At 68.8% G+C, this 53,620-nt stretch carries 57 protein-coding genes and 1 pseudogene (2 of these 58 only partly in view); 31 read left to right on the forward strand and 27 right to left on the reverse strand.

The features are described 5' to 3' along the window. Both IAE60_RS07875 and IAE60_RS18650 read left to right on the forward strand, forming a co-directional pair. A protein-coding gene (locus IAE60_RS07875; protein WP_187574457.1) for an Mpo1-like protein crosses the window boundary here: on the forward strand, window positions 1-117 show its 3' portion. 186 nt of this gene lie to the left of the window's left edge; the window shows 117 of its 303 coding nt (coding positions 187-303); its start codon lies off the left edge, out of view; its stop codon occupies window positions 115-117. A 233-nt stretch (window positions 118-350) separates the two neighbouring features. Further along, a complete protein-coding gene (locus IAE60_RS18650) occupies window positions 351-662 on the forward strand; it encodes a hypothetical protein (RefSeq protein ID WP_222937219.1) in 312 nt (103 codons plus the stop codon). A gap of 28 nt (window positions 663-690) precedes the next feature. Here the strand turns inward: IAE60_RS18650 and IAE60_RS07885 are convergent, their stop codons facing one another. After that, on the reverse strand, window positions 691-1,038 hold the full coding sequence (locus IAE60_RS07885) for a DMT family protein (protein WP_222937221.1): 348 nt from the start codon (window positions 1,036-1,038) through the stop codon (window positions 691-693). 120 nt (window positions 1,039-1,158) lie between these two features. Between IAE60_RS07885 and IAE60_RS07890 the strand changes: the two genes are divergently transcribed. The 9 genes from IAE60_RS07890 (at window position 1,159) to IAE60_RS07930 (ending at window position 10,551) form a co-directional block, all read left to right on the forward strand. After that, on the forward strand, window positions 1,159-1,860 hold the full coding sequence (locus tag IAE60_RS07890) for a response regulator transcription factor (RefSeq protein WP_056879702.1): 702 nt from the start codon (window positions 1,159-1,161) through the stop codon (window positions 1,858-1,860). 49 nt (window positions 1,861-1,909) lie between these two features. Further along, entirely contained in the window at window positions 1,910-3,181 is a 1,272-nt protein-coding gene (locus IAE60_RS07895) for a sensor histidine kinase (RefSeq protein WP_185895349.1), read from the forward strand. Between the two features lie 97 nt (window positions 3,182-3,278). Beyond that, entirely contained in the window at window positions 3,279-4,802 is a 1,524-nt protein-coding gene (locus tag IAE60_RS07900) for an efflux RND transporter periplasmic adaptor subunit (protein WP_187574459.1), read from the forward strand. Between the two features lie 2 nt (window positions 4,803-4,804). Continuing rightward, window positions 4,805-5,554, forward strand: coding sequence for an ABC transporter ATP-binding protein (locus IAE60_RS07905; protein ID WP_244966681.1), 750 nt, complete (start codon window positions 4,805-4,807; stop codon window positions 5,552-5,554). Window positions 5,555-5,627: 73 nt separating this feature from the next. Beyond that, a complete protein-coding gene (locus tag IAE60_RS07910; protein WP_187574461.1) occupies window positions 5,628-6,869 on the forward strand; it encodes an ABC transporter permease in 1,242 nt (413 codons plus the stop codon). A gap of 77 nt (window positions 6,870-6,946) precedes the next feature. Continuing rightward, complete coding sequence (locus tag IAE60_RS07915; RefSeq protein ID WP_185895353.1) at window positions 6,947-7,903, forward strand: isoaspartyl peptidase/L-asparaginase family protein; 957 nt, start codon at window positions 6,947-6,949, stop codon at window positions 7,901-7,903. Between the two features lie 33 nt (window positions 7,904-7,936). Further along, complete coding sequence (locus IAE60_RS07920) at window positions 7,937-8,602, forward strand: RNA polymerase sigma factor (protein ID WP_187574462.1); 666 nt, start codon at window positions 7,937-7,939, stop codon at window positions 8,600-8,602. Continuing rightward, window positions 8,599-8,976: a VOC family protein gene (locus tag IAE60_RS07925; RefSeq protein WP_162110610.1), complete on the forward strand. Its 378-nt coding sequence runs from the start codon at window positions 8,599-8,601 to the stop codon at window positions 8,974-8,976. The genes IAE60_RS07920 and IAE60_RS07925 overlap by 4 nt, the downstream gene beginning before the upstream one ends. Window positions 8,977-9,180: 204 nt before the next feature. Then, complete coding sequence (locus IAE60_RS07930) at window positions 9,181-10,551, forward strand: S8 family serine peptidase (protein ID WP_222937224.1); 1,371 nt, start codon at window positions 9,181-9,183, stop codon at window positions 10,549-10,551. Window positions 10,552-10,620: 69 nt separating this feature from the next. Here IAE60_RS07930 and IAE60_RS07935 read toward each other — a convergent pair whose 3' ends face one another. Continuing rightward, window positions 10,621-11,301, reverse strand: a complete 681-nt coding sequence (locus IAE60_RS07935) for an SGNH/GDSL hydrolase family protein (protein ID WP_407073693.1) — start codon at window positions 11,299-11,301, stop codon at window positions 10,621-10,623. 267 nt (window positions 11,302-11,568) lie between these two features. Between IAE60_RS07935 and IAE60_RS07940 the strand changes: the two genes are divergently transcribed. The 8 genes from IAE60_RS07940 (at window position 11,569) to IAE60_RS07975 (ending at window position 17,279) form a co-directional block, all read left to right on the forward strand. Next, the gene (locus tag IAE60_RS07940) at window positions 11,569-11,949 is read left to right on the forward strand and encodes a diacylglycerol kinase (protein ID WP_185895356.1); all 381 of its coding nucleotides are present in this window, start codon (window positions 11,569-11,571) and stop codon (window positions 11,947-11,949) included. 29 nt (window positions 11,950-11,978) lie between these two features. Further along, window positions 11,979-12,713, forward strand: coding sequence for a TerC family protein (locus tag IAE60_RS07945; RefSeq protein WP_162110612.1), 735 nt, complete (start codon window positions 11,979-11,981; stop codon window positions 12,711-12,713). Window positions 12,714-12,871: 158 nt separating this feature from the next. Further along, window positions 12,872-13,516 carry a LemA family protein gene (locus tag IAE60_RS07950; RefSeq protein WP_187574463.1) on the forward strand — a complete coding sequence of 215 codons (645 nt, stop codon included), beginning with the start codon at window positions 12,872-12,874 and terminating at the stop codon, window positions 13,514-13,516. An 18-nt stretch (window positions 13,517-13,534) separates the two neighbouring features. After that, a complete protein-coding gene (locus IAE60_RS07955; protein ID WP_187574464.1) occupies window positions 13,535-14,425 on the forward strand; it encodes a TPM domain-containing protein in 891 nt (296 codons plus the stop codon). Continuing rightward, complete coding sequence (locus IAE60_RS07960) at window positions 14,425-14,916, forward strand: TPM domain-containing protein (protein WP_187574465.1); 492 nt, start codon at window positions 14,425-14,427, stop codon at window positions 14,914-14,916. Before IAE60_RS07955 ends, IAE60_RS07960 begins: the two co-directional genes overlap by 1 nt. 162 nt (window positions 14,917-15,078) lie before the next feature. Continuing rightward, window positions 15,079-15,957, forward strand: a complete 879-nt coding sequence (gene lgt, locus IAE60_RS07965; protein WP_187574466.1) for a prolipoprotein diacylglyceryl transferase — start codon at window positions 15,079-15,081, stop codon at window positions 15,955-15,957. A gap of 29 nt (window positions 15,958-15,986) precedes the next feature. Then, the gene (locus tag IAE60_RS07970) at window positions 15,987-16,781 is read left to right on the forward strand and encodes a thymidylate synthase (RefSeq protein WP_162110507.1); all 795 of its coding nucleotides are present in this window, start codon (window positions 15,987-15,989) and stop codon (window positions 16,779-16,781) included. A gap of 3 nt (window positions 16,782-16,784) precedes the next feature. After that, a complete protein-coding gene (locus IAE60_RS07975) occupies window positions 16,785-17,279 on the forward strand; it encodes a dihydrofolate reductase (protein ID WP_187574467.1) in 495 nt (164 codons plus the stop codon). A gap of 87 nt (window positions 17,280-17,366) precedes the next feature. On the opposite strand, the pseudogene IAE60_RS07980 reads toward IAE60_RS07975, so the two are convergent. From IAE60_RS07980 to IAE60_RS08020, 9 genes and pseudogenes are all read right to left on the reverse strand, one after another. Next, window positions 17,367-18,212: pseudogene (locus IAE60_RS07980) on the reverse strand (symmetrical bis(5'-nucleosyl)-tetraphosphatase); the annotation flags it as partial. An 11-nt stretch (window positions 18,213-18,223) separates the two neighbouring features. Continuing rightward, a complete protein-coding gene (gene apaG / locus IAE60_RS07985; protein ID WP_162110504.1) occupies window positions 18,224-18,604 on the reverse strand; it encodes a Co2+/Mg2+ efflux protein ApaG in 381 nt (126 codons plus the stop codon). Window positions 18,605-18,660: 56 nt separating this feature from the next. Then, on the reverse strand, window positions 18,661-19,449 hold the full coding sequence (gene rsmA / locus IAE60_RS07990) for a 16S rRNA (adenine(1518)-N(6)/adenine(1519)-N(6))-dimethyltransferase RsmA (RefSeq protein ID WP_187574469.1): 789 nt from the start codon (window positions 19,447-19,449) through the stop codon (window positions 18,661-18,663). 38 nt (window positions 19,450-19,487) lie between these two features. Beyond that, the gene (gene pdxA / locus IAE60_RS07995; RefSeq protein WP_187574470.1) at window positions 19,488-20,474 is read right to left on the reverse strand and encodes a 4-hydroxythreonine-4-phosphate dehydrogenase PdxA; all 987 of its coding nucleotides are present in this window, start codon (window positions 20,472-20,474) and stop codon (window positions 19,488-19,490) included. A gap of 1 nt (window position 20,475) precedes the next feature. Then, the gene (locus tag IAE60_RS08000) at window positions 20,476-21,804 is read right to left on the reverse strand and encodes a peptidylprolyl isomerase (RefSeq protein WP_187574471.1); all 1,329 of its coding nucleotides are present in this window, start codon (window positions 21,802-21,804) and stop codon (window positions 20,476-20,478) included. Beyond that, entirely contained in the window at window positions 21,801-24,269 is a 2,469-nt protein-coding gene (gene lptD, locus IAE60_RS08005; RefSeq protein WP_187574472.1) for an LPS assembly protein LptD, read from the reverse strand. The genes IAE60_RS08000 and lptD overlap by 4 nt, the downstream gene beginning before the upstream one ends. A gap of 125 nt (window positions 24,270-24,394) precedes the next feature. Next, window positions 24,395-25,303 (reverse strand): histone deacetylase family protein, encoded by a 909-nt coding sequence (locus IAE60_RS08010; RefSeq protein ID WP_187574473.1) that lies wholly within the window; start codon window positions 25,301-25,303, stop codon window positions 24,395-24,397. Window positions 25,304-25,418: 115 nt separating this feature from the next. Further along, complete coding sequence (locus tag IAE60_RS08015; protein ID WP_162110498.1) at window positions 25,419-25,976, reverse strand: cob(I)yrinic acid a,c-diamide adenosyltransferase; 558 nt, start codon at window positions 25,974-25,976, stop codon at window positions 25,419-25,421. A 16-nt stretch (window positions 25,977-25,992) separates the two neighbouring features. Then, window positions 25,993-26,595 (reverse strand): hypothetical protein, encoded by a 603-nt coding sequence (locus tag IAE60_RS08020; RefSeq protein WP_187574474.1) that lies wholly within the window; start codon window positions 26,593-26,595, stop codon window positions 25,993-25,995. An 83-nt stretch (window positions 26,596-26,678) separates the two neighbouring features. Here IAE60_RS08020 and ubiH point away from each other — a divergent pair, with 83 nt between their 5' ends. The 3 genes from ubiH to IAE60_RS08035 are packed head-to-tail and all read left to right on the forward strand — an operon-like array spanning window position 26,679 to window position 30,254. Beyond that, the gene (gene ubiH, locus IAE60_RS08025) at window positions 26,679-27,887 is read left to right on the forward strand and encodes a 2-octaprenyl-6-methoxyphenyl hydroxylase (protein ID WP_187574475.1); all 1,209 of its coding nucleotides are present in this window, start codon (window positions 26,679-26,681) and stop codon (window positions 27,885-27,887) included. Continuing rightward, window positions 27,884-29,071, forward strand: coding sequence for a UbiH/UbiF family hydroxylase (locus tag IAE60_RS08030; protein WP_187574476.1), 1,188 nt, complete (start codon window positions 27,884-27,886; stop codon window positions 29,069-29,071). The genes ubiH and IAE60_RS08030 overlap by 4 nt, the downstream gene beginning before the upstream one ends. Before the next feature lie 55 nt (window positions 29,072-29,126). After that, a complete protein-coding gene (locus IAE60_RS08035; RefSeq protein ID WP_338052645.1) occupies window positions 29,127-30,254 on the forward strand; it encodes a Gfo/Idh/MocA family protein in 1,128 nt (375 codons plus the stop codon). A 6-nt stretch (window positions 30,255-30,260) separates the two neighbouring features. Here the strand turns inward: IAE60_RS08035 and IAE60_RS08040 are convergent, their stop codons facing one another. Then, window positions 30,261-30,983: a hypothetical protein gene (locus tag IAE60_RS08040; protein ID WP_187574477.1), complete on the reverse strand. Its 723-nt coding sequence runs from the start codon at window positions 30,981-30,983 to the stop codon at window positions 30,261-30,263. Window positions 30,984-31,131: 148 nt separating this feature from the next. On the opposite strand from IAE60_RS08040, the gene IAE60_RS08045 reads away from it, so the two are divergent. After that, complete coding sequence (locus IAE60_RS08045) at window positions 31,132-31,905, forward strand: SGNH/GDSL hydrolase family protein (protein ID WP_187574478.1); 774 nt, start codon at window positions 31,132-31,134, stop codon at window positions 31,903-31,905. Between the two features lie 12 nt (window positions 31,906-31,917). On the opposite strand, the gene IAE60_RS08050 is transcribed toward IAE60_RS08045, so the two are convergent. From IAE60_RS08050 to IAE60_RS08070, 5 genes are all read right to left on the reverse strand, one after another. Further along, entirely contained in the window at window positions 31,918-32,850 is a 933-nt protein-coding gene (locus tag IAE60_RS08050) for an SMP-30/gluconolactonase/LRE family protein (protein WP_187574479.1), read from the reverse strand. Between the two features lie 38 nt (window positions 32,851-32,888). Then, on the reverse strand, window positions 32,889-33,941 hold the full coding sequence (gene rlmM / locus IAE60_RS08055; RefSeq protein ID WP_162110491.1) for a 23S rRNA (cytidine(2498)-2'-O)-methyltransferase RlmM: 1,053 nt from the start codon (window positions 33,939-33,941) through the stop codon (window positions 32,889-32,891). Between the two features lie 88 nt (window positions 33,942-34,029). Next, window positions 34,030-34,590, reverse strand: coding sequence for a nucleoside deaminase (locus IAE60_RS08060; RefSeq protein WP_187574480.1), 561 nt, complete (start codon window positions 34,588-34,590; stop codon window positions 34,030-34,032). Continuing rightward, complete coding sequence (locus tag IAE60_RS08065) at window positions 34,590-35,009, reverse strand: hypothetical protein (RefSeq protein ID WP_187574481.1); 420 nt, start codon at window positions 35,007-35,009, stop codon at window positions 34,590-34,592. The genes IAE60_RS08060 and IAE60_RS08065 overlap by 1 nt, the downstream gene beginning before the upstream one ends. A 76-nt stretch (window positions 35,010-35,085) precedes the next feature. Further along, the gene (locus IAE60_RS08070; RefSeq protein WP_187574482.1) at window positions 35,086-36,843 is read right to left on the reverse strand and encodes a glutamine--tRNA ligase/YqeY domain fusion protein; all 1,758 of its coding nucleotides are present in this window, start codon (window positions 36,841-36,843) and stop codon (window positions 35,086-35,088) included. Window positions 36,844-36,937: 94 nt separating this feature from the next. Here IAE60_RS08070 and IAE60_RS08075 point away from each other — a divergent pair, with 94 nt between their 5' ends. From IAE60_RS08075 to msrA, 3 genes are read left to right on the forward strand one after another with little or no spacing between them, the layout of a single operon-like run. Next, complete coding sequence (locus IAE60_RS08075; RefSeq protein ID WP_187574483.1) at window positions 36,938-37,612, forward strand: glutathione S-transferase; 675 nt, start codon at window positions 36,938-36,940, stop codon at window positions 37,610-37,612. Between the two features lie 32 nt (window positions 37,613-37,644). Continuing rightward, window positions 37,645-37,914: a putative signal transducing protein gene (locus IAE60_RS08080; protein ID WP_162110486.1), complete on the forward strand. Its 270-nt coding sequence runs from the start codon at window positions 37,645-37,647 to the stop codon at window positions 37,912-37,914. A 30-nt stretch (window positions 37,915-37,944) separates the two neighbouring features. Beyond that, window positions 37,945-38,595: a peptide-methionine (S)-S-oxide reductase MsrA gene (msrA, locus tag IAE60_RS08085; protein WP_187574484.1), complete on the forward strand. Its 651-nt coding sequence runs from the start codon at window positions 37,945-37,947 to the stop codon at window positions 38,593-38,595. 21 nt (window positions 38,596-38,616) lie between these two features. Here msrA and IAE60_RS08090 read toward each other — a convergent pair whose 3' ends face one another. From IAE60_RS08090 to ahpC, 7 genes are all read right to left on the reverse strand, one after another. After that, entirely contained in the window at window positions 38,617-39,006 is a 390-nt protein-coding gene (locus IAE60_RS08090) for a hypothetical protein (RefSeq protein WP_185895380.1), read from the reverse strand. A 1-nt stretch (window position 39,007) separates the two neighbouring features. Next, window positions 39,008-39,979, reverse strand: coding sequence for a CapA family protein (locus IAE60_RS08095; RefSeq protein WP_187574485.1), 972 nt, complete (start codon window positions 39,977-39,979; stop codon window positions 39,008-39,010). Window positions 39,980-40,043: 64 nt separating this feature from the next. Continuing rightward, the gene (locus IAE60_RS08100; RefSeq protein ID WP_187574486.1) at window positions 40,044-41,009 is read right to left on the reverse strand and encodes a transaldolase; all 966 of its coding nucleotides are present in this window, start codon (window positions 41,007-41,009) and stop codon (window positions 40,044-40,046) included. Between the two features lie 112 nt (window positions 41,010-41,121). Then, the gene (gene rnk, locus IAE60_RS08105; RefSeq protein WP_185895383.1) at window positions 41,122-41,562 is read right to left on the reverse strand and encodes a nucleoside diphosphate kinase regulator; all 441 of its coding nucleotides are present in this window, start codon (window positions 41,560-41,562) and stop codon (window positions 41,122-41,124) included. 122 nt (window positions 41,563-41,684) lie between these two features. Further along, complete coding sequence (locus IAE60_RS08110) at window positions 41,685-42,656, reverse strand: LysR substrate-binding domain-containing protein (RefSeq protein WP_187574487.1); 972 nt, start codon at window positions 42,654-42,656, stop codon at window positions 41,685-41,687. A 56-nt stretch (window positions 42,657-42,712) separates the two neighbouring features. Next, window positions 42,713-44,299: an alkyl hydroperoxide reductase subunit F gene (gene ahpF, locus IAE60_RS08115; protein ID WP_187574703.1), complete on the reverse strand. Its 1,587-nt coding sequence runs from the start codon at window positions 44,297-44,299 to the stop codon at window positions 42,713-42,715. 236 nt (window positions 44,300-44,535) lie between these two features. Further along, window positions 44,536-45,099, reverse strand: coding sequence for an alkyl hydroperoxide reductase subunit C (gene ahpC / locus IAE60_RS08120; RefSeq protein ID WP_187574488.1), 564 nt, complete (start codon window positions 45,097-45,099; stop codon window positions 44,536-44,538). Window positions 45,100-45,485: 386 nt separating this feature from the next. Between ahpC and prmC the strand changes: the two genes are divergently transcribed. From prmC to IAE60_RS08135, 3 genes are all read left to right on the forward strand, one after another. After that, on the forward strand, window positions 45,486-46,358 hold the full coding sequence (gene prmC, locus IAE60_RS08125; RefSeq protein ID WP_187574489.1) for a peptide chain release factor N(5)-glutamine methyltransferase: 873 nt from the start codon (window positions 45,486-45,488) through the stop codon (window positions 46,356-46,358). Between the two features lie 30 nt (window positions 46,359-46,388). Beyond that, window positions 46,389-47,330 (forward strand): prolyl aminopeptidase, encoded by a 942-nt coding sequence (pip, locus tag IAE60_RS08130; RefSeq protein ID WP_187574490.1) that lies wholly within the window; start codon window positions 46,389-46,391, stop codon window positions 47,328-47,330. A 232-nt stretch (window positions 47,331-47,562) separates the two neighbouring features. Beyond that, window positions 47,563-47,982: a DUF4019 domain-containing protein gene (locus tag IAE60_RS08135; protein ID WP_162110477.1), complete on the forward strand. Its 420-nt coding sequence runs from the start codon at window positions 47,563-47,565 to the stop codon at window positions 47,980-47,982. A gap of 21 nt (window positions 47,983-48,003) precedes the next feature. Here the strand turns inward: IAE60_RS08135 and IAE60_RS08140 are convergent, their stop codons facing one another. The 3 genes from IAE60_RS08140 to IAE60_RS08150 form a co-directional block, all read right to left on the reverse strand. Beyond that, a complete protein-coding gene (locus tag IAE60_RS08140; protein ID WP_187574491.1) occupies window positions 48,004-48,570 on the reverse strand; it encodes an NUDIX hydrolase in 567 nt (188 codons plus the stop codon). Between the two features lie 40 nt (window positions 48,571-48,610). Then, on the reverse strand, window positions 48,611-49,456 hold the full coding sequence (locus IAE60_RS08145) for a 5'-3' exonuclease (protein ID WP_244966716.1): 846 nt from the start codon (window positions 49,454-49,456) through the stop codon (window positions 48,611-48,613). 67 nt (window positions 49,457-49,523) lie between these two features. Continuing rightward, window positions 49,524-50,105, reverse strand: a complete 582-nt coding sequence (locus tag IAE60_RS08150) for a nitroreductase family protein (RefSeq protein WP_187574492.1) — start codon at window positions 50,103-50,105, stop codon at window positions 49,524-49,526. A 153-nt stretch (window positions 50,106-50,258) separates the two neighbouring features. On the opposite strand from IAE60_RS08150, the gene IAE60_RS08155 reads away from it, so the two are divergent. Next, entirely contained in the window at window positions 50,259-52,553 is a 2,295-nt protein-coding gene (locus tag IAE60_RS08155; protein WP_187574493.1) for a DUF1631 domain-containing protein, read from the forward strand. A 76-nt stretch (window positions 52,554-52,629) separates the two neighbouring features. Further along, window positions 52,630-53,620, forward strand: partial view of an NAD(P) transhydrogenase subunit alpha gene (locus IAE60_RS08160; RefSeq protein WP_187574494.1) — the 5' portion only. It continues 116 nt past the right edge of the window; the window shows 991 of its 1,107 coding nt (coding positions 1-991); its start codon is at window positions 52,630-52,632; its stop codon lies off the right edge, out of view.

A 53,620-nucleotide genomic window follows, 5' to 3' on the forward strand; every position in this document is an offset into this window, starting at 1 on the left:
GTCGGCCACTTCTTCTTCGAAAAGAACCGCCCCGCGACCTTCAAGCACCCGTTCTATTCCTTTGCCGGCGACTGGGTGATGTTCAAGGACATCCTGACGGGGAAGATCCGGTTCTGATGGAGGATCGTCGGTATCGTCTGGGTCACCGTCAGGGGGACCGCTGGGTGGCCTATCGCCATGCCGCAACGTTCGAGGCTGGCGACAGAGTGATCGCAGGCATGCCGTCAAGCGATCCAGGCGTTCTCCAGTCGTTAGTGAGCTTGCTGCGGGGGCCTTTGCGCCTGCTTTACGTACTACACACCCCGCGCGGCGAGGCGGCAGCTGGTCGCTATGAAAGTCCTGAAGTATCCGTGGAGCAGACCAGCCTCTTCATCCGACGGTTCTCGGACTTTCTGGCAGCCGATGGACGCTTCGATCTCTGGGTCCATTCGGCAACGGATCACGCCACCCTCGTCTGGGACCGGCACGATCAACTGTTCGGTTACGGCCCTGTCGACCTGTTCGTGTCCAGACTCCGCGAGATGGGGTTTGTCGCCGGACGTGTCGAAGTTCCGGGGCAACACGAGCACCATTACCGTGCGGAGATGGATGTGCACGCTGCCGATCTCCTGGCAGCGTTCGACTGGCGTCACAGCCCGCTGCGGCCGGAAGACGAGCAGTAGCCGTTGTCGGAAGGGCGCGTGCCCCGTCCTATTCGTAGAACATCAGGAACGCCGCGCCCACGATCAGGGCGAACGCCGCGTAGTGGTTCCACTTCAGCGGCTGGCCCAGGTACCACGTGCTGAAGCCGGCGAAGACCAGCAGGGTCAGGATCTCCTGGATCGTCTTCAGCTGGACCACCGAATAGACCGCGCTGCCGATCCGGTTGGCCGGCACCATCAGCGAGTACTCGAAGAAGGCGATGCCCCAACTGGCGAGGATCGCCACCACCAGGGGCGCGGACTTGTATTTCAGGTGCCCGTACCAGGCGAAGGTCATGAAGACGTTGGAGGCCAGCAGCAGGCACAGGGGCAGGACGCGTTCGAGCATGGGGGCCATTCGAAGGAAGGGATTGCAGAGCCTAATCCCAACTGCCGGCTGAATGGAGCCGGCGTCTTCACACAGTGTCTACCGGCAGACAGGTAGTTTCACAAACCTGAAGCCTTTCAAGGAGCTGTCATGCGACACAGTCAGGAAACCGCAGGTCTGGTGCTGGTGGTGGAAGACAACCGCAACATTTCCGAGATGATCGGGGAATACCTGGAAGGACGCGGATTCGAGGTCGACTACGCCACCGACGGCCTGGACGGCTACCGCCTGGCCGTGGAGAACAGCTACGACGTGCTGGTGCTGGACCTGATGCTGCCGCGTCTGGACGGCATGGAAGTCTGCAAGCGGCTGCGCAACGAGGCGCGCAAGTCCACGCCGGTGCTGATGCTGACCGCACGCGATACCCTGGACGACAAGCTGACCGGGCTGAGTTCCGGTGCCGACGACTACCTGACCAAGCCCTTCGCGATCCAGGAACTGGAAGCCCGCCTGCGGGCGCTGATCCGCCGCGAGCGCCGCCAGGTGGGTGCCGAAGTGCTGAAGGTCGCCGATCTGGTGCTGGACCCGGTCAGCATGCGGGCCACCCGCGGCGGCACCGAGCTGATGCTGTCGCCCATCGGCCTGCGCCTGCTGACCATCCTGATGCGCGAATCGCCGCGCGTGGTGACCCGCCAGGAGATCGAACGCGAGATCTGGGGCAACGGCCTGCCGGACTCGGACACCCTGCGCAGCCACCTGTACAACCTGCGCAAGGTGATCGACAAGCCGTTCGACAAGCCGCTGCTGCACACCGTGCAGAGCGCGGGCTACCGCATCGCCGACATCGGCTGACCCGGCCGTCCGCGCGCGGCATACTCCGGCTTTCGCCCGACGGATCCCCATGCGCCACGGCCTGCCACGCAAGCTCAGGATCGCCTTCATCCTGCAGGCCGTCATGGTCAGCCTGGCCATCGTGCTGGGCGTGTACCTGATCTCCGCGGTCATCAAGCACAGCCTGATGAACACCGCGCTGCAGGAAGAAGCCGCGCACTTCTGGGAGCTGTATAGCGCCAGCACCGCACAACCCCCGCCGAACACGCACAACCTGCGCGGCTACCTGGTGGTGAAGGGCCATTCCAACCTGGTGCTGCCCGAGAACCTGCGCGACCTCCGGCCCGGCTTCCACGAACTGAAGGACGACGACCTGTTGGTGCTGGTGGACGAACAGCCCGCCGGGCGCCTGTACCTGGTGTTCCTGCGCTCGCAGGCCGAGCGGCTGGCGTTCTACTTCGGTACCGTGCCGATCATCATGACGCTGGTGGCGATCTACCTGGTGTCCTGGCTGACCTACCGCGCGTCCAAGCGGCTGGTCTCGCCGGTCAGCTGGCTGGCACGGCAGGTGGCCGAGTGGGACCCGCGTCGTCCCGACGTCAGCACCCTGGCCGCCGACCGCCTGCCCAATGACGTGCAGGGCGAGGCGCGCCAGCTGGCCGCCGCCCTGCACGGGCTGGCGCAGCGCGTGACCGCGCACGTGGCGCGCGAGCGCGATTTCACCCGTGACGCCAGCCACGAACTGCGCACGCCGCTGACGGTGATCCGCGTGGCCAGCGACATGGCGATGGCCGAGGATTCGCCGCCGCGGGTGGCGCGCGCCCTGCAGCGCATCCAGCGGGCGGGCCGCGACATGGAGGCGGTGATCGACGCCTTCCTGATCCTGGCCCGCGAGGCCGAGGTCGAGCCGCAGAGCGAGGACTTCGACGTGGCCGACATTGTCATGGACGAGGCCGAGAATGCGCGCGCGCTGCTGCTCAACAAGCCGGTGGACCTGGAAGTCACCCTGCATGCGCGCCCGCGGCTGCATGCGCCACCGAGGGTGTTCCAGGTGGTGGTGAGCAACCTGCTGCGCAACGCCTGTTCCTACACGGACCGTGGACGGATCGACGTGATCCTGGAGCCGGACCGGGTGATCGTGCGCGATACGGGCATCGGCATGTCCGCCGAATCGATGGTGCGGGTCTTCGAGCCCTTCTACCGGGCCGACCCCAGCCGGCCGCAGGGCAGCGGACTGGGCCTGTCCATCGTCAGCCGGCTGTGCGACCGGTTCGGCTGGAAGATCGAGCTTGACAGCGAGCTGGGACGCGGCACCACCGCGACGATCCGCTTCGTTCCGTAATCTATACGGGAACCGACCGGCGCGCGGGGCTGTCAACGCCGCGGCCCCCGGTGCGTTACCGTCCCCCGACTCCCCACCTTCCGAGCCGACTCACTGCATGAGCCAGCCTGCCCGTTCCGCCCCGCGCAAGAAGTCCATCGTTCCGTCCCTCCTGCTCGGCATCGCCGTGGTGGCCATCCTCGGTGGAGGCGCCTGGTGGTGGACTGCCCGCAAGGGGGAAGCGGCGGACAGTGCCTACCGCACCGCGACCATCGAACGCGGCGACATCCGCGTGGCGATCTCGGCTACCGGCACGCTGAGCGCCATCTCCACGGTGACCGTCGGCAGTCAGATCTCCGGCCAGGTCACCGACGTGCTGGTCGACTACAACAGCGAGGTCAAGAAGGGCGAGGTGCTGGCCCGCATCGATCCGAGTACGTACGAGGCGCAGATCGAACAGGGCAATGCGCAGATCGCCAATGCGCAGGCCAGCCTGAAACAGGCGCAGGCCACGCTGGCCAATGCCGAACTCGATTACACGCGCAAGGCCGACCTGGGCCGGCAGAAGCTGGTCGCGCAGAGCGACGTGGACCTGGCCCGCGCCGCCCGCGACCAGGCGCGCGCGCAGGTCAACGCGGCGCAGGCATCGATCCGCCAGCAGACCGCGTCGACCCAGACCACCCGCGTCAACCTGGACCGCACGGTGATCCGTTCCCCGGTGGATGGCGTGGTGCTGACCCGCACCATCGAGCCGGGACAGACCGTGGCGGCCAGCCTGCAGGCCCCGGAGCTGTTCACCATCGCCGAGGATCTGTCGAAGATGAAGATCGAGCTGGCCGTCGACGAGGCCGACATCGGCCAGGTCAAGGTCGGGCAGGCGGTGTCGTTCACCGTCGACGCCTTCGCCGACCGCCAGTTCCGCGGGCAGGTGCAGCAGGTGCGCCTGTCGGCCACCACCACCAGCAACGTGGTGACGTACCCGGTGGTGGTCAGCGTCGACAACAGCGACGGCACCCTGCTGCCGGGCCTGACCGTCAACGCCGAGATCGAAGTCAGCAAGCGCGACGACATCCTGAAGGTCTCCAATGCCGCGCTGCGCTACAAGCCGACCGGTGAGGCCGCCACGGCCACCGCGGCCGCACAGGCGCCGCAGGGCGGTCAGAATCGTGGCGGTGGCATCGGTGACGACCTGGCGCGCGTGGCCGGCAGCCTGCAGCTCAAGTCCGACCAGCAGCCCGCGTTCGATGCCGCGCTCACGGCATTGCGGGAACGTCAGGCCGCGCGGATGGCGCAGGCGCAGCAGCGTGGCGCCAGCATGTTCGGCGGCGCTCCCCGGCCGGGTGGCAATGCCGGCGGCGGCAGTGGCGCGATGCAGGCGCAGATGCGCCAGCGCATGGCCGAACGCATGCAGCAGGACTTCGCACCGTTCCGCGCCACGCTGGACGATACGCAGAAGCAGCGCTGGGATGCCGAACTGCGCGCCCTGCTGGGCGCCAAGCGCGCGCCGATCTACACCTTGGTCAACGGCAAACCGGAAATGGTGCAGGTCCGCATCGGCGCCAGCGACGGCACCAGCACCGAGGTGTCCGGCGCGGTGAAGGAAGGCGACGTGGTGGTCGTGGGCGAGCGCGCGAAGGAATGAACATGCCGTCAGCGAATGCGGGCGACCGCGTGCCGGTCATCCAGACGCACGCGCTGGGCAAGGTCTATTCCGCGGGCACCGAGGCGGAAGTCGTTGCGCTGAAAGGCGTGGACATGCGCGTGGATCGCGGCGACTTCGTCGCCATCATGGGGCCGTCCGGCTCGGGCAAGTCCACGTTGATGAACCTGATCGGCTGCCTGGACACGCCCACCGACGGCCGCTACCTGTGCGACGGCATCGACGTGGCCACGCTGGACGCCGAACAGTTGGCGATCCTGCGCCGCGAGAAGATCGGCTTCGTGTTCCAGGGCTTCCACCTGCTGCCGCGCATGACCGCGCTAGAGAACGTGGCCATGCCGCTGGGTTACGCGCAGGTGCCGCCGGGCGAGCGCGCCGAGCGCGCAAGGCAGGCATTGGCCGCGGTCGGCCTGGCCGAGCGTGCGGGACATCGTCCGAACGAACTGTCCGGCGGCCAGCAGCAGCGCGTGGCCATCGCACGCGCGCTGATCAACCAGCCGCCGATCCTGTTGGCCGACGAACCCACCGGTGCGCTGGACAGCAAGACGGGCGAGGAGATCCTGGCCCTGTTCAAGCGCCTGCGCGACGACGGCCACACCGTCATCCTGATCACCCACGATCCCGAAGTCGCCGCGCACGCCGACCGCATCCTGGTGATGCGCGACGGCGAGCTGCATGAAGAGCCGAGGAAGGGAAACGGGGGGCGGGAAGCGACGGGGAGCGCGCCGCCATGATGCCTCTCGCGCCCGTGCTGTTTCGGTTGCCGGATTCCGGCATTCCCCGTTCCCCGCTCCCGGTTCCCGTCCCATGAACTTCTCCGACATCCTGCGCACCGCACTGCACGCGCTGCGCGGCAACTGGATGCGCAGCGCACTGACCTCGCTGGGCGTGATCATCGGCATCGCCGCCGTCATCGTCATGGTGTCGGTGGGGCAGGGCACGCAGGCCGAGATCGACAAGCTGGTTTCCGGCCTGGGCTCGCAGCGGCTGGACATCAGCCCCGGCGCGGGCCGCGGCCCGGGTGGCGGTGGCGTGCGCATGAGTTCCAGCAGCTTCTACACCCTCAAGGAGGGGGACGTGGAGGCGATCCGCAACGAGATCCCGGAAGTGCAGTACGTGGCGGGCGCACTGCGCGGCAATACCCAGATCGTGTTCGCCGAGAACAATGCATCCACCAGTTGGCAGGGCGTGCAGTCCGACTTCTTCGACATCAACAGCTGGGTGATCGCCAACGGCGAGGGCTTCGACGCGCAGGACTACTCCAGTGCGGCCAAGGTCGTGATCCTCGGCGAGACGGTGCGGCGCACGCTGTTCGGCGAGGACAGCGGCATCGGCCAGACCGTACGCCTGGGCCGGGTGCCGTTCACCGTGGTGGGTACGCTGGCGCCGAAGGGGCAGGGCGGCTTCGGCCAGGACCAGGACGACGTGATGATGGTGCCGCTGGAAACCGCACGTCGCAGGCTGATGGGCTCGATGGGCCTGCCGCCGGGTGCGGTGATGCAGGTGGCGCTGACCGTGGCCGACGCCAAGGACCTGAGCTACGTGCAGGGCGAAGTGGAAGCGCTGCTGCGCCAGCGGCACAAGATCAATCCGGGCGAGGAAGACGACTTCAACGTCCGCAACATCTCCGAGATCGTCGCCACCCGCACGGCCACCACCAAGCTGATGTCGTTGCTGCTGGGCGCGGTGGCCACCATCTCGCTGATCGTGGGCGGCATCGGCATCATGAACATCATGCTGGTGTCGGTGACCGAGCGCATCCGCGAGATCGGCCTGCGCATGGCGGTGGGCGCGGGACCGGGCGACGTGCGCAGGCAGTTCCTCGCCGAAGCCATGCTGCTGTCGCTGGGCGGCGGCGTGCTGGGTATCGTGATCGGCGTGGCCGGCGCGCTGCTGGTCGGCCAGTTCAGCGAACTGCCGGTGGTGTTGAACGGGCAGGTGATCGGCCTGGCCGCCGGCTTCTCCATCGCGACCGGGCTGTTCTTCGGTTACTACCCCGCGCGCAAGGCCTCGCAGCTGGATCCGATCGAGGCGCTGCGCGCGCAGTAGGCGGTCGACGGAGGGGCTGGTGCAGCGCGGCGGCGGGAGTATGCTGGACGCCCGTTGTGCCTGACCGGACCAGCGCCATGAGCTCGACCACGTCCCGCCGGCCACTTGCCCTGGCCATCCATGGAGGCGCCGGGGTGATCGAACAGGGCAGTCTGGTGCCGGAGGTCGAGGCCGCGATCCATGCCGATCTCGCACGCGCGCTTGACGTGGGCCACGCCATCCTGGCGACCGGTGGCAGCGCCCTGGACGCGGTGGAAGCGGCGGTGACCGTGCTCGAAGATTCGCCTTACTTCAACGCAGGGCGTGGTGCCGTATTCACCGCGGAAGGCCGGCATGAGCTCGATGCCGCCATCATGGACGGGCGGCACCGCCGTGCTGGGGCGGTCGCGGGCCTGATGACGGTGCGCCATCCGGTGCGGCTTGCCCGGCGCGTGCTGGAGGACTCGCCCCATGTGTTCCTGATCGGCGATGGCGCGGAGCAGTTCGCCGATACGCAGCCGGGCATCGAGCGGGTGCCGAATGGCTGGTTCTCCACCGAGCCCCGGCGCGCCCAACTGCGCGAGGCGCAGCAGCGCGAGCAGCAGGCCTGGCACGGCAACGACGATCTGCGTGGCCGTTACTTCGGCACGGTCGGCGCGGTGGCACTGGACAGCCGCGGACATGTCGCGGCCGCCACCTCCACCGGCGGCATGACCAACAAGCGCTGGGGGCGCGTCGGCGATTCTCCGGTGATCGGCGCCGGTACCTGGGCTGACGCGCGTTGCGCGGTGTCGTGCAGCGGCTGGGGCGAGTTCTACATCCGCAACGCGGCCGCCCACGACATCGCCGCCCGTGTCGCTTACCGGGGCGATCGCCTGCGCGATGCGGTGGAGGACGTCATCCTGGGCGAAGTGCCGCAGCATGGCGGCGACGGCGGTGCCATCGCGGTCGATACCGAGGGCAATGTGTCGCTGGTGCTCAACACGCGCGGCATGTACCGAGGCTGGGTGCGTCCCGATGGCGCGCGCGGCACCGCCATCTACCAGGACGCCTGAGTGCCTGCGTCGCCGGAAGCACAAGTTGCCGCATTGACCCTGGCCGATCATCGCGCCCTGCGCGCGCAGGCGCTTCGCCTGTGCCGCCGTGCCGACGAAGCGGACGACCTGGTGCAGGAAACATTGCTGGCAGGCGTGCTGGCCGGCCGCCACGACATGCCGTGGCTGTCGGGCGTGCTGCGCCGGCAGGCCGCGATGGCGGCACGGTCGGGCGTTCGGCGCCGACGGCGCGAAGCGCTGGCCGCCATGCCTGCGGAGAACGTTCTCGAGCCGCCCGACTCCCACGAAGCAGCGCGCATGTCGCGCCCGCCTGCCTGGCTGGCCGCGTTGCCGCCCTCGGCGCGCCGGCTGGCGGTGCTGGCGTTGCATGGCCTGTCGGCGGACGAGATCCACTGGATCCTGCGCATCGAACCGACCGCCTTCCGCCAGCGCCTCACCCGCATCCGACGCGCGCTGGCCACGCAGTCCCCGCAGCTGCGCGCCGAGAGTCTGGCGCTGGCCTACGTGCGCGATCCGGCGCGCTCCGCCGATCTGCCGTTCGGCCTGGTCCGCCGCGCACTCAAGGCCGCCATGCGCGTCGGCGATGGCCTGGGCACGCACGATCCGGACGGGCACCTGGTCCTGATCGACGCGGGCGCTCACACATCGCGCCTCCGCGGCAACGTAAGGACGGGAATCACACAGGAGGACATCCCATGATCAGTAACTGCAAGGTAGGCGCCATCGTGTTCTTCGTTTCCGATCTGGCTCGCTCGGTCGCGTTCTACCGCGACACGCTGGGGTTGCCGGTGGAAGCGCTGGAGGGACATGACGGACCGTGGGCGATGGGCGAAGTGGAAGGCCTGACGCTGGTGTTCATTCCACGGCCCGCGCGTCCGGGCGAATCCCCGGTGGTGGTCTTCAGCCTCGACGGCGGCATCGACGACCACGCCGAAGCCCTGGCGGCCAAAGGCGTCGAAATCGTGGTGCCGGTGAGCGAATCGCCGGACGGTGGACTGTCGCTGGATTTCCTCGATCCGGACGGCAATGTACTCAGCCTGCACCAACCGGAGGGGGCGCCACGCAGGCGCTGAATCAGGTAACGATGCATCGCATCGCAGCGACTTCCACCGCTGCGATGCGAATCACTCTCATGGCTACCGGTGACATCGCGGATGCGTGCGTGAAGCACTGCTAATGTGAGCCATATTCGATATCTAGAACCGTTATTACAAGCTAGATTCGCTCCACTGCGCCGCTCGGCGCGGCAACCACAACACGCGGAGTCGAATCGGTCTATGAAGAAGAATCGCATGGCGGTATGGGTGGGTCTGACGCTGGTGGCCATGGGGGCGGCGCAGGCGGCCAGCGCGGGCGGCAGGCCCGACCTGGTGGTCAAGGGCTTGAAGGAAGGCAAGCCCCACGCCAGCGGCGAGTTGCTGGTGAAGTACCGCGATGGCGCCGCAGCCGCCGACCGCCAGGCCGTGGTGCATGGCCTGGGTGCGCAGAAGCTGGATACCGTGCGCCGCGGCAACGGCCGCACCGGCGAGATCGCGCTGCTCAAGCTGCCCGGCAACATGGACCTGTCCGCCGCCGTGCAGGCGCTCAGCGCCGATCCGGCCGTGGAATACGCCGAGCCGAACTGGACCTACCAGCACCACGCGGTTTCCAACGACACCTATTCCACCAACGGCTCGCTGTGGGGCATGTACGGCGATGCGGGCACGCCCGCCAACGCCTATGGTTCGCAGGCGTCCGAGGCATGGGCCGCCGGGCACACCAGCTGCGGCAACGTCGTGATCGGCGTGATCGACGAAGGCATCTACTTCAACCATGAAGACCTGGCCGCCAACATCTGGACCAACCCGTACGATCCGGTCGACGGCGTGGACAACGACGGCAACGGCTACGTCGACGACGTGCGCGGCTGGGACTTCGACGGCAACAGCAACAACATCAACTCCGGCGGCGCCAACGACGACCACGGCACGCACGTGGCCGGCACCATCGCCGGCGTGGGCGGCAACGGCAAGGGCGTGGCCGGTGTGTGCTGGAGCGGCGTGAAGCTGATCAGCGGCAAGTTCCTCGGCCGCCGCGGCGGCAGCACCGCCAACGCGATCAAGGCGATCGACTACTTCACCGACCTGAAGACCCGCCATGGGCTGAACATCGTGGCGACCAACAATTCGTGGGGCGGTGGTGGTTTCTCGCAGGCGCTGCAGGACGCGATCACGCGCGCCGGAAATGCGGAGATCCTCTTCATCGCGGCCGCGGGCAATGACGCCTACGACAACGACGCGACGGCCAGCTACCCGTCCAATTACCCGAACGCGAACGTCATCGCGGTCGCGTCCACCACCAGCACCGGCGGGCTGTCCAGCTTCTCGCAATGGGGCCGGACCACGGTGGATCTGGGTGCGCCGGGTTCGGGCATCTGGTCGACGGTGCCCAAGTCGTCGAAGGGCGCGCTGGTGTCGGGATATGCCAGCTACAACGGCACGTCCATGGCCACCCCGCACGTGACCGGCGCGGCGGCACTGTACGCGTCCACCCGGCCGGGATCGACGGCGGCGCAGATCAAGGCGGCGATCCTGGATGCCACCGTGCCGACCCCGTCGCTGCAGAACAAGACGGTCACCGGTGGTCGCCTCAACGTCAGCGGCTTCTGACGCAAGGCCTCCGCGGAACGAAGAAGCCCGGCATCGCCGGGCTTCTTTTTTTCCTGCGGTCGGACGCGGCTACTGAAGATAGGGTGCGATGGCGCGCTGCCAGATGACATAGCCGGCGCGGTTCATGTGCAGGCGATCCTCGATGAACAAGGATTCGTCCGGCTGGCCGCTGGCGTCGAGCATGGGCGTGAAGATGTCGATGTAGTCCACGCCCAGGCGTTTGGCTTCCGCGGCGATCAACGTGTTCGCCACGCGCTGTACGGGCAGCAGTTGCGCGCGCGAAGGGCTGGGCTTGTTGCTGATGTACGCGATCTTCGCCTTGGGCAGATCGCGGCGCACGCGTTCGACGAAGGCGATGAAGTCGGCGCGCAGCTGCTGCGGCGTACGGCCCGCGTTGAGGTCGTTGTCGCCGGCGTAGATCAGGATCTGGCGCGGTGCGTACGGCACGATGATGCGGTCGGCGTACCACGTGCTGTCCCGCAGTTCCGAACCACCGAAGCCGCGGTTGATCACCGGCACGCCCGGAAAGTCCTGCGCCAGCGTGTCCCAGAAGCGGATCGACGAGCTGCCGATGAACAGCACGCCGCCGCGTGGCGGGGGCGACTGCGCATCGGCGGCCTCGAAGCGCTGCATATCGGCTTCCCAAGCCGGGCTGGACACCTGCTCCGGGATACGTGGCGCGACGCCTGCCGTCGATGGAGACGGTGCTTCCGGCGTTGCGGGCGGCCCGCCGACGCAGGCGGCCAGCAGGGCCACCAGCGCAGTGGCGAACAGGGACGGGCGAAGGGTGTTCAGGAAGGGCACGGGATAAGGCTCCTCTGGCGCGGGCGGGCCCTAGTGGAGCAGCCCGTTCCCGGGGATGCAAACCCCGCCGGCGCGGCCGGGGATCGCCTTGTGGCAAAATTGCCTCCTTGGCGCGGTGACTGTGCCAGCTTCGCCCGACACATCCTTGCGCGGGATCCGGCTTCGCCCGGCCGGCAGGGCCGATGCGGGACCACTTCCGCCTTTACCCGCCCCATGGCAGACGAAACCGGACATTTCCCCCGCGGCCCCGGCCGCATCCTGAAAGCCACCGTCTGGTCCCTGCAGGGACTGCGGGCGGCCTGGATGCACGAATCCTCCTTCCGCCTGGAGGTCTACCTGCTGGTGGTCATGGCGCCGCTGGCGCTGTGGCTGGGGCAGAGCGGCCTGGAACGCGCGCTGATGATCGGCAGCTGCCTGCTGGTGCTGGCGGCCGAACTGCTGAATTCCGCCATCGAAGCGGTGATCGAGCGCTACGGCCCGGAACACCACGAACTGGCCGGCCGCGCCAAGGACATGGGCTCGGCGGCGGTGTTCGTGTTGATGATGAACGTGCTGCTGTGCTGGGCGCTGATTCTCGCGCCGCGCTATCTGTGAACTCCTGATCTGAACCAAGGTACTCCCCGATGATGGAATTGCTTACCGATCCGCAGGTGTGGATCACGCTGGTCACGCTGAGTGCGATCGAGATCGTGCTGGGCATCGACAACCTGGTCTTCATCTCCATCGCGGTCAGCAAGCTGCCGCCGCACCAGCGCGAAGTCGCGCGCAAGTTCGGCATCGCCGTGGCCTGCATCACCCGCATCATGCTGCTGCTGACGCTGGCCTGGCTGGCGGGTCTGACGTCGGATCTGTTCACGCTGTTCGGCCAGGGCATTTCGGTGCGCGACCTGGTGCTGATCCTGGGCGGCGTGTTCCTGCTGGTGAAGGGCACCAAGGAAATCCTGGAACTGGTGAAGGGCGAGCCCGATTCGGAGGACGTGCACACGCGCCCCGCGGCGTCGTTCGCCGGCGTGATTGCGCAGATCGCGGTGATCGACATCGTGTTCTCGCTGGACTCGGTGATCGCGGCGGTCGGCATGGCCAATCACACGCCGGTGATGGTGGCGGCCATCCTGCTGGCCGTGGCGGTGATGCTGCTGGCGGCGCGCCCGCTGGGCCAGTTCATCGACAACAACCCCACCATCAAGATGCTGGCGCTGGCCTTCATCGTCGCGGTGGGCGCGTACCTGCTGCTGGATGGTTTCGAGCTGCACATCCCGAAGGGCTACCTGTACGGTGCGATGGGCTTCTCGGCGGTGGTCGAGTGCCTGAACCTGTGGGCCAAGAAGCGCGCCAGCCTGCGCATGCTGCGCGAATAGCATCGCGTTTCCCTCCTGGTGTCGCGAAGGGCTCCCTCGGGAGCCCTTCCTTTTTCACGAAGGCCTAACGAGGCGTTTCCCGCAGTGCGTGCGAGCAGCTTGCGCCTTCATGGGCAAGGTGCTGGAATCGGCACGTCCGCCCAAGGGAGTGCCGTGCCATGCGTCAGGTGTCGCGTCTGTGGTTGCTCGTCGTGCTGGTCGCGCTGTTGTCGGGCTGCGGCTACAACGCCATCCAGCAGAAGGACGAAGCGGTGAAGGCCGGCTGGTCGGAAGTCCTGAACCAGTACAAGCGCCGTGCGGACCTGATCCCCAATCTGGTGAAGACCGTGCAGGGCTACGCCCAGCAGGAGCGCCAGGTGCTGACCGACGTCACCAATGCGCGCGCGCGGGTGGGCCAGATCCAGGTGAACGCCGACGATGCCGCTTCGCTGGCGCAGTTCCAGCAGGCGCAGGGCGAACTGTCCAGTGCATTGAATCGGCTGCTGGTCGTCACCGAGAACTATCCGAACCTGAAGTCCGACCAGTCCTTCCGCGATCTGCAGGCACAGCTGGAAGGCACCGAGAACCGCATCACCGTCGCTCGCGGCCGCTACATCCAGACGGTGCAGGACTACAACACCTACATCCGCCAGTTCCCGCAGGTGATCACCGCCAAGCTCACCGGCGCCAAGGAGAAGCCGAACTTCACCGTCGAGAACGAAGCGGCGATTTCGGAGGCTCCCGCCGTCGACTTCGGTACGCCGCCACCGCCGGCCGCACCGCAGGCCCCCCCGCCGCCGTCTGCTCCGACCCCGGACAACTGAGCCACGGCCATCGCCGCCATGCTGCGCGCGCTGGCGTTGTGCCTGCTGCTGGTCGCTGCGCCGGCCTGGGCACAGTCGCTGGCGGCCATCCCGGCGCTGGATTCGCCGGTGGTCGACACCACCGGCACGCTGGACGCCGGGCAGAAGCAGCGACTCGAGCAGCAGGCCCTGGCGCTGCAGCAGCGCAAGGGCAGCCAGCTGCAGGTGCTGATCGTGCCCAGCACGCAGCCCGAGGAGATCTTCGACTACACCCAGCGCGTGTTCGACCAGTGGAAGCTGGGGCGCCAGGGCGTGGACGACGCGGTGATCCTGGTGGTGGCGAAGGACGACCGGCGGGTGCGCATCCATACCGGTTACGGACTGGAAGGCGCGATTCCCGACGCCGTGGCCAACCGCGTCATCCAGGAGTACCTGGTGCCGAAGTTCCGTGCCGGTGACTATGCGGGTGGCGTCACCGACGCCACGGCCGTGCTGGTGAAGCTGATCGATGGCGAGTCGCTGCCGGCGCCCGTCAGCACGCACCGGTCGACGACAGGCGACGGTTCCGGGAGCGACTGGCTCTTCGCGCTGTTCGCCGCGTTCGTGGTGGCGACCCTGGTACGGGGCATGTTTGGCCGCGCGCCGGCCGGGCTTCGCGGCCTGTTCACCGGTGGCGCCGCGGCGGGCGTGGCGCTGCTGCTGTCGTCGCTGATTCCGGCCGGCATCGCGGGCGTCTTCGGCCTGCTGTATGGGCTGGCCTCGGTGTCGACACGGGGTGCCTACGCCCGTCACCGCGATTGGGGTGGCTGGGGCGGCGGCGGCGGAGGCTGGGGCGGCGGTGGGTTCGGAGGGGGCGGCGGCTTCGGGGGCGGTGGCTGGAGCGGCGGGGGCGGCATGTCGGGAGGCGGTGGCGCCTCCGGGAGTTGGTGATGCGCCTGCTGCGCCATCTGTTCGCACGCTCGTCGCGCCGGCTGTTCCCGGAGGACAGCCTGCATCGCATCACCGAGGCCATTGCGGCGGGCGAACGCCTGCACCGCGGCGAGGTGATGTTCGCGGTGGAAACCAACCTGCCGCCGAGCGCGGTGCTGGCAGGGATGCAGGCCCGCGAACGTGCGCACGAGGTCTTCGTCCGTCTGCGCACCTGGGACACCGAAGCCAACAACGGCGTGCTGATCTATCTGTTGCTGGCCGACCATCGCATCGAGATCGTCGCCGACCGCGCACTGGACGGCCGCGTCAGCGAGGCGCAATGGGCGCAGGTCTGCCGGCTCATCGAGCAGGAAATGCGTGCCGGCCATCCGGAACGGGCGGTGATCGACGGCGTGCGTGCGGTTTCCGACCTGCTGGCGCTGCACTGGCCGCAGCAGGAGGGCCAGTCCGACGAGGACGAACTGCCGAATCGGCCTGCGCTGCTGGATTGAAAGGCGGCTTCACAGAGCGGAGCCTGCTCCGCGGGCCGGAAGTCCGACCCGGCATCCGGGGTCGGCCAGGCAAGCCCTGCGCCATGACGGGAGTGGACGGATGCCCATCCGCATGCCCGCCTGGGGCAAAATAGGCGCTCCCCACCGGCCACGCCGAGGCGCATGATCTACCTCCACCAGATCGATCCGATCATCTTTTCGCTGGGGCCGGTCAAGCTGCACTGGTACGGCCTGATGTACCTGCTGGCCTTCGTCGTGGCCTGGTGGCTGGGACGCAGGCGCGCATCGCAGGGGCGCCTGCCGGGTGTCGATGCCGACGCATTCTCCGACCTGATGTTCTACGCCATGTTGGGCGTGGTGCTGGGCGGGCGCATCGGCTACGTGCTGTTCTACGGATTCGGCACCTTCCTCGACAATCCGCTGTCGATCTTCAAGGTGTGGGAAGGCGGCATGAGCTTCCACGGGGGGCTGCTCGGCGTGATGGCCGCGGCGCTGTGGTGGTCGCGCCGGCACCGGCTGCATTTCTTCGACACGATGGATTTCGTGGCCCCGCTGGCCGCGCCTGGACTGGGGTTCGGGCGGCTGGGCAACTTCATCGGCGCGGAACTGTGGGGCAAGTACACCCAGGCCGGCTGGGGCGTGATCTTTCCGACCGATCCGGCGCTGCGCGGCCTGGATGCCGCCCAGTTGCAGGCGCAGTACGCCGCGGGCGCGCTGGATCAGTTCGCCCGCCATCCCTCGCAGCTGTACCAGGCCTGCCTCGAGGGCCTGGTGATGTTCGTCGTGCTGTGGACGGTCTCGCGCAAGCCGCGGCCGCGTTACCTCGTGTCGGGTCTGTTCGCGCTGATGTACGGCGTGTTCCGCTTCCTGATGGAGTTCGTCCGCGTGCCGGATGAAGGCCATTACGTGGCGTGGGGCTGGTTGACCAAGGGCCAGATCCTCAGCGTGCCGCTGGTGCTGCTGGGCCTGTACCTGCTGCGGCTGTCACGCCGCGCGCCGACGCTCCAGCCCGTGGTTCCCGCGCCGGTTGCCGGCAAGTAAACCGTGAAGTCCATCGCCGGAGACCGCGCATGAAGCAATACCTCGACCTGCTGCGCCACGTGCTGGAGCACGGTGCCGAGAAGTCCGACCGCACCGGCACCGGCACGCGCAGCGTGTTCGGCTGGCAGATGCGCTTCGACCTGAACGAAGGCTTCCCGCTGGTCACCACCAAGAAGCTGCACCTGCGCTCGATCATCCACGAGCTGCTGTGGTTCCTGAAGGGCGAGACCAACATCGCGTATCTGAAGGACAACAAGGTCAGCATCTGGGACGAGTGGGCCGACGAGAACGGCGAACTGGGCCCCGTCTATGGCAAGCAGTGGCGCAGTTGGGAAGGCGCAGACGGCAAGACGGTCGACCAGATGCAGTGGCTGGTCGACGAGATCAAGCGCAATCCCGATTCGCGTCGCCTGGTGATCAGCGCCTGGAACGTCGCCGAACTGCCGAAGATGGCACTGATGCCGTGCCATTCGCTGTTCCAGTTCTACGTGGTCGACGGCAAGCTCAGTTGCCAGCTGTACCAGCGCAGCGGCGACATCTTCCTCGGCGTGCCGTTCAACATCGCCAGCTATGCACTGCTGACGCATATGGTGGCGCAGGCCACGGGTCTGGGCGTCGGCGATTTCGTGCATACGCTCGGCGATGCGCACCTGTATTCCAACCACTACGAACAGGCGCGCGAGCAGTTGTCGCGCGAACCGCGTGCGCTGCCCACGCTGCACCTCAATCCCGAGGTCACGGACCTGTTCGCCTTCACCTTCGATGACATCGGGATCCACGGCTACGATCCGCATCCGGCGATCAAGGCGCCGGTGGCGGTCTAGCGGATGCGCATTTCGCTGGTCGCCGCACTCGACCTCCATCGCGCCATCGGTCGCGACAACGACCTGCCGTGGCGGTTGCCGGACGACCTGAAGCGCTTCAAGGCGCTCACGCTCGGCAAGCCGGTGCTGATGGGACGCAGGACGGCCGAGTCGCTCGGGCGTGCGCTGCCCGGACGGTTGAATCTGGTGCTGACGCGCAGCGGACGCGTGCCGTTCGAGGGCATGCAGGCGGTCGCCTCGGTGGACGAGGCGGTCCGCATCGCGGTGGAGCAGGGGAGCGAGGAGCTTTGCGTGATCGGTGGCGGCGAGGTCTACGCGCTCACGCTGGGTCGCGCCGACGTGCTGCACCTCACCGAGGTCGATACCGAGGTGGAGGGCGCGCATGCGTTCTTCCCGGCCTTCGATCCGGCGGAATGGCATGAAGTCGCCCGCGAACCGCATCCGGCGGACGCGAAGCATGCCATCGGATTCGACTTCGTCGAGTACCGGCGCGTCTGACCAAACGTGGCGTGCGCCATGCGCACGACTGCGCGGTGCCGGGTCCATGCGGTCGTGCGCATGGCGCACGCTACGCACTCAATCCTTGGGCAATTCGCCCTTGGGCGGCGGCGGAACATCACGGCCGGGCACCTGCACCAGCCGGATCTCGTCGGTATCCAGCTGCAAGGCGGTCAGCTTGCCGCCCCAGACCGCGCCGGTGTCGATGGCATGCACGCCATGGCCGATCATCAGGCCCAGCGTGGACCAGTGGCCGCAGACGATCTTGAGGTCGCGCTCGGCGCGGCCGGGCACTTCGTACCAGGGGTATAGCCCCTGGGCCTGCCTGCCCGGTGCGCCTTTCTCCTCGATCGCCATGCGCCCGCGCGGCGTGCAGTAACGCATGCGGGTGAGGACGTTGATGATGGCGCGCGAGCGGTCGTGGCCGGACAGGTGCGGCGCCCAGTTCGGCTTGTCGCCGTACATGTTGCGGAACAGCTTGCGGTAGCCGTTGCCGTGCAGTTGCGCCTCGACTTCGCGCGCGTGCTTCTCGGCGAGCGTGGTGGTCCACTTGGGCGCCAGTCCGGCATGCACCATCATCCAGCCTAGGTCGCGGTCCACGTGCAGCAGCTTCTGCATGCGCAGCCAGTCCAGCAGCATGCGTGCGTCGTCGGCCAGGACCACGCGCTGCAGGTCCGGATTGACCTTGCGCTGCTCGTCCGGCGAGCGCTCGCCGATGGCGAGCAGGGACAGGTCGTGGTTGCCCAGCACGACGACACAGTGCTCGCGCAGCGAATGCACCAGGCGAAGCGTTTCCAGCGACTGTCCGCCGCGGTTCACCAGGTCGCCGCAGAACCACAGCCGGTCCTGCGCGGGATCGAAGCGGATCTTCTCCAGCAATCGCTGCGTGGCGTCGTAGCAGCCCTGCAGGTCGCCGATGGCCCAGACACTCATGCGCCCGGGCCTCAGTGCAGGGTCCGCGGGACGGACAGGGTAAAGGGGGCGATGGGGGCGTCGAAGCGGGTGCCGTCGTCGGCGAGCATGTCGTAGCGTCCCTGCATGGTGCCGAGCGCGGTCTCGAGGACGGCGCCGGAGGTGTAGCGGAAATCCTCGCCCGGCCTCAGCCAGGGCTGTTCGCCCACCACGCCCTCACCGTGCACTTCCTGCACCTTGCCGTTGGCGTCGGTGATCACCCAATGGCGGCGCAGCAGCTGCGCGGGCACGCGCCCGCGGTTGTGGATGCGGATGGTGTACGCGAACACGTAGCGGCCGTCCTCGGGCGCGGACTGGTCGTCCAGGAAGCGCGTGGCGACGTCGACGTCGATGGCGTAGTCGGGGGAATCCATGCGTTCAGTGTATGCAATGGCACGTCAAAGCGGAAACGACGGCACGTTGCGTGCGGTCAGGATGCGTCGGGCTGGTTGGCCAGACGGATGAAATCGGTGACGGGGACCTGTTCCGCGCGCAGGTCGGGGCGCAGTCCCGCCGCTTCGATCTGTTCCACGCTGCAGGTGCCGGACAGTGCATTGCGCAGGGTCTTGCGGCGCTGGCCGAACGCGGCGCGCACCACGTCCGCGAAGCGGCGGTGGTCGCGGATGCCCACCTCGTCGGCCGCGCGCGGCACCAGCCGCGCCACGGCCGAATCCACCTTCGGCGGCGGACGGAACGCGCCGGGAGGCACCACGAACAGGCTGTCCACGCGGCAGTAGGCCTGCAGCATCACGCTGAGACGGCCGTACACCTTGCTTCCGGGTTCGGCGGCCATGCGGTCCACGACTTCCTTCTGCAGCATGAAGACCATGTCGCGGATGGACGCGGCGTGCTCGATGGCATGGAACAGGATGGGCGAGGACAGGTTGTAGGGCAGGTTGCCAACCAGGCGCAGCCTGTCTTCGCCCGCCAGCTTGCCGAAATCCACGTCCAGCACGTCCTTGTGGATGATCGTGAGCCGGCCCACGCCTTCGGCAGCCTCCATCAACGGCGTGATGAGGTCGCGGTCGAACTCGATGGCGGTCAGCTCGCCGTGCCTGCGCAACAGCGGGAACGTGATGGCGCCCTGGCCCGGCCCGATCTCGACGAGACGGTCGCCCGGCTGGGGATTGACCGCCATGACGATCTTCTCGATGTAGGTGCGATCGGTCAGGAAGTGCTGGCCGAGGGACTTCTTGGGGGGAGCCTTGAAATGCGACATGCGCGGATTATGCGGGAACACCGCCTTCCGCGCGGCTTCTACGCTGCCCGGTGCGCGCGCCGGATCGTCGCGATGCGTGCGCAGGTGGCCACGGCGGCGAACAGGCTGGACGGATCCGCGGTGCCCTTGCCGGCCAGTTCGAGCGCGGTGCCGTGGTCGACGGCCACGCGGGGGTAGGGCAGGCCCAGTGTCAGGTTCACGGCCTGCTCGAACCCGCTGTACTTGAGCACCGGCAGGCCCTGGTCGTGATACATCGCCACCACCGCATCGACACTGCGCAGCTTCTGCGGCAGGAAGGCGGTATCGGCGGGCAGCGGGCCGACCAGGTCCATTCCAGCCGCCCGCAGCGTGCGCAGCACCGGTTCGATGACGTCGATCTCCTCCCGCCCCAGGTGGCCGGCTTCGCCCGCGTGCGGGTTGAGTCCGAGGACCGCGATGACGGGATGGGGAATACCGAAATCCGCCCGCAGCGCCGCGTGGGTGATGCGCAGCGCTTCCTCCAGCGTGGTGGCCGTGATCGCATCCGGCACCTCGCGCAAAGGCAGGTGCGTGGTGACCAGCGCAACACGGACGATTCCGTTCGCGAGCATCATCACCACCGGCCGGCCTGCGTGTTCGGCCAGCAGTTCGGTGGTGCCGGTGTAGGCGATGCCCCCTGCATTGATGGCGGCCTTGTGCACGGGGCCGGTGACCAGGCCGTCGAGTTCGCCGGTCAGGCAGGCGCCGGCGGCCTGCGTCAGGGCCTCGATGACGGCGTGCGCATTGCGCGGATCGGTGTGGCCGAAGGTCGTCGGTGAAGCGTTGGGAACGGGCCGCACGCGCAGGTCGCCGGGCAGCTTGGCGACGGCGTCTTCATCGATCAGCTGCAGCGGCAATCCCAGGGTGGCCGCCGCAGAGATCAGCGTGGCCGGGTCTGCGAAGGCAAGCAGGGTGCAATCGGTGCGCGGTTGCTGGGCCAGCCGGACGCAAAGCTCCGGACCGATGCCCGCCGGCTCGCCCGGCACCAAGGCGAGCCGGGGCAGCATGTCAGCCTCCCGGCGTGGTCTCTGCGCGGTCGCCGGTGCGGAAGCTGACGTACGCCTCGCCTCGCAGCTCCTGCAGGAAGCGGTTGTATTCGTCCTCGGCCTTGCGACGGCCGATGGTTTCGCGGATCTGGGCGCGGCGGTTCTGGTCGGTCACGTCCGTCTGGCGACTGCCGACGCGCTGGACGATGTGCCAGCCGGCGTCGGTGCGGAACGGGGCGCTGACCTGGCCATCCTGCAGGCCGCTGACCTGCTGGCCGAAGGCCGGACCGAAGGCGTCGGCCGGGAACCAGCCCAGGTCGCCGCCGTCGTCGCGGCTGTTGGCGTCTTCGGTGGATTCCTTCGCCACTTCGACGAAGTCGGCACCACCGGCGATGCGGGCGCGCAGGGTGTCGATCTTGGCCTTGGCCGCGGCGGCATCCTGGGTCGAGGTGACGCGCACCAGGATGTGGCGCGCGTTGTATTCGGTGACCGAGCGCTTCTCCATCTGCGCGGCATCGCGCACTTCCACCAGCTTAAGCAGCTGGAAGCCGCTGGGGCCGCGCAGCGGGCCCACCACCTGGCCGGGACTCATGCCCTTGAGCATCTCGACGAACGCCGTCGGGATCTCGTCGACGCTGCGCCAGCCCAGGTCGCCGCCTTCCAGCGCGTTGGGGCTGTCGGAATAGCGCACCGCGGCCGCGGAGAAGTCCAGCTCGCCCTTGTCGACCAGCGCCTTCACGCCATCGATCTTGCTCTTGCCGGTGCTGATCTGGTCGGCGCTGGCGCCGTCGGGCACCGCCACCAGGATGTGGGCCAGGCGGTACTGCACGCCCGTGGCGGCCTGCGCGGCGATGGCCGCGTCCACTTCGCCTTCGCTCACCTGCACGCGCGACTGCGCATAGCTCTGGCGCAGGCGCTGGATGGTGATCTCGTCGCGCAGCGAGCTGCGGAACTCGTCGAAGGACATGCCATCGGCCTCGAGCCGCTGGCGCAGGCCGTCCGGCGTGGTGCCGTTCTGTTGGGCGACGGCATTGATGGCGTTGTTCAGTTCGGCGTCGCCGATGCGGATGCCGCTTTCGGTGGCACGGGCCACCTGCAGCTTGACCAGCACCAGGCGCTCGAGCACCTGCCGCTCCAGCACCGCGCGCGGCGGCAGCTGGCCCGGCTGGTTGGCGTACTGGGCCAGCACGTTCTGCACGGCGCGGTCCATTTCGCTCTGCAGCACCACGTCCTCGTTCACCACGGCGGCGATGCGGTCCAGCGGCTGCAGCGTCTGCGCCATCACCGGCGTGGCGACGGTCGAGAAGGCCAGCAGGCCGGCAATCAGGAGGCGGGGAAACGGCTTGGTCATGGAATCGGATCCGGATCGTAGGAAGTATCGTCCGGTCGCTGCGCGATATTGCTAGGCGGGACGAGATAGAGGTCGTCTCGGTAGTAACCGAGGATAGCACGGCGCAGGGTGCGCTCCGTGTCCTGGCCGGCCGAGCCCAGGCCCTTTAGGACGAACTCGACCTGGAAGCCGGTGTTCATGTCGCCTTCGCGGTTGCGCACGTAGCGGCGCACCAGCGCGCGCACGGCCAGGCAGCAGCTGTCCCACTGCACGCCGGCCACGCCTTCCAGCAGGCCGGGCTCCTGGTCGGTGGCGGCGTCGCGGTAGAACGAATGGTAGTAGCGGCCCACCACGCTCCACGCCGGCGTGACCGGGTAGAGGAACGAGAAGTCGGCCTGCTCCAGCAGGTCGCGGCGGCGGCGATAGGTGATGTTGACCACGCCGTCGTCGGGCAGCAGGTAGCGCGCACGCACGCTGGCCAGGTCCTCGCGGCGGAACTTGGGGTCCCACTGGTAGGACGCGCCGATGGTCCAGCGGTCGGTCGGCGCGTAGTTGGCATCCACCACCCAGGCCGACTTGCCCTTTTCCAGCTGCGCTTCGCCCGGCAGGACCACGCGGCTGTCGTCGAAGTAGCGGATCTGGCCGATGCTGGCCGACAGCCGCTCGAAACCGTCCTTCTGCCGCAGCAGGCGCGTGGAGAGCGCCAGGGTCAGCTGGTTGGCGTCGGTCTGCCGGTCGGGGCCGGTGTAGCGGTTGTCGCGGAACAGCTGGCCATAGCTGAAGTTGAACGGGCGGGTGTCGAAGATCGGCAGGCCGTCCTGCTCGCGGTAGGGTGCCTTCAGGTAGAACAGCCGCGGCTCCAGCGTCTGCAGGAAACGGTCGCCCTTGATCTCGGTTTCGCGGTCGAAGTACACGCCCGCATCCAGCGAGCCGATCGGCAGGCTGCGGCTGGGGGAGCGGTCGTAGAACTCGGCGATCTGCGCCGCGCTCACGGGCTGGTTGGCCGGAATGCCGTAAGCCGCGCGTGCGCGACTGATCGCCGTGGTCTGCGCCAGTTCGGCATCGAGCCGGTACTCGGTGTGCCTGTACGCCAGTGTCGGGGTGACGTACCACGCCGCGCCCTGAAGCGGGAAGGAGATGGTGGGTTTGATGTCCAGCCGGCTGCCGTCGCCCCATTCGTTGTGCTGGAACCTCACCGCCTCGGCATGGCCGCCCACGGTGATCCAGCGGCTCAGCGGCTGGTTCCAGTTGAAGTACGCGCGCGGCAGCCGATTGTAGGGAAGCGACGCTTCGCTGCTCAGATAGTCCGACAGCTGCCACTGATCGGCCATCACGCCGGCACTCCAGAACTCGCCCGCGCCGTAGACGCCGGCCGTGCTGGTCACCGAGGAATACGCCTGCCCGTACAGCGAGTTGCCGAAGTCCTCCTGGTAACGGGCGTCGCTCAACCAGATCAGGTTGGCGCGCGCCTGCCAGTTGCGGCTGAAGCGGTGGTTGCCCTGGAACGAGAAGAAGCCGCGCCCGTCGTCGGGGTCGGGATTGTTCGGATTGTTCTCATCGTAGTCCACCTCGCCCATGCGGTCGCGGACCAGGTCGTCCTTGTTCATCCAGGTGCCCTGGATCTCGCCGCGTCCCTTCTCGTACAGGTAGCGGAACTCCGCGCCCATCTGGAACCCGCGCTCGCTCATGTAGCGCGGCTCCAGCGTCGCGTCGTAGTTCGGCGCCAGGTTGAGGTAGATCGGCTGCTTCCAATCGAAGCCGTTGCGGCCGGACAGGCCGACGGCCGGGTACAGCAGGCCGGTGTGGCGCTGGTCGTCGATCGGGAACTTCAGGTACGGCACGTACAGCACCGGCACCTTGCCCAGCCGGATCGTCGCGCCGCGCGCAACGCCCCAGCCGTCGTCGGTGTTGATGTCGATGCGCCGCGAGCGCAGCTCCCAGCGGCGGTCCTCGGGATCGCAGGTGGAGTAGGTGGAGTGCAGCAGACTGCCTTCCGGCCCCTTCATGTCGATGCGGTCGGCGCCGCCGTTGCCGCGACGGGACACCAGCTGGTAGCGCACGTTGTCGATCTGGTGCGTATCGGCGCCCTGGTCGCCGCGTGCGCTGTCGGCCATCAGACGGATGCCGGCATCCTGGTAGCGGATGTGGCCGTCGGCGACGTAGGTGTCCTTCTCCTGGTCGTACTTCAGGTTGTCCGCGCCGAGGAACTGGTCGCCCCGGCTGAGCGCCACGTTGCCCTGGTACTCCAGATTGGTCTCCGTGCCGCCCAGGCTGTCGCCTTCGATGGAGGTGGGCTGCTCGGCACGCTGCTCGCGCGTGGCCTGGGCATTGCCGGGCGCCGGCGCCTGCGGCGCCTCGCCGAATGCCGGAACCGCGTCCTGGACGGGACACAGCGCCCAGCTTTCGGGCTTCTCATCGTCGGCCAGCGCGGGCAGGCACAGGGCGATGCTGAGGGGTAACGGGAGCAGGCGGAGGGCAGGGCGCACGCGTTACTGGGCTCGCTGTCGGACGAAAAACGGCCGTTAGCTTGCCCCATCCCATGCATGCGGGCAATGAAGGCCTCCGGCCGATGTCGGGCGGGGTTCAGCGACCGGCGGGCGGACCCGCCAGCTCAGCGCAACGCCTCCACATGGACCACGGTGCACTCGCGCAGGGCGTCCAGGTCGTAGCCGCCTTCGAGCATGGACACGATTCTTCCGGCGGCGTGCCGCTCGGCCACCTCGCGCAGCTGCCGGGTCAGCCAGCCGAAGTCCTCGGTCTCCAGCATCAGGTCCGCCAGCGGATCGCGCATGTGCGCGTCGAACCCGGCCGAGATCAGCAGCAGCTGCGGCCTGAAGTCGTCCAGCGCGGGCAGCAGTTCGTCCGCCCAGGTGTTCTGGAAGCGGAAGCCCCCGCTGCCCGGCGGCAGCAGGGCATTGAACACATTGCCCACGCCGCGCTCGTAGGGCGCGCCGCTGTGCGGGTAGATGCCCGATTCGTGGCTGCTGAAATAGGCCACGCGCGGATCGTTGTAGAAGATGGCCTGGGTGCCGTTGCCGTGGTGCACGTCGAAATCGACGACCGCCACGCGCTCCAGCCCATGCTTGTCGAGGGCATAGGCCGCCGCCACGGCGATGTTGTTGAACAGGCAGAAGCCCATGGCCGCCGTGCCGGTCGCATGGTGGCCGGGCGGGCGCACCGCGCAGAAGACCGCGCGGTCCTCGCCGTTCATCACCGCATCCACCGCCGCCACGCCGGCGCCCGCGGCCCGCAGCGCCGCCGCGCGCGAGGCCGGGCACATCACCGTATCCGGGTCGAGCATGCGATAGCCGGTCACGTCGGCCTCCAGCACCTCGTGCACCAGCGCGTCGTCGTGCACCCGGCGCAGGTCGCCCAGCTTCACGATGGGCGCCTCGCGCCAGTCGGCATCGCCGTGCTGCCCGCGCAGCGCCTCCAGGACCACTTCCAGCCGCGCCGGCCGCTCCGGGTGCTCGGGACCCGGATCGTGCAACAGGCAGGCGGGGTGGGTATAGATGATCACGATGCCGGCGTTGCCCTCGACGGGGCGGGAACCGCCTCTCCCGGGTGGATGTCCGGGTCCATTCTATGCGCGGCCCGGCACGGGCCGGCACCCGACCTTGGGAGGAGGCATCGGCCTACGCGTGCCGGCGCTCGTGCTTCCAGAGCACCTCGCCCTGGCCATCGGCGCGGGCCAGCACCCGGGCCAGGACGAACAGCAGGTCGGACAGCCGGTTGAGGTAGCGGATCGCTTCCGGCCGCACGGCGTCGTGGCGGGCCAGGGTGACCGTCTCGCGCTCGGCCCGGCGCACGATGGTGCGGGCCAGGTGGCAGCGCGAGGCGGCCTCGCCTCCCGCCGGCAGGATGAAGTCCTTCAGCGGCGGCAGATCGTCGTTGTAATGGTCCAGCTGCCGCTCCAGCGCCTCGACATCGTCGCCGGTGATGGCGGCATGGCCCGGGATGCACAGCTCGCCGCCCAGGTCGAACAGCTGGTGCTGCACGGTGGTCAGCAGGGCGCGGATGTCGTCCGCCACACTGGGCACGGCCAGCAGCACGCCGATGGCCGAATTGGCTTCGTCCACCGTGCCGTAGGCGGTCACGCGCGCGGAGTCCTTGCCCACGCGCGTGCCGTCGCCCAGACCGGTGCTGCCATCGTCGCCGGTGCGGGTGTAGATCTTCGAGAGGCGGTTGCCCATCGCGGTGAAGGCCCGGTCAGTCGGCCGTGCGGCCGTGCGGCCTGGCCAGGCGGACGACCTGGCCGACCATCACGTGCACGATGACCGCCAGGCCCACGTAGATCGCGGCCACGCGCAGATAGGGCAGGTACCAGTCGCTGAAGTTCTTCCACCAGCCGGCGATCGTGGGCTCGCTGACGACCGGGCTCAGCCAGTAGAAGCTGCCCTGGCTGAGCAGGTGGCAGACGGTCACCGAAGCCAGCAGGCTGCCGACCAGCAGGGCCAGCGTGCGGCCGTGGTCCGCGGTCTGGTAGCGGCGCAGCAGCGTGCCGCCGGCCCACAGTGCGCCGTACGCCGGCAGCAGGAACCAATACGCCGGCGACACGCAGTAGTGCGCCCAGAAGTTCATGCCCTGGCCACTGATCACCGCGTAGTCGACCGCCACCGCCGCCGCCATGAACAGCGGGAACGCCCAGCGCGACCAGCCGCGCAGGTAGTAGCCGCCGATGAAGAATGCGGCCCAGCTGGCATCGGGCAGCGGGCCGAGATGACCGAACGTGGTGGGCAGGTGCAGGCGGGTGAGGACCAGCAGGGCGGCGACCAGCGCCATCACGAGGGCGCGTTGCGAAGTGGTGTTCATCAGGCACGGTTCCGGAGACTCAGCCCCGCATTCTACCGGAGCCGGCCGGTCGGGGGCCGCAGGGCGGGCGCTATCATGTCGGCATGACAGATCGGCATGACGTAGTGATCGTGGGCGGCGGGCTGGTGGGTGCCAGTCTTGCCATCGCCCTGGCGCGCCAGGGCGTGGAGGTGGGGCTGGTGGAAGCGACGCCTGCCGGGCAGATGCCGGCGGTGTTCGACCAGCGCAACCTCAGCTTCGCGGCGGCGACGGTCAATGCGCTGACCGCGCTGGGGGTGATGCAGCAGCTGCGCACGCCCACCGGGCCGATCCGCCGCATCCACATCAGCCGGCAGGGAGATTTCGGTCGGGTCCGGCTGGAGGCGCAGGACTACGGCCGCGCCACGTTCGGCCAGGTGGTGGTGGCGCGCGACTTCGGCGAGGCGCTGGAAGCCCGACTGGACGGCCTGTCGGGGCTGACCCGCTATCGGCCGGCGCGTTTCGTCGGCTTCGCCCCGGACGAAGCCGGCCATCGCGCGCTGCGGATCGCCGATGCCGAGGGCGAGCGCACGTTGCATGCCCGCCTGGTGGTGGCCGCCGATGGAACCCGCAGCGCCGTGCGAGAGGCGCTGGGCATCGGTGTGGACGAGCACGATTACGGCCAGACCCTGTTCGTCGCCCGCGTGCGGGCCACGCAGGCGCCGGACGGCACCGCGTACGAGCGCTTGGGCGACGACGGCCCCACCGCGCTGCTCCCGCGTGGCGATCGCCACTGGGGCGTCGTGCACGGCGTGGCGCGCGAGCAGGCCGAGACCGTGGCCGCCCTGGACGATGCGGCCTGGCTGGCGCGCCTGCAGCGCGCGGTCGGCTGGCGCATCGGCCGGCTGGTTGCCAGCGGCGAGCGCAGCGCGTATCCCATCGCCCGCGTCGTCGCGCAACGGCTGGTCGCCGACCGCGCGGTCGTGCTGGGCAATGCGGCGCAGACGATCCATCCGATCGGCGCGCAGGGCTTCAACCTGGGCCTGCGCGATGCCCTGACGCTGGCCGAGGAGATCGCGCGCGGTGACGATCCGGGCGCCGCCTCCCGCCTGGCCGCCTATGCGGCGCGGCGGCGCGAGGATCGCGAACGCACGCTCGCGTTCTCCGACGGCCTGGCACGCCTGACGGCCAACCCATCGCCCCTGCTGAAGCCCGTGCGCAGCGCAGGCCTGGTGGCCATGGAGGCGCAACCCTCGCTGCAGGCGTTCCTGGTAGGCGGCGCGATGGGTTTCCGTGGCGACGTACCGGCACTGTGCCGGGGAGAGGCCGCATGAAGCGGCGCGGACAGATCGACGTGGCCGTCGGCGGCGGCGGCGTGGTGGGTGCGGCCTGCGCGCTGGTGCTGGCGCGTGAGGGGCTGGAGGTGATGCTGGTCGAAGGCCGCGAGCCGCCGCGCTGGTCGCCGTCGCAGCTGGACCTGCGGGTGTATGCCTTCGCGCCCGACAACGCGGCGCTGCTCGACGCGGCCGGCGTATGGGACGCAGTGCGTGATGCGCGCGCGCAGCCTTACCGGCGCATGCGCGTCTGGGACGCGACGGGCGGCGACGAGCTGCGCTTCGATGCCGATGCGCTGGGGCGCACGCAGCTGGGCTGGATCGTCGAGAACGCATTGCTGGTCGATCGGCTGTGGGCCGCGCTGCCGGCGGCCGGCGTGCAGGTGCGCTGCCCGGCGCGCGTGGAGGCGATGCAGCAGGACGCGGACGGCGTGACGCTGCGGCTGGACGACGGCACGCGTATCGATGCGCGGCTGGCGGTGGCTGCCGACGGCGGCGATTCCACGTTGCGGCGTCTGGCAGGGCTGGAGGTCACCGCACACGATTACGCGCAGCGTGGCGTGGTGGCGTTCGTGTGCACCGGGGAGCCGCACGAGGACACTGCGTGGCAACGCTTCCTGCCGAGTGGTCCGCTGGCATTCCTCCCGTTCGCGGACGGCCTCAGCTCCATCGTCTGGACGTTGCCCGACGCGGAGGCCGAGCGTGTGCTGGCGCTTGATGAAGCCAGCTTCGGCCGGGAGCTGACGCAGGCCATGGGCGGTCAGCGCGGCGAAGTGGCCCTGGCCTCGCCACGCGCCGCGTTTCCGTTGAAGCGCCAGCTGGCCCGGGACTATGTCGCCGGGCGGGTGATCGTCGCGGGCGATGCCGCGCACGTGGTCCATCCGCTGGCGGGGCAAGGCGTCAACCTGGGCCTGCGCGATGTCGCGGCGCTGCGCGACGGCATCCGTGCCGCCACCGCCAAGCGTGCCGACTGGGATGCGCCGCACCGGCTTGAGCGCTGGGCGCGCCAGCGCCGCAGCGAGAATGCGACCGCGGCCCATGCCTTCGACGGCATCAATCGTCTGTTCTCCAACGACGAGATGCACCTCACCCTGCTACGCGGGCCGCTGCTGGGGCTGGCCGGCAAGCTGCCACCCCTGGTGGACTTCTTCTGGCGTCACGCAGCGGGCCAGCGCGGGCGTTGACGACATCGGCTGCAGGCATGCGGTAGCCTCGGGATTCCCCCACGAGGTTGCCGCGATGAACGACGACGCTTCTCCCGTGCACGATCCCGCCCGCCGGCGCCTGCTGGGCACCCTGGCGGCGGCCGGCCTGGCAGGCGTGATGCCATGCGTGCACGCCAAGCGTTCGCGACCGCTCGGCGTCGCCCTGGTCGGTCTGGGCTACTACAGTCGCGACCTGCTGGCGCCCGCGCTGCAGGCGACGAAGCACTGCCGCCTGGCCGGCATCGTCACCGGCACGCCCGCGAAGGCGGCGGAGTGGCAGCGGCGATACGGCATTCCCGATCGCAACGTCTACGACTATGCAGGCTTCGACCGCATCGCCGACAACACGGACATCGACGTCGTCTACGTCGTGCTGCCCAACCACCTGCACAAGCCGTTCACCCTGCGCGCGGCCGCCGCGGGCAAGCACGTATGGTGCGAGAAACCGATGGCGATGGACGCGGCCGAAGCGCGCGCGATGATCGACGCCTGCCGGCAGCACCGCGTGCAGCTGGCGATCGGCTACCGCATGCAGCACGAACCCAACACGCAGGCGGTGATGGCGCTGGCGAAGTCCCGGCCGTTCGGCCGCCTCAGGCACATCCGCGCCGAAGCCGGTTTCCATGGATTCGACGGCGCCAGCCGCGATACCTGGCGCCTGGACGCGGCGCGCGGCGGCGGCGCGATGTACGACATGGGCGTCTACGCGCTCAATGCCGCGCGCTACACCACCGGTGCCGAACCGGTCGCGGTCACCGCGACCTCGTCGGTGGAGCGACCGGAGATCTTCCGTGGTGTCGACGAGACGATGCGCTTCCGCCTCGAATTTCCGGACGGCGTGACCGCCGCGTGCGAAACCAGCTTCGGCCGCAACCTCAACCTGCTGCGCGCCCAGTGCGAGGAAGGCTGGTACGAACTGTCGCCGTTCCAGGCGTACGAAGGCGTGCGTGGCCAGGCCAGCGACGGGCGTCGCTTCGACGCCGTGATCGGCGCCACGCCCGCGCAGCAGGCGCGGCAGATGGATGCCGATGCGCTGGCCATCCTGGAACGTCGTCCGCCGCGCGTGCCCGGCGAGGAAGGCTGGCGCGACATGCTCGCCCTGGATGCGATCTTCGCGTCCGCGCGCGCCGGAGGAAGGCGGGTGGAGATCGCGTCCGCCTGAATCCTGTCAGCCCGGGATGAACGGGAACACGATCTTCAGCAGGCCCTTCAGCCCGCCCTCGGCGGTACTCGTGACGGCTTTCGCGCCCAGGCTGTTGAGCGCATTGCGCGCGTCCTGCCAACGCAGCTTGGTGACGTCCTTCTTCAGCAGGTCGGCCACTTCTTCGGCAGTGGGGGTCAGCTTCTTAAGTTCCGAGACGACGGACGCAGGATCCGTCTGCAGGTAGCCCCAGCGCTCGGCGATCGCCAGCAGGGTGTCGAAGCGCACCGCGACGACCTCGCGGTTGCGCTCGTACACCGGCAGCGCGCCCACGTCGAGGATGGCCTGTTCGAACTGCTGGTGGTCGTCCGGATGCTCGATGCGGATGGCGAGGAAGCCGTCCTTGCGGCTGCGTTCGCTGACATGCTTCGCGCCGGCCTTCAGGTTGGCCTCGGTCAGCACGGTCGCCACGATCCGCTGCAGGGCCGCATCGCGTTCCTCCGGCACCAGCGCGCGCCAGCGCGCATAGCCGTCGCGACGCAGCGCCTTGACCTTGGCGGGCGTCACGCGCAGCTTGCCGGCGACCGTGAAGTTGGATTCGTCGCGGCCGATGGCGCCATCGCGCTCCAGCAGGACGAAGATCAGCAACTCCAGGTCGCGCTTGGTCAGCGACTGGAACCCCTGCAGCAGGGTCAGGCGCAGGAACTCGTTGCCGAAGCCGGCGGGGTCCTTGAGGGAAAGGGGATTCATGACGCTCCTTCGCTGTCGGGCCAGTATGTCCTGGCCGGATTGCAGGGGCTGAGACTAACCCATCGCATGCCGGGGGTGCCGGCGTGACAGGTGCCGCGCGGCGCCGGATCGCGTAGGGTACGCCAGCCCCATTCACCGGAAATCCCCCATGCCTCTCGTACGTTGCGCCCTGTTGCTCGTCCCCTTGCTGGCTGCCGCCGTTGTTCGGGCGGAGACGCAGGCGCCGGCGGTGGACCCGGATTACATCGCCCCGGCGGCATCGCTCGCGCCCGAGCGCGTGCAGGGCCTGCAGCAGCGCCTGCTCGACTGGCCCGGCCTGGCGCGCTATCGGGACGACAACGCGCGCCTGCCCGCGCACGAAGCGGGCCGCGTGGTGTTCTACGGGGATTCCATCACCGACGGGTGGGGGCGCGTGGCGGACACGACGTTCTTCCCGGGCAAGCCGTACGTCAACCGCGGCATCTCCGGGCAGACGACCGCGCAGATGCTGGTGCGCTTCCGCCAGGACGTGATCGCGCTGAACCCGGAGGTGGTGGTGATCCTGGCCGGAACCAACGACATAGCCGGGAATACCGGACCGGCCACGCAGCGCATGATCGAGGACAACCTGCGTTCGATGGTGCAGCTGGCGCAGGCCAACGGCATCCGCGTGGTGCTGGCATCCGTGCTGCCCGCCAGCGCCTACCCCTGGCGACCGGGCTACCGACCGGCCGAGCCGATCAAGGCGCTGAACCAATGGATCGAGGCCTACGCGCGCGCGTCGGGGGCCCTGCATCTGGATTATCACCGGGCCATGGCCAACGCCGAAGGCGGGCTGGATGCCCGGCTGGCCGCGGATGGCGTGCATCCCACGCCGGCCGGCTATGCGGTGATGGCGCCGCTGGTCCAGCGGGCGATCGAGGACGCGCTCGGCCGCAAGTGAGCGGCCGCGGCGTCAGTGGCCGGTTTCGCGCCCGGGCAGTTCCGTACGGAAGGCTTCGATGGCGCCACGGTCCTGCAGGGTGACGAACACCGTGCGTCCGTCGGGCCCACCGAAGGCGACGTTGGTCGGCTTGCGTCCCTTGAGCCGCACTTCGTGCAGCAGCTCGCCCTGCGGCGACACCACCGCCACCGTGCCGGCCCCGTACCGGGCGATGTAGAGGTTGCCCCGCACGTCGGTGCGCATGCCGTCCAGGCCATGGTCCGGAAAGGCGATCAGCAGGCGCTTGCCGGATATCCCGCCGCTGCCGTCCAGTTCATAGGCCCACACGCGCCGCTGCACGCTCTCGTTGACGTACAGCACGTCGCCCCGGGGGCCGACCTCCACGCCGTTGGTGGTGCCCATCCCGGTTTCCAGCAGCGCGGCCCTGCCATAGGGCAGGATCCGCCACAGCTGGCCGGTGCCGGTGCGCCAGTCGGGATCGCTGGCGTAGAACATGCCATTGGGCGCGAACGCGATGTCGTTGGGCTGGTGCGCGCCCGACAGGGTGGCGAACACCCCCACCGAGCGGTCGCGTGGATCGATGCGAAGGATCTGGTGGCCGGTGTAGTCGGCCACGTACATGAAGCCGTCGGCATCGAAGCGGATGCCGTTGCCGGTGCTGCCCGCGGGCAGCGTCATGAACAGGTCCGCGCGTCCGCTGCCATCGGCATCGAAGGTCACCCGCCCGATCGTGCCGCCGCGGCCGAAGCCCACCGCATACAGCGCACCGTCCGGACCGAAGGCCGGACCCTCGATGCCTTCACCGAACGCGCCGTCACCCACGACATCGCGCGCGACGTACAGCGCTTCCACCGCCGCGCCGGCGGGCGTGTCCCTATGCGCGCAACCGGCCAGCAGCGCAGCAAGGAGTGCCGCCACGATGCGTGTGGACCCGGGTGACGTCATCGGTTTCCCCTCGGGGGCGCGCAGCGGGTCTGCACGTGTCAGCCCGGCGTGGCGAACACGGTGATCTCTTCGCGGTCGTGGTACAGCTGGCGTGCGCGGATCTCCAGCGGCCTGCCGGCCTGGTCCGCGAACAGCTCCAGGCAGAGCTTGGTCTCGTCCCAGCGCTTCTTCATCGGCAGCTTGAGGTTGAACACGGCGTGCCGGCACCAGCCTTCGCGGAACCACTGCGCCATGCGCTCGGCGACGCGTCGTGGCTGCTCGACCATGTCGCAGACCATCCAGTCCAGCGGTTGCGGGGGCTTCCAGTGGAAGCCGTCCGCGCGCAGGTGCTCGACCAGGCCCGTGGCCAGCACATGCTCGCGCAGCGGCCCATTGTCGACGCTGGTGACGCGCAGGTGGTGGCGGGTGAGCACCCAGGTCCAGCCCCCGGGCGCGGCACCCAGGTCGGCGGCGGTCATGCCGGGCTTCAACAGCGCTTCGCGCTGGGCATCGTCGAGCAGCGACAGGAAGGCTTCCTCCAGTTTCAGCGCCGAGCGCGATGGCGCATCTGGCAGCAGCTTCAGGCGCGGGATGCCGAGCGGCCACGGCGCGCTGTCGCGCGCGTCCGCCGCGCACAGGAACAGGTGGTCGCCCTGCACGAACACCACGTGCAGGCGCGGCAGGCGCGCATCGTCTTTCTCGGTGAGGAACCCAGCCTTGCGCAACGCCGGACGCAGCGCGTTGCCGAAACTGCGTGCCAGTCCCGCCAGCGGCTTGGCGCTGTCCGAATCCGGATGCTCCACCCACAGGTCGCCGTAGCGCCCGCCGCCGGCCAGGGCGGCGAGAAGGGGCGTGATGCGGTCCTTCGGGTCGATGCCGCGCAGCTCGGCCAGCAACCGCAGCTTCTGCCGGGCGAAAATCAGCTCGCGCCAGGGCAGGGCGCGGTCGAGCGCCTGCGCTTCCTCGCATACGAACACCACGTGGCCATCGTTGCGCTGCGCGCGGGCATAGCCGGCGAAGCCGGCCAGCGCGGCGCGCTCGGTCAGCTCGGCGGCAAGTTCGGGTTCAAATCCCTGGCGGCAATAGGCCAGCAGGCCGGTCGTCGATGACATGGCACGGTCGCGTGAAGCGGAGGGCTGCGGCTCCTGCCGCAGTCACAGGGTACAGGAGAAGCCGGAGAAGGGCTTCCCTGCGTCCGGCTCAGTACCTGTCGCCGCCCGATTCGCCGTAGCGGCGGAGCACGGCGCGCGCGTCGTCACGACGCAAGTCGCGCACGACTTCGATGCCGCGCTTGTTGAGCTCGCCGATCCAGTCGGCCGGCAGCGGGCCTTCGTCGAACTCGGTCAGCTCCATCACGTCCTCGGCACGCGCGCCGATCAGCAGGCGGTCGATACCGGCCCAGATGGTGGCGCCGTAACACTGGCAGCACGGCTGCGAGGAGGTGGCCAGCACCACCGGCGCCAGTACATCGTTGAGGCGCGGCGTCTGCAGGCGCTGCTGCGCCAGCATGTAGGCCATGGTTTCCGCATGCGCCAGCGAGCAGGTGTGCGGCATCACCCGGTTCACCCCGAGGCTGATGACGCGGTGATCGGGTCCGAATACCACCGCGCCGAACGGACCACCGGAGTTCGCGTCGACGTTGCGACGCGAGAGCTCGATGGCCAGCGCGACCTTCTCTTCGTCGCTGGTGTAGGTTGCCGCGGGATCGACCAGGTCGTGGGTCCAGGCGGGCAGGGTCAGGTGGATCTGTTGGTAGAGCATTACCGGGCAGGCAGTGTCGAGGAAGAGGAATCGGATTCGCAGCGGCCGCTCACGCACTGGCAGGCGGTCACGTCGGCGAAGCCGCAGACGCTCATGCGGCCACTCGCAGCGCATTGCGCCTGGACGCCCTGCGGGTCGGTGGGGCTGTCCTTGTTGACGCAGGCGGGCATCGCGCCGCAGCAGTTGCCCACGTTCTTCACCGCGCAGTCGGCGCTGGTCCGGCAGCTGTAGTCCACGGTGACCGCACCGGCTTCGCGCGGCGGCAGGTTTCCGCCGGTGGGCTTGGGTGCCGGCGTCGATGCTGGGGGCGGATCGGTCGCCACGCCATCGGAGGACGCCGGCGCCGCGCAGCCCGACAGCGCGAACAGGAACAGGCACGACAGCATGGCAGGCAGCAAGCGCAGCGCGATGCGGGACATGGCGGACTCCTTCCTCGGTGGTGGTGCGCGCCAGCCTGCCTTTCGCCGCTTCAAGACGCGGTGAAAGGCGCCGGCATCAGGCCTTGGTCGCCCAGGTGTCGCGCAGGGTGACGCTGCGGTTGAACACGGGACGTTCCGGCGTGTGGTCGTAGCGGTCGGCGACGAAATACCCCGTGCGCTCGAACTGGAACGACTGCTCGGGCGCCGCGCTGGCGGCCGCCGGCTCCACGTAGCCGGTGACGGTGCGGCGCGAGTCCGGGTTCATGTAGTCGCGGTAGGTCTTGCCTTCCGACTCGTCATCGGGGTTCGGCACGGTGAACAGGCGGTCGTACAGGCGGATCTCCGCGGCGACGGCGTGCATGCCGCTGACCCAGTGGATGGTGCCCTTGATCTTGCGCTCGGCGCCGGCCATGCCGGGGCGCGACTCCGGGTCCAGCCAGCCGCGCAGTTCGACGATATCGCCGGCGTCGTTCTTGATCACTTCATCGCAGCGCACGATGCCGGCGCCACGCAGGCGCACTTCCCCGCCCGTGGTGAGGCGCTTGAAGCCCTTCGGCGGCACTTCCTCGAAATCCTCGCGCTCGATCCACAGCTCGCGCGAGAACGGCACGCTGCGCTGGCCGAAGGATGCGTCCTTGGGATGGTTGGAGAACGTCAGCGTTTCTTCGTGGCCGTCCGGCAGGTTGGCCAGCACCAGCTTCACCGGGTCGACGACGGCCATGCGGCGTGGCGCGGCGGCGTCCAGGTCCTCGCGCAGTGCGCCTTCCAGGATGCCGATATCCAGCAGCGAGTTCTGCTTGCTGATGCCCACGCGGTCCACCATCAGGCGCAGCGCGGCCGGCGTGTAGCCGCGGCGGCGGATGCCCTGGAGGGTCGGCATGCGCGGGTCGTCCCAGCCGTCGACGAGCTGGTCGTTGACCATCGCCAGCAGCTTGCGCTTGCTCATCACCAGGTAGTTGAAGTTCAGCCGCGAGAACTCGATCTGGCGGGGCTTGCTGGCTTCCTTCGGCAGGCCCTTGGCCAGCAGCGGCGCCAGCAGCTCGGGCGAGTTCGCAAGATCGACCTTGTCCACGCACCAGTCGTACAGCGGGCGGTGGTCCTCGAACTCCAGCGTGCACAGCGAATGGGTGATGCCTTCCACCGCGTCGCTCAGCGAATGCGCGTAGTCGTACATCGGATAGATCGGCCAGTCGTTGCCGGTGTTCTGGTGCTCGACGTGCTTGATGCGGTACAGCGCCGGGTCGCGCAGGTTGATGTTGCCGCTGGCCATGTCGATCTTCGCGCGCAGCGTGCGTGCACCATCCGGGAACTCGCCCGCGCGCATGCGGCGGAACAGGTCCAGGTTTTCTTCCACGCTGCGGTCGCGGTACGGCGAGTCGCGGCCGGGCTCGGTCAGGGTGCCGCGGTACGCGCGCACTTCGTCCGCGCTGAGGTCGCAGACGAAGGCGTCGCCCTGGCGGATCAGTTTCTCGGCGGCCAGGTACAGCACCTCGAAATAGTCCGAGGCATGGCGCAGGTCGTGCCAGTCGAAACCCAGCCAGCGCACGTCGTCCTGGATGGCACGCACGTATTCAGGGTCTTCCTTGGCCGGGTTGGTGTCGTCCAGGCGCAGGTTGCAGACGCCGCCGAACTCGGCCGCGATGCCGAAGTCCAGGCAGATGGCCTTGGCATGGCCGATGTGCAGGTAGCCGTTGGGCTCGGGCGGGAAGCGCGTCTTCACCGCGACGTGGCGGCCGCTGGCCAGGTCCTCGCGCACGATCTGGCGGATGAAGTCCCGCTTTTCGGGGGCGGCATCGTCCGGAAGGGTGGCGGGATGGGCGGCGTCGTTGGACATCGGGAAGGCAGCAGGCTCGGGAAAACGCAAGTTTAGCCCGTCCGGCGCCCGGGCTGGTCTATCCTGAACGGCCCTCGCGCCTCCGGTGCTGTCCATGCGCCTTCCCGTCCTGGTCATCGGCAACAAGAACTACTCGTCCTGGTCGCTGCGCCCCTGGCTGTTGCTCAGCCATTTCGGCGTGGCCTTCGAAGAAGTCCGCCTGTCGCTGGATACCCCGCAGTTCGCCGCGGAAGTCGGGCGCCATTCCCCGACCGGCAAGGTGCCCGCCCTGCACGATGGCGATGTGCACGTCTGGGATTCGCTGGCGATCTGCGAGTACGCCAACGAGCGCTGGCTGGACGGCCAGGGCTGGCCGCGCGAGCGTGCCGCACGTGCGGTGGCACGCGCGGCGGCCGCTGAAATGCACTCCGGATTCACGGCGCTGCGCACGCAGTTGCCGATGAACAGCCGGCGCACGCCGGATGCCTATCGCTGGGATGCCGCGGCCCAGCGCGACATAGATCGCATCCAGGCGCTGTGGCGCGAACTGCGCGAGGCGCATGGCGGGGATGGCGACTTCCTGTTCGGCGGATTCGGCATCGTCGATGCGATGTACGCACCGGTGGCGGTGCGCTTCGACGGTTATGGTGTGGAGCTGGACGACACCACGCGCCGCTACATGCAGGCGCTGTTCGCGCTGCCGGCGATGCAGGCATGGCGGGCCGCAGCGGCGCTCGAGCCTGAATCGGTGCCGGCCACCGACGCGTTGCGCAAGCCCCTGCCTGCCTGACCGGGTGTAGGCTGGCCGCGGAGGACGTATCCATGCGCGTGGTCTACCTGGCCGACAACCTGTTCGACGCCCATCTGGTGAAGCACGCACTGGAGGAAGCGGACATCCCGGCGTTCGTGTTCGGCGAGTCGCTGCTGGGCGGCATGGGCGAACTGCCGCTGTTCGGCGTGCTGCGCGTGTGCGTGCCGGACACAGCGTTCTCCGACGCGGAAGGTGTCGTGCAGGGCTTGGGACTGGATTCGGGCGGCAACGGCCCCATCTTGGAAGGCGACGACGAAGGCCTGGGCATCCTGCCGGCCTGATCCGCTTTCTCCCGACACACGAGGTTCGCCATGCTGGGTATCGGAGCCTACAAGCAGCGCATGCCGCGCGCGGAAGACATGCTGCCGGGGCGCAGCACGCCGCTGCCGCTGCACAACGTGCATTTCGTCAACGGACGTCCGCTGCAGGATGCATTCGACGGATTGCAGCAGGTCGAGTTCGGCCTGGGCTGCTTCTGGGGCGCGGAACGCGTGTTCTGGACGCTGCCCGGCGTGTACACCACCGCGGTCGGCTACGCGGGCGGCGGTACGCCGAATGCGACCTACGAAGAGGTCTGTTCCGGCCAGACCGGCCACAACGAAGTGGTGAAGGTGGTCTACGACCCGGCCCAGGTGTCGTTCGAGCGCCTGCTGCAGGTGTTCTGGGAAAGCCACGACCCCACCCAGGGCATGCGCCAGGGCAACGACGTGGGTACGCAGTACCGCTCCGGCATCTACTGCCATACGCCGGAACAGCAGGCCGCGGCCGAAGCCAGCCGGGAGGCCTACCAGCAGACGCTGCGTGCCGCCGGCTACGGCGACATCACCACCGAGATCGTCCATCCGGCGCCGGCGTTCTACTACGCCGAGGACTACCACCAGCAGTATCTGGCCAAGAATCCGAACGGTTACTGCGGGCTGGGTGGCACCGGCGTGAGCTGTCCCATCGGCCTGGGCGTCTGATCCCGCGCCGCCCGGTCGGCCTCAGGGCAGGTGTTCGCACCAGTACTGCAGTTCGCTGCTCTTGGTGGGTTCGTAGACGGCATGGAAGCCGGTGAAACCGCGTCCTTCCTGTTTCCCCGCGAACGGGGGCGCGTGCGTGGCCGCATGGATCAGCACGGGCTGGCCCGTGGCCATGCCGTAGACATAGACCTTGACGGCCTTGCCGGTGGCGACGCGGTCCACGTAGACCGGCTTGAACTCGAAGTAACGCCCGATCTTGGTGCCCGTGGCCCGATAGGGATCATCGGTCGGCGCCGCATCGACGGTAAAATGCTCGCCACCGTAGACGATGTGGCAGCGCACGCTGGCGGCCTGGGCCTCTACGGCCAGCGGCGCCAGGGCGAGGAGGGTCAGCAAGCGTCTGGCCTTCATGTCATTCGCCCGCGCATTGGTTGATGGTCTTCCGGTCGGGGCTGGCGCAGGGACTGCTGGCGGTCGGGTCCGGATGCGGCACGCCGTTGGCGTCGAGCCTGGCCACGTGCGTGCGCCAGTCCACCACGCCGGTGCGGTCCACCCTGGCCGACAGCACCCAGCCGGTGGTCGTCGCCGGCGTGTCGAATCCGTTGAACAAGAAGTTGCCCAGGCTGTAGATGATCGGCTTGCCGCGGTAGTACTCGGCGCCCTGGGTGACGTGCGGATGACCTCCCACCACCATGTCGGCGCCCGCGTCGATCATGCGCCGGGCGAATGCGCGCAAGCGCGGACTGGGATCGGGTTCGTCCTCCCAGCCCCAATGCATGAAGGGGATGACGATGTCCGCCCGGTGCACGCGCCGCGCGGCGATGATGTCCTCGATCACGTCGTCGTCCTCGCCGCTCCAGGCCACGCCGGGGCGGCTGGCATCGGCTTCGAAGGAGCGGGGCTTGAACTCCACATAGCCCAGCAGCGCGATGCGCACGCCGTTGCGCTCGACGATCCAGGGCGCATGCGCTGCCGTGGCATCGCGACCGCCGCCGAAATAGGGCAGGCCCGCCGTGTCCATCAGCGCCAGCTGCTCGGCGAATGCGGCCTTGCCGAAATCGCCGGAGTGGTTGTTGGCCAGCGACACGGCGTCGAAGTGCCGCTTCAGCACCGGCAGCGTGCGCGGATCGGCCCGGAACGTGTACGGTTTTTCTTCCGCCGTGCCCGTGGTCGCGACCACGCACTCCAGGTTGCCTATCCGCACGTCGTGCGAGGACAGCAGCGCCGCGAAGGGCTGGAAGGGGTCCTCACCGCGCGCGATCAGCTCGCCGGGCGTTTCCGCCACCATGATGTCGCCGACGAAGATCAGGCTGGCATCGCCCGATGACGCATGGGCCATCGGGGATGCGGCGAGGAGGGCGGACGAGAGCAGGAGGGCGCGCATGCGCCCGATCATCCCGTGTCCGGCGCGCGGGCGCCAGCCCTGCCCGCGCCGGGTCGGGGTGGCGTCAGGCGGACAGCTTCTCGCGGACGGTGGCGCGCAGCGCGGCCAGGTCCTTGGCGAAGGTCTCGATGCCGGTGGCCAGCTTTTCCTTCGCCATCGGATCGGCCTGGATCGCCGCGCCGAAGCTGTCCGCCGTGACCGCGGAGGCGTTCACGGGCTGCGCTTCGAGGGGCGACAGCTTGCGCGGGAGCGGACCGCGGTCTTGGTCCAGCGTCTCCAGCAGGTCCGGCGAAATCGTCAGGCGATCGCAGCCGGCGAGCGCCTCGATCTGCGCGGTGGAGCGGAACGAGGCACCCATCACCACCGTCGGCGAGCCGCGGCGCTTGAACTCCGTATACACGCCGCGCACGAACATCACGCCCGGGTCCTCGTCGATGTGCGCCGGGGCCTGCCCGTTGGCCACGTACCAGTCCAGGATGCGGCCCACGAACGGCGAGATCAGGAACGCGCCGGCTTCGGCGCAGGCGATGGCCTGGGTGGGGTTGAAGATCAGGGTGAGATTGCAGTCGATGCCTTCGGCCTGCAGCTGGCGCGCGGCTTCCACGCCTTCCCAGGTGGAGGCCACTTTGATGAGGATGCGGTCGCGGTCGATGCCGTGGTCGGCATACATCTGCACGAACTTGCGCGCCTTGGCGATGGTGGCGCCGGTGTCGTAGGCCTGGTCGGCGTCGACCTCGGTGGAGACGCGGCCGGGGATCAGGCCGGCGAGCCTGGCGCCCACGCCGATGGTCAGGCGGTCCACCACTTCGTCCACCAGCGCGTCGCCGCCGCCCTGCGCGCGAGCCCAGGCCAGCTGCTCTTCGATCAGGTCGGCATAGACCGGCAGGTCCAGCGCCTTCTTCACCAGGGTGGGATTGGTGGTGCAGTCCACCGGCTTGAGACGCTTGATGGCGTCGTAGTCGCCGGTGTCGGCGACGACCACGGACAGGTCGCGGAGCTGCTGCAGCTTGGAGGGAGCGGTGTCGGTCATGGGCGGTCGATGGGGAGGGGGAAATCGGGGGACAAGTATGCCCTGTCCCGCAGGGGCAGGCCGGCTGCGGGAGCGTACTTTCCGTGGATTGACGTGATAGCGCGGCTGCGGATCAGCGGTGCAGGTCGCCGCTGGCTTCGGGCTGGTAATCGATCGCGGTGACCCGCAGGCGCAACGACCGGTTGCCGGAGGCCTGCCAATCGATCGTCTGCCCCACCGACAGCCCGAGCAGTGCGCTGCCGACCGGCGCCAGCACGGAGACCAGGCCGGTTTCGACGTTCGCTTCGTGGGGATACACCAGGGTGAGGCGGTGGTGTTCGCCGGTGAGTTCGTCTTCGCATTCGACGCGCGAATGCATGGTCACCACGTTGCCGGGCATGTCCTCCGGCGCGCGCACGTCGGCGCGGTTCAGTTCGTCCATCAGCGCCAGTGCGGCGGGATGCCGGCGCAGCACGGGCGTGTCGAGCAGGGCTTCCAGGCGGGACATGTCGCGGCTGGAGATGACGAGCGGGGGCAGCGAAGGCGGCAGGCCGCTGGTGCGGGTGTTGTTCATCGGAAGTTCTCTATGGCTCTGGAAGTTTTGGGATCGCGCAAAAGGAAACGGGCGACGCGTCGCCGCGCCGCCCATCGGGGTCCTGTTTTGCGTGCCTACCGTAGCCCGGAAGGCGGCGGGGTTCAAGCCGCCTGCGGAGGCGACGACGCAGGCGGCGCGACGTCGGCGGTTGGCGTAGCCGGCACGGGCGCGTCCGGCTGGAACAGGCCAGGCGGCAGTTCGCGGAACACCTGCGCGAACACCTGCAGGAATCCGCTCATCGCCGAGCTCTTGCGCCACACCATCGCGATCCGTCGGCTGGGATGCGAATCGCTGAAGCCGAGCAGGTGGATGTTCGGCGAACGCGCCACGGGCGGCTTCACCGCCAGCGTCGGCAGCAGGGTGATGCCCACGTCCGCCGCCACCATCTGCCGCAGGGTTTCCAGGCTGGTGGCACGGAACTCGGATTTCTCGTTGGCGCCGGACAGGCGGCACACATCCAGCGCCTGCTCGCGCAGGCAGTGGCCGTCCTCCAGCAGCAGCAGTTGCTGGTGCGACAGTTCGGCCAGCGTCAGCGACCCGCGCTGCGCGAGCGGATGCGATTCGGGCACGGCCAGCAAGAAGGGTTCCTCGAACAGGAACTCGGTGTGCAGCTGGTCGTCCGCCACCGGCAGGGCCAGCAGCCCCGCGTCCAGCTTGCCCTCGCGCAGCCGCGACAGCAGCACATCGCTCTTCTCCTCGACCAGCAGCAGTTCCAGGTGCGGGAAGCGCGCGCGGATGCGCGGCACCACATGCGGCAGCAGGTAGGGCCCCAGTGTGGGGAACATTCCCAGCCGGACGGTGCCGGCCTCGGGGTCCTGGCTGCGGCGGGCGGCTTCCTTCATCTGCTCGACCTCGGCCACGATGCGGCGCGCGCGCTCGGCGGCATCGCGGCCGGCCGGTGTCAGCATGACCTTGCGCGGCGCGCGCTCCACCAGCGGCACGCCCAGTTCGTCCTCCAGCTTCTTGATCTGGGTGGAAAGCGTGGGCTGGCTGACGTAGCACGCGGCGGCGGCACGACCGAAATGCTTGTGGTCGGCCAGGGCCACCAGGTACTTCAGGTCGCGCAGATTCATCGGAAGCCTTCTTCAAGGAGCGCGGAGCGGCGCGGGCGCACCGCCCGCGCGATGCATCATGCCGCCACGGCGTCCGCGGTTTCCACCGGGGCGGAACTGCGGATCAGGTGGTCGAAGGCGCTGAGGGCGGCCTTCGAACCCTCGCCCATGGCGATGACGATCTGCTTGTAGGGCACGGTGGTGGCATCGCCGGCGGCGAACACGCCCGGCACGCTGGTCTGGCCGCGGTCGTCGATGACGATCTCGCCGCGCGGACTCAGTTCCACGACGCCCTTCAGCCACTCGGTGTTGGGCAGCAGGCCGATCTGCACGAAGATGCCCTCCAGTTCCACGCGATGCGTGTCGCCGCCCACGCGGTCCTTGTAGACCAGTCCGGTGACCTTGCTGCCGTCGCCCAGCACCTCGGTGGTCTGCGCGCTGGTGACCACGCGCACATTGGGCAGGCTGTGAAGCTTGCGCTGCAGCACCTCGTCGGCGCGCAGTTTGCCGTCGAATTCGATCAGGGTGACCTGCGCCACGATGCCGGCCAGGTCGATGGCCGCCTCGACGCCGGAATTGCCGCCGCCGATCACCGCCACGCGCTTGCCCTTGAACAGCGGGCCGTCGCAGTGCGGGCAGTAGGCCACGCCCTTGTTGCGGTACTCGTTCTCGCCCGGCACGTTCATCTGCCGCCAGCGCGCGCCGGTGGACAGGATCACGGTCTTCGACTTCAGCGACGCGCCGTTGGCCAGGTGTACTTCGACCAGGCCATCGGCGCCGGCCGGCACCAGCTTCTCCGCACGCTGCAGGTTCATCACGTCGACCTGGTAGTCCTTGACGTGCTGTTCCAGCGCGGCGGCCAGCTTTGGGCCTTCGGTGTAGGGCACGGAGATGAAGTTCTCGATGGCCATCGTGTCCAGCACCTGGCCGCCGAAGCGCTCGGCCGCCACGCCGGTGCGGATGCCCTTGCGCGCGGCATAGATCGCAGCCGCCGCGCCGGCGGGGCCGCCACCGATGACAAGCACATCGTAGGGCGCCTTGGCCTTGATCTTCTCGGCCTCGCGCTTGCCTGCGTTCGTGTCCAGCTTGGCGACGATCTCTTCCACGCCCATGCGGCCGGCGCCGAAGACCTCGCCGTTGAGGAAGATGGTCGGCACCGACATCACTTCGCGCTGCTCGACTTCCTGCTGGAACAGCGCGCCGTCGATGGCCACGTGCTGGATGTTCGGATTCAGCACCGCCATCAGGTTCAGTGCCTGCACCACATCCGGACAGTTCTGGCACGACAGCGAGAAGTAGGTTTCGAAGCGGTATTGGCCGTCGAGCGAACGGATCTGCTCGATCACGTCCTGCGCCAGCTTCGACGGATGGCCGCCGACCTGCAGCAGCGCCAGCACCAGCGACGTGAACTCGTGGCCCATCGGCAGGCCGGCGAAGGTCAGATGGATGTCGTGGCCCGGCGAGGTCAGCGAGAAGGACGGTGTGCGTTCGCCGCCACGCTGCTCGGTGACGCTGATCCTGTCCGACACCTCCTTCAGGTCGCGCAGCAAGGACTGCAGCTCGGCCGAGGCGTCGCTGTCGTCCAGGAACGCGGTGATGTGGATGGGGCGCACGGCCTTTTCCAGGTAGGCCTGCAGCTGCGTCTTCAGACTGGCGTCCAGCATGGCGAACGTCTCCGTGGAGGAATAGGGGGAAGTGAGGTCAGGCATTTGCAGGAGCGGCATGCGCCGGGGGAGGGAGCCGGCCAGGGAGGGGAACCGGCAAGCGGCACATGCCGCTGCTGCAAACGTCCGTCGGGAAGGCCGACCTCCGGGCGCGTGGCCCGGAGGTGGCGGGAAGCGGATGACGCGGTACTGCGGCGGCGCATCCGCGCGGGGATGCGCCGGTGCTGCGGCGAGGCTTAGATCTTGCCGACCAGGTCCAGCGACGGGGCGATGGTCTTGGCGCCTTCCTTCCACTTGGCCGGGCAGACCTGGCCGGGGTTGGCGGCGGTGAACTGCGCGGCCTTCAGCTTGCGCAGGGTTTCCGACACGTCGCGGGCGATCTCGTTGCTGTGGATCTCGGCGGTCTTGATGACGCCTTCCGGGTTGATGACGAAGGTGCCACGCAGGGCCAGGCCTTCTTCTTCGATGTGCACGCCGAAGGCACGGGTCAGCTGGTGGGTCGGGTCGCCGACCAGCGGGAACTGGGCCTTGCCCACCGCCGGGGAGGTTTCGTGCCACACCTTGTGCGAGAAGTGCGTGTCGGTGGTGACGATGTAGACCTCGGCGCCGGCCTTCTGGAACTCGGCGTAGTTGGCGGCGGCGTCTTCCACTTCCGTCGGGCAATTGAAGGTGAAGGCGGCCGGCATGAAGATCAGGACCGACCACTTGCCCTTCAGGGTGCCGTCGGTGACCTCGACGAACTCGCCGTTGTGGAAGGCGGTGGTCTTGAACGGCTGGACCGGGGTGTTGATCAGGGACATCGGAAATCCTCGTGTGGAGTGGGATGGGTGTGGTGAAGCGATGGCGCCATGGTAGACAGGGTCTATTGATATCTCAAATCGATTAATGGAATTGAATCAATAGGCTATAGCTATGAAATCGTGAGACACCGTGGATCTGACTCGGGAAGATGATCTTCTTGGCCTGAATCTGTGGCCCAAGACGCTGTTTTTCAAGGGATTCACATGGCAGGCAGCGCCCGTCCATCGCGACGATCAGCTACGAGACCCGAGGCGTTTTCGGGGCGAACGACCCTCGCAAAGTCGACGTCCGCGCGGCGGATGCCGGGACACGATTGAGCACCATGATGGTGCGGCGCAGCGATGAGGCCCATCGGGGACGCCGGCGGCCCGGTACCATGCGTGCGATGACCGCCCATCAGCCCCCCGTACGGATCGACTCCGCCCTGCGCGCCGCCGCGACGCGCCTGCCGGGACCGGAGGCGCGCCACGAGGCGGAACACCTGCTGTTGCATGTGCTGGGTCGCGACCGTGCCTGGCTGTTCGCGCACGGGGACGCGCGCCTGACGGACACCGAGACGGCGGCGTTCGACGCCCTGCTGACGCGCCGCATCGCCGGGGAGCCGGTGGCCTACCTGACCGGCCATCGGGGCTTCTGGACCCTGGACCTGCAGGTGTCGCCCGCCACGCTCATTCCGCGCCCGGAGACCGAGCGGCTGGTCGAACTGGCGCTCGAGCGCCTGTCGGCGGACAGGCCATTGCGCGTGGCCGACCTCGGCACCGGCACCGGTGCGATCGCGCTGTCGCTGGCGAGCGAGCGCCCGCAGGCCCGTGTCATAGCGACCGACCTCAGCGCCGACGCGCTCGCCATCGCCCGCATGAACGCCGTGGCGAACGGCATCGCCCATGTCGAATTCCGCCAAGGCAGCTGGTGGACGCCGCTGCGGGGCGAGCGCTTCCACCTGATCGCCAGCAATCCGCCTTATATCGCCGACGGCGACGCCCACCTGACCCGGGGCGACCTGCGCTTCGAGCCGACGACAGCGCTGGCGTCCGGCACGGACGGTCTGGATGCCATCCGTGAGCTGATCGCCGGGGCACCGGGCTTCCTGGTGCCGGACGGCTGGCTGTTGCTGGAGCACGGTTGGGATCAGGGCGCCGCCATCCGCGCGCTGATGACCGCTGCGGGTTTCGTCGACGTGGCCACGGAGAGGGACCTGGAACAGCGCGACCGCGTGACGCTGGGGCGGCTGAGGGAAGTGCAGGACGCGAGCGGCTAGACTGTCGCTTTCATCCAGGACGGGCTGCCCATGCGCACGCTGTACCCCGACATCGAACCCTTCGACACCGGTACGCTGAAGGTCGACGACCGCCACACGCTGTACTACGAACAGTGCGGCAATCCCCAGGGCAAACCCGTGGTGCTGCTGCACGGCGGGCCGGGCGCAGGCTGCAGCCCGAAGATGCGCCGGTTCCACGATCCCGCGAAATACCGCATCGTGCTGTTCGACCAGCGCGGCTCCGGCCGCTCGACACCGCACGCGGACCTGGTGGACAACACCACCTGGGCCCTCGTGGCGGATATCGAGAAATTGCGCGAGACGCTGGGCATCGAACGCTGGCAGGTGTTCGGCGGCAGCTGGGGCTCCACGCTGGCGCTGGCCTACGCCGAGACCCATCCGCAGCGCGTCACCGAACTCGTGCTGCGCGGCATCTTCATGCTGCGACGCTGGGAACTGGAGTGGTTCTACCAGGAAGGCGCCAGCCGCCTGTTCCCGGACGCCTGGGAGCACTACATCACCGCGATCCCGCCGGTGGAGCGCCACGACCTGATCTCGGCGTTCCATCGCCGCCTGACCTCGGACGACAAGGCCACGCGGCTGGCCGCCGCGAAGGCCTGGAGCGTGTGGGAAGGCGCGACCAGCTTCCTGCACGTGGATGCGGACTTCGTCAGCGGGCACGAGGAGCCGGAGTTCGCGCTGGCCTTCGCGCGCATCGAGAACCACTACTTCGTCAATGGCGGCTTCTTCGAGGTCGAAGACCAGCTGCTGCGCGACGCACCGCGCATCGCCGGGATCCCGGGCGTCATCGTGCATGGGCGCTACGACGTGGTGTGCCCCATCGCCAATGCGTGGGACCTGCACAAGGCCTGGCCGAAGGCGAAGCTGGAGATCACCCCGGCCTCGGGCCACTCGGCATTCGAAGCTGAGAACGTCGACGCCCTGGTGCGTGCGACCGACGCCTTCGCCTGAGGGAACGATGCAAGACGGCGTGTGCGGCAGGGTCTGCGCGCACGCATGTCCATGAGGTGTGCCTGCACGTGAGTTGAGGATGGGTGCGTGCCGTATGCGGCGGTGCTGCCCGCGTGAGTTGGCGGGTATCCATGCGCCGTTTCGCCTGCTGTGCCGTGTCTGTGTGTCCGGGGACGCGGACGATTTCCGATGAAGCCTCTGAGCGCATGATGCCGAGGGTGCGATGGGGGCGATGGCAGAGCAGGACGTGGTCTCGGAGATCGGGTCGCCCCGCATCGGGCTGGAGGATGTGGATGTCGCCCGGCTCGGCATGGCGGCCCTGCGCCTGATCCGCGTGGTTGAGCACGGGGATGTGGGGAAGATGTGGGATGCCGCCTCGGCGCTGCTTCGAAGACATCAGACCCGTGACGCCTTCATCGCCTCCATCACCTCGCATCGTCGCGCGCTGGGATGGGGCATGGAGCGGCGCTGGACTGCCGCACGGATCGATCGCCCGCGCAGGGGGCCTGCCCAGCCGCCGGGCACCTATGCCGTGCTGGAGTTCTCCTGCCGGATGGGGGCGTTGGGCCTGCCGTATCGGGAACGGGTCACGCTCCGCTACGAAGAGGGCGGGGTATGGCGCTTGACGGGGTACCAGGCCCGGCCCGACTGAGCCTGTCCGGGCGCGGCCTGCTCAGGCGCGCGGAGTGCCGTCCAGATTGTGGTCGATCATCCACAGGCCCGCCCAGAGTTTCGCGTCCAGTTCGTAGCCTTCGCCGATTTTCTGCGCCAGCCACGCGGCGGCGTGTGCGCGGGGAATGGCGTGCACGGTGATGTCCTCGTCGCCATCGCCGCCGCCTTCGCCCACCTTGCGCAGGCCGGTCGCGCGGACGAAGGCGATCTTCTCGCTGCTGCTCCCGGACGAGGTGGGGCCGATCATCAACACTTCGGCGTGCGCGGCGGTCCAGCCCGTCTCTTCTTCCAGTTCCCGGATCGCCGAGACCTCGATGGATTCGTCGGCATGGATGTCGCCGACCAGGCCGGCCGGCATCTCGATGGTCGGCGCCTGCAGCGGCACGCGGAACTGCTCGACGAACAGCACCTCGTCGTCCGGCGTCACCGCGATGATGATCGCCGCCAGGCCCCCCGCGTGCGCACGTTCCACGTACTCCCACGTGCCGCGCACCATCATGCGCTGGTATTTGCCCTGCCAGACCACTCTGACGGGTGCGTTGCGCTTGTCGTCGTCGCGTCGGTCCATGTGGGGATGCTATCGGGTGAGGGTGACGTTTTACAGACGATCAGTAAGCCGGATCATCCAGCCCCGCCGCCGCCCGCAACCGCCGCCGTGTCATCGGGCCGAAGCGCAGCGCATCGGACAGGCCCGCGAGCATGTCGCCATCGGCCGGGCCGCGGGCGTGGCCGTGGGCGATATCGCCCAGGGGGGCGTCCAGTGCGATGGTGGTCAGTTGTCGCCAGAGCAGGGCGTGTTCGCGCTGTTCGCGCAGGCGCACGGCCATCGTGGCGGCGCCGCGCAGGCGCAGGAAGGCGACTTCGTCCACGCGTGCCAGCAGGGTGTCGAGATCGCCGAAATGCGCCAGCAGGACGGCTGCGGACTTCGCACCGATGCCGCTGACGCCCGGAATGTTGTCCACCGCATCGCCGGTCAGGGCGAGGTAGTCGGCGATCTGCCGCGCCTCCACGCCATGCCGTGCCTTCACGCCGGCCATGCCCCAGCGCTGGCCGCGCGCGAAATCCCATTGCTCGTCGTGGTCGCCAAGCAACTGGGAGAGATCCTTGTCGGCCGACACGATGACGCCACGGAACCCATCCGGGCGGGCAGCATGCAGCGCGCTGCCGATCAGGTCGTCGGCTTCGTATTCGCCATGCGACAGCACGCTCAGCCCCAACGCCGCGCACAGTGCCTTGCAGTGGGTGAACTGCCGGCGCAGTGCGTCCGGCGCGGGATCGCGGTTGGCCTTGTAGGCCGGATACAGCCGGTTGCGGAAGCAGCTGTCCAGCGCCTCGTCGAACGCGATCGCGATGTGCGCGGGACGCTCCTTCTCCAGCAGCTCCAGCAGGAAGCGCGCGAAGCCGTGCACCGCGTTGGTGGGCCAGCCGTCGGCATCGTGGAATTCGTCCGGCATCGAATGCCAGGCGCGGAACACGTACAGGCTGGCGTCGACCAGGTACAGCGGCCGCGCAGGAAACGCCTCAGGCACCGGGCGTCCAGTCCGTGAGCAGCAGGGCCGGATCGGGGCGCTCGCGTTCCGGTGCTTCCATTTTCGGCGTGCCTATATGGATGAAGCCGGCGATGCGTTCGTCGGCCGACAGGCCGAGCGTGGCCGCGACGGCGGCGTCGTAGGCCATCCAGCCGGTCAGCCATTGCGCACCGAAGCCCAGCGCCTGCGCGGCCTGCAGCAGGGCGAAGCAGACGCTGCCGGCCGTCAGCAGCTGTTCCTGCTCGGGCACCTTGTGCCCCGGCGTGAGCCGCGCCACCACGGTGACGATCACCGGCGCATGAGAGAAGCGTGCGCGGTCTTTCTCCACGACGGCATCGGCCGCATCGGGTTGCAGATGCAAGGTGCGTGCCGCAAGCAGGTCGCCCAGCGCATGGCGGGCTTCCCTCTGCAGGCGGATGAAGCGGAACGGCACCAGTTTGCCGTGGTCCGGCACGCGCACGGCCGAGGCCAGCATGCGCAGCAGCGTGGCGTGGTCCGGGCCGGGCTCGCCGAGTTGCTTCGACGGCACCGAGCGGCGTGTATCGAGGACGTGCAGGGGATCGGTAAGCGACATGCGTCAAGTTTACCGTGTCACATCTTGTTGCATGGCACTAAAATGCCGAGCGCATCACGGTTGCCCGTGCGGCGGATTTCCTACGATGTCATGGCGGATCCCCGGTCCGCATCCCCCGAACGCCTTTCGCCCTCACGGGCGGAGACCCTGCGCATGTCGAACGTCTTCAATATCGCGGACCGCCCCGGGCGCGACACGCGCCTGCTCGACCAGGCGCGCGACGCGGCGATCCCGCCGCTGGTGGACGCCTTCGCCATAGCGCTGGGCCGGTTCGACGACGCCCTGTTCGACCGCGCCGAGCGCGCGGGCCCTTCGCAGATGGCGTTCCTGGATGCGATGCGCGAACTGCGTCGTCGTCGCGAAGACATCGTCGTGCGCTTCCGCGCCCACCTGCAGCGCGCCTGGAAGGCCCTGCAGGAGGGACAGCCCCTCTCAATGGAGACCGCATTCGCACAGGGGGCGGACGACACCCTGACCCTGGTGACGGACCAGGAACTCGAATCCCGGCTGGCGGTGCGCAACCTGGCCAGCGTCATCCAGCGCGATTGCAAGCCGGTGCTCCTGCGACTGGATCGCCGGCTCGGCTGGATCGCCGGCGACGTGGCGCTGGACAGCGACCTGAATCCCATCGGTCCCGAACACATCGGCGTGGCGGTCCACCAGGCCTTCTCGGCGTGCGACCTGGCCCCGGAGGTCAGGCTGGTGGTGATCAAGCTGTGCGAACGCGACCTGGTCCCGGCGATCGCCCGGATCTACGCGGCGCTCGACCAGCGGCTCGGCGGCGGTACCGCGCCGGAGCCAGCGGCGCGCCGTGCCTCCAGGCCCGAGGCTGCGCGCGAGCTGGAGGACCTGATCGCCGACGAGGAGCCGGGCGCCCCGGCCTGGGCGGCGCGCTTCCTCAACCGCATGGCGGGCGTGAACCGTGGCCTGCAGGCCGCACATGCCGGCGCGCAGTCCCCCGGCTTCGGCGAGGTGCCGCCCGGTTACGCCTCCGCGCCCGGCGCACAGGGCGTCCTGCTGGAGGCGCTGCATCACCTGCTGCAGGAATCGCGCCGTGGCCGTGACGTGCAGGACGAGGCCCCGCGTCCGGCGCATCCGCAGCGCGACTTGTCGCAGCGCGAGATGCTGTCGGTGCTGTCGCTGCTGCAGAGTTCCCCCAGCGCCACGCTGCGCGCCGCCATCGGCGACACCGGCGAGTCGCTGTCGCAGCGCCTGAAGAACGAAGTGCTCAGCAGCGCGATGCAGCTGGGCGTGGATCCCGCCACGGCGCGCCTGGCGCCGGTCGACGAGGATGCCATCGACCTGGTCGGCATGCTGTTCGACGTGATGCTGGACGAGCGCGATCTGGAAGGCCGTCCGCGCGAACTGATCGGCCGCCTGGTGGTGCCGTTCGTCAAGGTGGCGCTGCTGGACCGCCGCATGTTCGTGCAGAAGACGCATCCTGCGCGCCGCCTGTTGAACGTGCTGGCCGAGGCCTGCGAGGGCAACAACGGCGAGAGCGCCGCCGAACGCACGCTGTTGACCAAGGTCGAGGAGGTCATCGACCGACTGGTGGCCGAGTTCAACGAGAACCTGGCGATCTTCCTGACGCTGGAAGAGGAATTCCGCGCGTTCCTGGAACAGCACCGTCGACGCATCGAGATCGCCGAGCGCCGTGCCGCCGAGATCCAGCGCGGCCAGGAGCGTCTGGAAGCCGCGCGCACGCGCATGGCCGCCGAGCTGGACGAGCGCTTGGCCGACCGCCGCGTGCCGCAGGCGATCGAGGATTTCCTGCGCCAGCCGTGGGCCCACCACGTCACCATGACGGTGTTGCGCGAGGGCGAGGAGGGCGAGGGCCTGCGCGAATCGCTGGCGCTGGCCGACGGGCTGCTGGAAGAACTGACCGAAGCGCAGCGCCACGTGATCGGCAAGCCGTGGCTGCAGGCCTGGAGGCCCGCGCTGCTGAAGGTGTTCGCCAGTGTTGGCCTGAACCAGGATGCCGCAGGCGGGGCCGTCGACGCGCTGCACGACACGCTGCAGGCGGTGGCCGCGGCGCGTCCGGACCTGGAAAAGGCACTGCCGGAACTGCCCCAGGTGGTGCTGCCCAAACCGGCCGTGGACGAAGAGGCCACGCCCATCCAGCTTGTCGGTGGCGCCGACACGCTCGATTTCGACCACAGCGATGCGGACCATTTCCGCGGCCTGCCCATCGGCACGTGGCTGGATTTCATCGACAAGGACAACAAGGTCCAGGCCGGCAAGCTGTCCTGGGTCAGTCCCATTTCCTCGCGCCTGCTGTTCGTCAACCGGCGCGGCGTGCGCTTCTGCGTGGCTTCGCCGGAGGAGCTGGCGGCCATGGTCCGTCTGGGCCGCCTGCGCACGCACCAGAGCGAGGACGCGTTCGACAGCGCGATGCAGGGCGTAATCGAACGCCTCGAGCCCACGCCCTCGGCGGGCATCCCTTCCTGATCGCGCCGGGCGTCCGCGCGGCGCCGTCGCGCTCTGTTAGCATCGCCGCAGCGATGACCTAACGACGAGGGGCGCCATGGCGGTCGAAGTTCGGGTACTGAAGGAAACCGCGCCCGGCGAGCGCCGGGTGGCCGCCACGCCGGAGACGGTGAAGAAGCTGGTCGCCGCCGGTGCGCGCGTCGTCGTCGAGCGTGGCGCAGGCGCAGCTGCCGGCTTCATCGATCAGGCCTACGCCGATGCCGGCGCTGCCGTGGACGATGGCGAAGGCCGGGCGCAGGCCGATGTGCTGCTCTGCGTGCAGCCGCCTCCTTCCGATGCGATCGCCGGTTTCAAGGCGGGCGCCACGCTGGTCGGCATGCTCCAGCCCACCGCCGATCCCGTGCGGGCCGATGCGCTGCAGGCGCGTGGCCTGCAGAGTTTCCCGCTGGAACGGCTGCCGCGCACCACCCGTGCGCAGGCGATGGACGTGCTGAGTTCGCAGGCCGGCATGGCCGGCTACAAGGCGGTACTGATTGCGGCGCAGCTCGCCCCGCGCTTCTTCCCCATGCTGACCACGGCCGCCGGCACCATCCGGCCCTCCAAGGTGCTCATCGTCGGTGCCGGCGTGGCCGGGCTGCAGGGCGTGGCCACGGCCAAGCGCCTGGGTGCGCAGGTGGAAGGTTTCGATGTGCGCCCGGAAACGCGCGAACAGATCGAATCGCTGGGCGGCAGGTTCCTGGACCTGGGCGTGAGTGCGGCGGGGGAGGGCGGTTATGCACGCCAGCTCACCGAAGAGGAACGCGCCCTGCAGCAGCAGCGCCTGGCCGACCATCTCAAGGGCATCGACGTGGTGGTCTGCACGGCGGCGGTCCCCGGCAGGCCGGCCCCCAAGATCATCACCGCCGCGATGGTCGCCGGCATGAAGCCCGGTAGCGTCATCGTGGATCTGGCGGCGGAAACCGGCGGCAACTGCGAGCTCACCCGCCCCGGCGAGACCTACGATGCCCAGGGCGTGACGATTGCGGGCCCGCTGAACCTGGCCAGCCTGGGCGCGGTGCACGCCAGCGAAATGTACGCCCGCAATGTGT

Origin of the sequence: Pseudoxanthomonas mexicana (assembly GCF_014397415.1) — a bacterium.
GTDB lineage: Bacteria > Pseudomonadota > Gammaproteobacteria > Xanthomonadales > Xanthomonadaceae > Pseudoxanthomonas_A > Pseudoxanthomonas_A mexicana.

Excerpts from the sequence above, each read along its gene's own strand:
- IAE60_RS07960 (WP_187574465.1), top strand. The coding sequence starts at position 14,425 with ATGCGCCTGCTGCGCCATCTGTTCGCACGCTCGTCGCGCCGGCTGTTC.
- rlmM (WP_162110491.1), bottom strand. The coding sequence starts at position 33,941 with ATGTCATCGACGACCGGCCTGCTGGCCTATTGCCGCCAGGGATTTGAA.
- msrA (WP_187574484.1), top strand. The coding sequence starts at position 37,945 with ATGCTGGGTATCGGAGCCTACAAGCAGCGCATGCCGCGCGCGGAAGAC.
- IAE60_RS07900 (WP_187574459.1), top strand. The coding sequence starts at position 3,279 with ATGAGCCAGCCTGCCCGTTCCGCCCCGCGCAAGAAGTCCATCGTTCCG.
- IAE60_RS08015 (WP_162110498.1), bottom strand. The coding sequence starts at position 25,976 with ATGGGCAACCGCCTCTCGAAGATCTACACCCGCACCGGCGACGATGGC.
- IAE60_RS07955 (WP_187574464.1), top strand. The coding sequence starts at position 13,535 with ATGCTGCGCGCGCTGGCGTTGTGCCTGCTGCTGGTCGCTGCGCCGGCC.
- IAE60_RS08080 (WP_162110486.1), top strand. The coding sequence starts at position 37,645 with ATGCGCGTGGTCTACCTGGCCGACAACCTGTTCGACGCCCATCTGGTG.
- ubiH (WP_187574475.1), top strand. The coding sequence starts at position 26,679 with ATGACAGATCGGCATGACGTAGTGATCGTGGGCGGCGGGCTGGTGGGT.
- IAE60_RS07950 (WP_187574463.1), top strand. The coding sequence starts at position 12,872 with ATGCGTCAGGTGTCGCGTCTGTGGTTGCTCGTCGTGCTGGTCGCGCTG.
- pdxA (WP_187574470.1), bottom strand. The coding sequence starts at position 20,474 with ATGCTGCCCCGGCTCGCCTTGGTGCCGGGCGAGCCGGCGGGCATCGGT.
- IAE60_RS07910 (WP_187574461.1), top strand. The coding sequence starts at position 5,628 with ATGAACTTCTCCGACATCCTGCGCACCGCACTGCACGCGCTGCGCGGC.
- apaG (WP_162110504.1), bottom strand. The coding sequence starts at position 18,604 with ATGGATTCCCCCGACTACGCCATCGACGTCGACGTCGCCACGCGCTTC.
- IAE60_RS08100 (WP_187574486.1), bottom strand. The coding sequence starts at position 41,009 with ATGACCGACACCGCTCCCTCCAAGCTGCAGCAGCTCCGCGACCTGTCC.
- IAE60_RS07945 (WP_162110612.1), top strand. The coding sequence starts at position 11,979 with ATGATGGAATTGCTTACCGATCCGCAGGTGTGGATCACGCTGGTCACG.
- IAE60_RS08140 (WP_187574491.1), bottom strand. The coding sequence starts at position 48,570 with ATGGACCGACGCGACGACGACAAGCGCAACGCACCCGTCAGAGTGGTC.
- IAE60_RS08155 (WP_187574493.1), top strand. The coding sequence starts at position 50,259 with ATGTCGAACGTCTTCAATATCGCGGACCGCCCCGGGCGCGACACGCGC.
- IAE60_RS08075 (WP_187574483.1), top strand. The coding sequence starts at position 36,938 with ATGCGCCTTCCCGTCCTGGTCATCGGCAACAAGAACTACTCGTCCTGG.
- IAE60_RS07895 (WP_185895349.1), top strand. The coding sequence starts at position 1,910 with ATGCGCCACGGCCTGCCACGCAAGCTCAGGATCGCCTTCATCCTGCAG.
- IAE60_RS08000 (WP_187574471.1), bottom strand. The coding sequence starts at position 21,804 with ATGACCAAGCCGTTTCCCCGCCTCCTGATTGCCGGCCTGCTGGCCTTC.
- IAE60_RS07975 (WP_187574467.1), top strand. The coding sequence starts at position 16,785 with ATGCGCATTTCGCTGGTCGCCGCACTCGACCTCCATCGCGCCATCGGT.
- IAE60_RS08065 (WP_187574481.1), bottom strand. The coding sequence starts at position 35,009 with ATGTCCCGCATCGCGCTGCGCTTGCTGCCTGCCATGCTGTCGTGCCTG.
- IAE60_RS08045 (WP_187574478.1), top strand. The coding sequence starts at position 31,132 with ATGCCTCTCGTACGTTGCGCCCTGTTGCTCGTCCCCTTGCTGGCTGCC.
- IAE60_RS07885 (WP_222937221.1), bottom strand. The coding sequence starts at position 1,038 with ATGGCCCCCATGCTCGAACGCGTCCTGCCCCTGTGCCTGCTGCTGGCC.
- IAE60_RS07940 (WP_185895356.1), top strand. The coding sequence starts at position 11,569 with ATGGCAGACGAAACCGGACATTTCCCCCGCGGCCCCGGCCGCATCCTG.
- IAE60_RS08135 (WP_162110477.1), top strand. The coding sequence starts at position 47,563 with ATGGCAGAGCAGGACGTGGTCTCGGAGATCGGGTCGCCCCGCATCGGG.
- IAE60_RS07915 (WP_185895353.1), top strand. The coding sequence starts at position 6,947 with ATGAGCTCGACCACGTCCCGCCGGCCACTTGCCCTGGCCATCCATGGA.
- IAE60_RS08110 (WP_187574487.1), bottom strand. The coding sequence starts at position 42,656 with ATGAATCTGCGCGACCTGAAGTACCTGGTGGCCCTGGCCGACCACAAG.
- IAE60_RS07930 (WP_222937224.1), top strand. The coding sequence starts at position 9,181 with ATGAAGAAGAATCGCATGGCGGTATGGGTGGGTCTGACGCTGGTGGCC.
- IAE60_RS08070 (WP_187574482.1), bottom strand. The coding sequence starts at position 36,843 with ATGTCCAACGACGCCGCCCATCCCGCCACCCTTCCGGACGATGCCGCC.
- ahpC (WP_187574488.1), bottom strand. The coding sequence starts at position 45,099 with ATGTCCCTGATCAACACCCCGGTCCAGCCGTTCAAGACCACCGCCTTC.
- rsmA (WP_187574469.1), bottom strand. The coding sequence starts at position 19,449 with ATGTCGCATTTCAAGGCTCCCCCCAAGAAGTCCCTCGGCCAGCACTTC.
- IAE60_RS08095 (WP_187574485.1), bottom strand. The coding sequence starts at position 39,979 with ATGCGCGCCCTCCTGCTCTCGTCCGCCCTCCTCGCCGCATCCCCGATG.
- IAE60_RS08060 (WP_187574480.1), bottom strand. The coding sequence starts at position 34,590 with ATGCTCTACCAACAGATCCACCTGACCCTGCCCGCCTGGACCCACGAC.
- IAE60_RS08050 (WP_187574479.1), bottom strand. The coding sequence starts at position 32,850 with ATGACGTCACCCGGGTCCACACGCATCGTGGCGGCACTCCTTGCTGCG.
- IAE60_RS08035 (WP_338052645.1), top strand. The coding sequence starts at position 29,127 with ATGAACGACGACGCTTCTCCCGTGCACGATCCCGCCCGCCGGCGCCTG.
- prmC (WP_187574489.1), top strand. The coding sequence starts at position 45,486 with ATGACCGCCCATCAGCCCCCCGTACGGATCGACTCCGCCCTGCGCGCC.
- ahpF (WP_187574703.1), bottom strand. The coding sequence starts at position 44,299 with ATGCTGGACGCCAGTCTGAAGACGCAGCTGCAGGCCTACCTGGAAAAG.
- IAE60_RS07925 (WP_162110610.1), top strand. The coding sequence starts at position 8,599 with ATGATCAGTAACTGCAAGGTAGGCGCCATCGTGTTCTTCGTTTCCGAT.
- IAE60_RS08040 (WP_187574477.1), bottom strand. The coding sequence starts at position 30,983 with ATGAATCCCCTTTCCCTCAAGGACCCCGCCGGCTTCGGCAACGAGTTC.
- IAE60_RS08030 (WP_187574476.1), top strand. The coding sequence starts at position 27,884 with ATGAAGCGGCGCGGACAGATCGACGTGGCCGTCGGCGGCGGCGGCGTG.
- rnk (WP_185895383.1), bottom strand. The coding sequence starts at position 41,562 with ATGAACAACACCCGCACCAGCGGCCTGCCGCCTTCGCTGCCCCCGCTC.
- IAE60_RS07970 (WP_162110507.1), top strand. The coding sequence starts at position 15,987 with ATGAAGCAATACCTCGACCTGCTGCGCCACGTGCTGGAGCACGGTGCC.
- IAE60_RS08145 (WP_244966716.1), bottom strand. The coding sequence starts at position 49,456 with ATGCCGGACGAATTCCACGATGCCGACGGCTGGCCCACCAACGCGGTG.
- IAE60_RS08020 (WP_187574474.1), bottom strand. The coding sequence starts at position 26,595 with ATGAACACCACTTCGCAACGCGCCCTCGTGATGGCGCTGGTCGCCGCC.
- IAE60_RS07905 (WP_244966681.1), top strand. The coding sequence starts at position 4,805 with ATGCCGTCAGCGAATGCGGGCGACCGCGTGCCGGTCATCCAGACGCAC.
- IAE60_RS08090 (WP_185895380.1), bottom strand. The coding sequence starts at position 39,006 with ATGAAGGCCAGACGCTTGCTGACCCTCCTCGCCCTGGCGCCGCTGGCC.
- IAE60_RS08150 (WP_187574492.1), bottom strand. The coding sequence starts at position 50,105 with ATGTCGCTTACCGATCCCCTGCACGTCCTCGATACACGCCGCTCGGTG.
- IAE60_RS07890 (WP_056879702.1), top strand. The coding sequence starts at position 1,159 with ATGCGACACAGTCAGGAAACCGCAGGTCTGGTGCTGGTGGTGGAAGAC.
- lgt (WP_187574466.1), top strand. The coding sequence starts at position 15,079 with ATGATCTACCTCCACCAGATCGATCCGATCATCTTTTCGCTGGGGCCG.
- pip (WP_187574490.1), top strand. The coding sequence starts at position 46,389 with ATGCGCACGCTGTACCCCGACATCGAACCCTTCGACACCGGTACGCTG.